We start from the raw sequence: 57,420 nt of genomic DNA, 5'->3' as shown, positions 1-57,420 counted from the left end.
GCTTTCTTTATGATAAATCTGAACAATGGTGATCAAACTGCAGAGGAAGAAGGAGAAAAGTCAATAACACTAAAAGAACAATATAAAAAAGAAAATGAAGAAGAGAGTAATGATCAAGAGAATAATGATTCCGAAGCGGAGTCTGAAGATGAGCAGGCCAAAAATGAAAGTTCAGATGACAGTGAAAATGAAGAAGAGAATTCGGATGAGAATGATAAAGAAAAGGTAAGTGAAGAAGAGGAGCAAAAAGAAAAAAAAGATAAAGAGGAAGAAGAAAAAGAAGAAAGCAAGGAATCTGAGGAAGAAACAGTAGAAGAAAGTAATAAACCTAATGTGGAAAAAGTAATTACAAAAAACTGGTCTCCTGTACCTACTAAACAGGATAACCATACACGAGTTACCTTTAATGAAGGTTCCCAGGATTGGGAGGAGATGACTGCTGCCATTGCTAAAGGAGCAGGACTGTCAAAGGACGATATGATTGTTTGGTGGGTTGACGGAAACGGACCCGACAAGGTAGTGGGAACAGTTACCAATAAAGATCAGACAGATAATTATCGTGTGTATGTTTCCTGGGTAGATGGAGAAGGTTATCAACCCACCAAAGTAGAAATCCTTCATGAAAACGATAAAAAATAAATGATTGGTCAATTTTAGAACTGGGATGACAATAGGGGGAACAGTAATGACGATTGGTATTATCGGAGCAATGGATGAAGAAGTGGAATTTTTAAAAAGTAACATAGAGGAACTAAGCGAAGAAGACGTGGCAGGTGTCCACTTTATTAAGGGGAAATTACGAGGCCATCATGTAATTGTGCTTAAATCAGGTATAGGTAAAGTTAACGCGGCTATGGCCACTACGATACTTCAGGAGCGGTACCAGCCTTCTCATGTGATCAACACCGGCTCTGCAGGGGGATTTGCCAAGCAGCTGGAAGTAGGAGATGTTGTTATTTCGTCTCTAGTCACTCATCATGACGTCGATGTAACGGCATTTAAATACGAGTATGGACAAGTACCAGGTATGCCTGCCATGTATCCTGCAGATGAAAATTTAATAAATCAGGCAGAGGATGCAATCAATAAACTTAATGTATCATCTGCAAAGGGGATTATTGCTACAGGGGATGCATTCATGCAAGAAGCGGATCGTGTTGATTTTGTAAGAGGCAAATTTCCTGAAATGATTGCTGCTGAAATGGAAGCGGCAGCGATTGCTCAAGTATGTTATAAATACGGCACACCATTTGTGGTGATTCGGGCATTATCCGATATCGCCGGTAAAGAATCAAACATTTCATTTGATAAGTTTCTGGGTACCGCCGCAGAGAATGCCGCTAATATCATCATGAATATGTTAGAAGATATACCAGAATGAACGATATCTCACAATAATTACCACAAAAGCCGGGCCAACATCCATGTTACAATGAAAATTATCGGAGGTGGTCATCGGTGAAAACTATGAAACAATTAGAAAGTAAAATAGAAGATTATAAACGATTTGTCATAACGTTGATTATACTAAGCAGCTATTTTTTCGTTGGGACCATCATCAGTATGCATGTTTACCAGAATCAATTAGAAGAGATGATGATGACCCTGACACTAATAGGTCTCACGGCTGCCTTTTACTTTACACTTAAACTATCCGATTTCCAAAAGCGAATATCGGAGGAAGAATAAAAGCAGGTGAACGATATGGATCGCTCACCTGCTTTTTTGTATTTTATAAAATTTACAAGAAAAGACTAAGTCTTTCGCTATAAGCACCTGGCGAAAGACTTAGTCTTTTCTAATGCCTGTTATCTATAATGGTGAAAGTAGAACCAATAACCGCCGCCAATGATCAAGAGTAATAGTAAGAGTACGATTACAACTGCATACCATTGCCCACCAGGATTATAAGCCCCGTACGGATAAGGCGGGTAAGGACCATAAGCATACATAGGCCAATCGCCTCCTGAATTAGGTTCTTACCCTATCATATGCCTGTTTTCAATCATTCGTTATAGTGGATGTACCCATTTTTGATCGCTCATGTTTATAAAATTCATGAAAAATTTTCATTAACGCTCTTTTTTCGATACGAGAAACATAACTTCTGGAAATGCCTAATTCTTTAGCGATTTCCCGCTGGGTTTTTTCTTCTTCAGCATTTAAACCATAACGTGCGATCAGTACTTCCTTCTCCCGTTCATCCAGTACAGTGATAAAGTCTTTTATCTTTTCTAATTCCATTCCTAATTGAATTTGCTCTACAACATCCACATGTTCTGCTTTAAGAATATCAATGAGGCTAATTTCATTTCCTTCTTTATCCTGCCCGATTGGATCATGGAGGGACACGTCTTTCTTTGTCTTTTTCAAAGCTCTTAAATGCATGAGTATCTCATTTTCTATACAACGAGCAGCATAAGTAGCTAATTTGGTTCCTTTATTGGGAGAATAACTCTCGATTCCTTTGATTAGACCGATGGTACCAATGGAAATCAAGTCCTCCGTATCTTCCTTGGTATTCTCAAACTTCTTTACAATATGGGCCACAAGCCTTAAATTATGCTCGATCAATAAATCTCTCGCTGCTGGGTCGCCTTCTTGTAATCGTTTTAGTTGTTTGGCTTCTTCTTCTGGAGAAAGTGGATTGGGAAATGCCTGGTTTTTAACATAGGAAACGAATAGGAAAGTTTCCTTGAACAAATAGATAAGGGACCCCAGGATGCTGGACATGCTAACAGACCTCCTCCAGTATTGGGCTTTTAACCTATAAGTTACCTTATGTAACAAATGGAGGAATTGTGTCTGTCCAGATAAAGATATAACAATGAAAATAAATAAAAGCCCTGCCATACCTCGTATGACAGGGCTTCTTTCCAATCAGTTGTCTATTGATTTACGTTTTTCTTTTACAACATCAGCATAATCATCTCTAACACTTTTGTCCCAAAGTTTAACACCGTTATGGTAACCCGCTCTGGAAATCATATGCCCGGAGACAGGTGCGGTCATAAAGACAAAAATAGTGCCTAATATCAATTTTCCGCTGATAATCCCATGTTCGATGAATAAAAATAGAAAAGCACCAATCATGATACCGGCAACGCCGAGGGTAGCTCCCTTTGTGACGGCATGAAGCCGGGTATAGACATCTGGAAACCTTAAGATACCTACCGAGCTTGAGAAAATGAAGAAGGTGCCGATCAATAGGGATAGGATGATGAATATATCGATTATTATACTAATCAATGTCCCGCTCAATGATAACACCCTTTTCTAAGAATTTGGCGATAGCTATGGTCCCGATGAACAACAAAATACCGATCAATAGTACAACGTCATTCAATTGAGTAGTTACCAGCAGTATAGCCATAAGACCTGCTAAAGCCATCAAGTTAATTCCGATGCTGTCGAGCGCAACTGCCCGGTCGGGATTGGTTGGCCCTACGATAGCACGATACATCAACATAATAACAGAAATGGAAATGATGATGATGCACAGGATTGCAACTGCAGGAATCAACGATTGGGTGACGTTATATATCTGCTCCATCATCTGGTCACCTCCATGATTGCTTTTTCGAACGTTTCTTTAATATCATTAATTGATTCAACTACATCCGGGATATCCATCGCGTGAATGTAGATTTTAGAATAGTCTTCACTAACTGCGATGGAGAGTGTTCCAGGAGTCAGAGAAATCAAGTTCGCTAACATGGTAATTTCCCAATTGCTTTTTAATTCAGTAGGCAATGCAAAAATACCAGGCTGCACATCCAGTTTAGGCTTATAAACCAGTTTTACAATATCAATGTTAGAAAGGATAAGCTCCTTCATAAATAGCAGCAGCAGCTTGATTACTTTTAAGACACGGTTTAAATAAAATGCATCAGGTATAAACCGTCGTAAGACGTAGAGCAGAATTATCCCAATTATATACCCTACAAGAAAAGTGGTGAATGTATAGCTTTCGCTTAAGAACATCCACATTAACGCTATGACAATGTTAATGACAATTTGAAAGTTCATGATCACTACTCCTTCAGCACAGAATCAATATAGAGTTCTGGCGCCATCAGGTACTCAGCTATAGATTGAATTGCAGGGTAGAACCATTCTGCTCCTACACCAAGTGTAACGGACAATGCCAGTAATCCGGCAATCGGCCATACATACCCATCAGCCGCACGTTTGTTAACTGTAATATCTTCGTTTTTCTCTCCCCAGAAGGCTCCAATGAAGATACGGATCATGGAAAAGAGAATGAGCAGGCTGGTCACTAAGGTGACAATAACTATGATGACCTCTTCTTCAGCAAGGCCACCTTGAAGTAGTAATAACTTCCCAATAAAACCGCTGAACGGAGGGATACCGGCCAGTACGAGGGAAGCTAAGAAAAACATCCAGCCAAGAAATGGGTAATGATGAATCATCCCACCCATTTTTCTCAAATCTGAGGTACCGGCCAAATGAGCAAGTGCTCCTACTAAGAGGAAGAGTGCTCCTTTGATAATCATATCATGGACCAGATAATAAACTGTGCCGCTTATTGCTGTTTCTGTGAAAATACCAATCCCCATCAACATAAATCCAACGGCAGGGATGATATTATAAGCTACAATCAGCTTCACATTATGGGTAGATAAAGCGCCGATTACTCCAAAAATCATGGTCAAACCTGCAAGCCAAAGGAACAAGTTATGAGTCAAACCTGGCTCGTGGGTGAAAATCAATGTAAATACTCTCAAGATAGAGTAGATCCCTACTTTAGTCAGTAACGCTCCAAACAAAGCGGAGACTACTGGGTTCGGGACAGAGTAGGAGTTAGGCAGCCAGTAATACAGTGGAAAGACGGCTGCTTTTGTTGCGAATACAAAGAACAACAGAATAGCAATAGTTGTCAGGATTCCCTGCTGCTCAACTTCTTGTACTCGTTCAGCAATTTGAGCCATGTTAACTGTTCCTACTACCGCATAAATAAAGGCAATTGCTGTTACAAACAGCATGGAAGAAAATAAATTCAATAAAAGGTATTTGATGGACTCTCTAAGCTGGGCCTTGCCTCCTCCCAACACAATTAATGCATAAGACGCCATCAATAATACTTCAAAAAATACGAAGAGGTTGAATAGATCTCCGGTAAGAAAAGCACCACTGACCCCGGAAATCAGCCAAAAGAAGAAAGCATAGAAATAGAAGCCTTCTTGCTTGTCGGATAATGATTTTGGTGCGAAAAATGCAGCAGCGACTGCAACAAGGTTGGTAGTTAATACTAATGTTACAGCCAACAGGTCGCCCACAATTATAATTCCAAATGGCGCTTTCCAGTCACCCATTTCTAAGATAAGGGTGCCATTTTGCTGCACATGGAAAAAGATGTAGATGACAATAGCCAGGTTGAGAATGCTAAGGAATTTTGCTGATCCTCTGGCTAAGGGTAGTTTTTTTGCTATGAATGCTAACCATATTCCAGCTAATAAAGGTATGAGGATTGGTAGTATCGCTAAGTTACTCATAATCGTTGCCCCTTAATTCTTCAATATTATCCGTTCCATTCACTTCAGAGGCCCGATAGGCTAAAACCACAAGAAAGCTGGTTACCCCGAAGCTGATCACGATGGAGGTCAGGATTAAAGCCTGTGGCAATGGATCAGTATATTGTTCGATCCCTTCCACGAGAATTGGAGGAGCGCCTCCTTTTAATCCTCCCATTGTCAAAATGAACAAGTGAGCGCCATGAGATATTAGCGCTGTCCCGATTGCAATTCGCAATAATTGTTTTTGAAGGAGGTTATATACACCTGTGGCAAATAGTAGACCTGCCAATATGGACATGATGATTTCCATTATGCATCCTCCTCCTTATTGCTTCGTAATTTAACCATGCCATAGATGCCGAGTGCCGCAATACCAAGAACAGCTATTTCGAATAAAGTATCGAGGCCACGCATATCGACAAGGATGACATTGACGATATTATCACCGCCGCCCAGTTTGTAGGAATTTTCTACAAAGTAACTGGAAATAGAATCAAACCAATTACTGCTATGGGCGGAAATAGCTACAAGGGTCATTAATGCACCGAATCCGATAGAAATAGTGAGATTCAATGCCTTTGTACTCCAACCCTGTTTTCTCATTTTCAGTTGAGGGAGATGGTTGAAAACCATCAGGAATAAGGCGACAGTGACTGTTTCTACAATCAGCTGGGTTAATGCCAAATCCGGCGCGCGATAGATGACGAACAGGATGGCAAGACCATATCCAACGACCCCTAAAATGATAATCGCTGCCACTCGGTTATTAGCTAAAATGGTACCTACTGCTGCAACAGCCATCATAATGGCAACGAGTATTTCAGCAACTGTAATCTCGGCACTATCAGCCATGTTGAATTCGAATCCGGCAGTAGCGGCCATAAAACCAAAGGTAATAATTAATATTGCTCCCAATATGAGGCGGAAATAACGTCCTAGCGAACCATTCATATATGTTTTAGTTATACGTGCGGAGTATGTTTCCGCCCGTTTAACAGAACCATCATATACTTTATTCATACTTAAAGGACCAGGGATAAACCGGTAAACAGCTTCCCACTTCGTACGAGTCAGCACTAGAATAGTTCCAAAAGCCAGGACTGCAATCGACATAATCAATGGCAGATTGATTCCATGCCAGAAATAGATGTGTTTATCAATTTCTCCTCCATAAATTGAAGCGGCAGCATGACTGATAAACGGCTTATTAATTAGTTCAGGGAAAAGACCAATAATGATCACCCCGGCTACTAATACGGCAGGGGATATAAGCATACCGATAGGTGCTTCATGTGGCTTTTTCGGTAATTCAGAAATTTGGGCTTTACCTCGGAATGTACCGAAGAAAAAGTACATCGAATAGACAAATGTAAAGATGCTTCCAAAAACTGCAAGATAAGGCAATGCTTGTTGCATGAAGCCTGCCACGGCATTGCTAGTAGATTCTAAATCCAATGTAGCATCGAAAAACATCTCTTTACTATAAAACCCATTTAAGAATGGAAGCGGGAATCCAGCCATGGAAAACGTGGCTATTAGTGCAAGCGTCGCGGTTATAGGCATGAACGTCATTAATCCGCCAAGCTTTCGAATGTCCCGGGACCCTGTCTCATGATCGACAATCCCTGCGACCATAAACAAGCTTCCTTTAAATGTTGCATGATTCAAAATATGAAATACTGCTGCGAAAATAGCGACCTTCGTGCCAAATCCCAGCATCGCCATAATCATACCCAACTGACTGATTGTTGAGAAAGCAAGAATCCCTTTGAGGTCTGTCTGGCGGACTGCCATGTAGGAAGCCCACATTAATGTGATGATTCCAAACCCGCTTACAATGACGAAGAACCATTCGGACTCAGCAAAAATCGGAATATTACGAGCAACCAAATAGATACCTGCTTTAACCATGGTAGCAGAATGGAGGTAGGCACTGACAGGTGTCGGTGCTTCCATCGCGTCTGGCAGCCAGATATGGAAAGGGAATTGGGCAGACTTAGTAAATGCCCCTAACAATAATAACCCCATGATAAGAGGAAAGAATTCATGGTTTAAAATGATGCTCTTTTCTGTAATCATTTGCTGGATGCTTGTGGTATTAGTAATGACAGACATGAAAACAAGAGCACCTAACATACTTAAACCGCCAAAGACGGTGATAAGCATAGACTTTAATGCTCCATATCGTGATCCTCTCCGGTGATTCCAATAACCAATCAACAAGAAAGAAGAAAGGGAAGTGAATTCCCAGAAGCTGTATAAAACAAATACGTTGTCAGAAAGCACCACGCCAAGCATAGAACCCATAAAAATAAGGAAATATACATAAAAATTGCCCAGCTGTTCGGACTTATGCAAGTAATAAATGGAATAAAAAGCGACCAGGGTACCTATTCCGCTGATCAATAAGACGAATAATAAACTTAAGCCATCCAAATAGAAATTCATATTCATATCCAAGGACGGAATCCAGGAATAACTTCTTGCTTCCGGCTGGAACCCTGTACCAAGGAATTGTATGAAGTAGATGAATATAACTAGAGGGACTAGCGTAACAAAAATCCCTGTATGTATCCTATCTTTCCATTTAGCTAAGAATGGGATGAAGATGGATGCTAGAAATGGTAGTAATACTGCAAACAACATCAAGCTGTTCCTCCTCTGAATAATATAAAGAAAGTCTCCTGCAGACTGCTCATAACAAACATAGTCACTCAATTGTAATCAAAAAATACTCGATTATTCAACTAAATGTAACTAATTCTTATTCTTTTGTTAGTGTGTCCTAAAATGTTATTAAATAAGAAGAAACGCGGTATATATGTAAAAAATAAAAAACGCACTTTACATGGAAAAGTGCGTTAGGCGTTAACTGTATTAACTTGTTTTTTTTATGGAAGGTTGTATGGATCTTTTATGTAATTCTTCTTCAATCAGTTGAATGAATTCTTCGCTTAAATTTAATTCCAAGGCTTTTTGATAGGATTCGATTAACAATTTGTCTGTTAAATGTTCCATAAACCGCCACAGAAGCTGTGACGTTCACCTCCAATCAGGTGTTTTCTTTCTCCAAACCGTTCATTTATCAATTGTGTATCCCAACTTTACCATGAAAATTACCCCCATACAACAGAGCAGTTATCTACATGCTGGTGTAGATAACTTGTGCATAAATCAGTATTTTTTGTTGGATATGTTGTCAAAGTTATGTGGAAAATGTGCACAAACTTATCCACAAGTAAAAATATAGCGTAATTTGTCGAACGATTTTTGTGATAATACGATTTACTTTGAAACATGCGTTGAATTTGTATATGATGGTTAAGGAGTAAAGAGGCACGGGTAAATAGTGAATGAGGTGACAAGGATTGCTCAATAAATTTTTACCAAACGAACATGTTGACAATGTATTCGATATCAGACCGGAAGAACTGAAAGCTAAAGGTATAAAAGGGATCATTACGGACCTGGATAATACACTGGTGGCTTGGGACGTCAAAGAAGCTACACCGGAAATAGTCCAGTGGTTCAAGGTAATGAATGAACATGGAATCAAGGTTACGATAACTTCTAATAATAAGCAGGAACGCGTGCGAGTATTTTCTCAACCACTGGATACAAGTTTCATTTATAGTGCAAGAAAGCCTTTATCCTATGCTTTTAAAAAGGCCCAAAAGCAAATGGAATTGAAGAAAGATGAAATAGTGGTCGTGGGAGACCAGCTGCTTACAGATGTACTTGGGGGTAATTTTGCAGGTTTCCATACCATATTAGTAGTTCCAATCGTAGAAACAGACGGTTTTTTTACACGTTTCAATCGAAAAATTGAACGCAGAATCCTGAAGTGGATGAGAAGAAAAGGCAAAATTAAATGGGAGGAATAAAAAAGTGATGACATCAATAGTTTGCCAGGGGTGTGGCGTAACAATTCAAACAGAAAATCCTGATGAACCTGGTTTTGCTCCCAGTTCGGCATTAGAACGTGAAGATATCATTTGTAAACGGTGTTTCAGGCTGAAAAATTATAATGAAGTACAGGATGTACCCTATCAGGATGATGATTTTCTTGAAATGCTGCATCAGATTTCTGAGACAAACAGCCTGATCGTTAATTTAATTGATATCTTCGATTTTAATGGAAGCTTTATTCCTGGTCTTGCGCGATTGACCGGAAATAATCCTATTATATTGGCTGGAAATAAAATGGATGTTCTTCCTAAGTCAGTAAATCCCAATAAAGTAAAAGATTGGCTGCGAAAGTCTGCTAAGGACTTGGGGATGAAAGTGGAAGATGTATTTTTGATCTCTGCTGCCAAAGGTCAAGGAATAGAAGAATTATCGGCAGCTATCGAGGAAATGAGGAAGGACAGAGATGTCTATATTGTTGGTACGACTAATGTTGGTAAATCTACCTTTATCAATCGGCTGATCAATCGTACCAGCGGGGTGAAAGATGCAATTACCACTTCTTACTTCCCTGGCACAACCCTTGGGTTTATCGATATTCCTTTGGATGAAAATTCTTCCCTATTTGATACACCTGGTGTGATTCACAGGCACCAGATTGCACATTATGTCTCAGACAGGGATTTGAAGTTAATCACGCCAAAAAAAGAGATAAAGCCGATGGTTTTCCAGCTTAATGCAAAGCAGACCCTATTTCTCGGTGGATTAGTCCGGCTTGATTTTGAAGAAGGAGATAGAAGCTCGTTCATATGTTATGTCTCTAATGACTTGCCGATTCACCGGACCAAATTAGAAAAAGCGGATGAATTGTATAAAAATCATTTAGGAGAGTTGTTATCTCCTCCAGATAAGATTACTATGAAGCAATTACCAGAAATGAAGCCGACATCTTTTCGTATTAGCGAAAATAAAACAGACATCGTCGTTTCTGGACTTGGTTGGGTAACTGTTCCAGAAGGACCAGTTTCGGTAACCGTCCATGCTCCAGAAGGAGTAAAAGTTTCGTTGAGAGAATCATTAATATAGTCAGGGGGCGTGAGAGGATGAAGTTAGGTTTAATAGGGAATCCGATCAAGCATTCCTTATCACCATGGATCCATACTCGTTTGCTGAACCAGGCAAACATAGCCGGGTCATATGAATTGTATGAAATGGAACCGGGAAGTTTTAAAGAGCAGGTAAGCTTTTTAAGAAAAGAAGCACTGGATGGCTTCAATGTCACCGTGCCTTTTAAACAAAAAATTATGACAGAATTAGATGACATTGACGAACAAGCAAAATTGCTCGGAGCAGTAAATACAGTTAAAAACCTCGATAGTAAATGGATAGGTTATAATACCGATGGAAAAGGTTTTCTTCATTCTTTACGAGCCAAATACCCTGAGCTTTTTGATAAGAATATCAAAGCGCTGATCATTGGTGCAGGCGGGGCTGCCAAGGGAATTTATCATACGCTTAAGAATGAGACAACTGGACATATTGATATAGCAAACCGCACCTCCGAACGTGCTAAAGAGATGATGGAGGCTGGAGCTGAGAGTGGGAACGTGGATATCCTTACACTCCAGGAAGCGGAAAGTAGAATCGCTGACTATGATTTAATCATCCAGACTACTACGGTTGGTATGAAACCAAATGTAGATCAGCAGATTATTTCTTTGAGAAATTTAAGTGAAGATACAATAGTCAGTGATATCGTATACCAGCCTCTTATGACTTCATTTTTAAAAGAAGCACAAGCTAAAGGTGCTAGGATACATCAAGGCCATGAAATGCTTTTATATCAAGCGGTATATGCTTTTGAAATCTGGACAGGAATCTCAGTGGAAGAAAGCCGGCTTCTCGAGGAGCTGGAAGAACAATTGAAAGGAGCATAACCAATGCTTACAGGTAAACAAAAACGATATTTACGCTCACAGGCACATCATCTGAATCCTATTTTTCAAGTAGGGAAAACCGGAGTAAATGAAAACATGATTGCTCAAATCGATGATGCTCTTGAAAAGAGAGAATTGATAAAAGTAAGTGTTCTCCAAAATTGCATGGAGGATAAGAATGTAGTGGCAGAAGAGCTTGTGGAAGGAACCGGAGCTGAATTAGTCCAAATAATCGGTAATACCATCGTATTGTATAAAGAATCAGAGGAAAACAAAGAAATTGTTCTTCCTTGATAAGGGGAGATGGTTATGAAACGTGTTGGAATCCTTGGTGGTACCTTTGATCCACCGCATATCGGTCACCTTATCATAGCGGAAGAAGTATATTACCAGCTTGATTTAGATGAAGTGTGGTTTTTGCCTTCCAATCATCCACCACATAAGTCAGGTGCTACGGCAGATAATCAAAACCGCTTGGAAATGGTAAAGGCTGCAATAGCTGATAACCCCCATTTTTCCGTGAGTGATATAGAATTGCAGAGAGATGGTAAATCCTATACCTACGATACGATTAAACAATTGAAGAAGCTGAATCCCGATATTGAATTTTACTTTATCATCGGAGGAGATATGGTTGAGTATCTGCCTAAATGGTATGAAATCAAAAAACTGATGAAAATGACGCATTTCGTTGGAGTAAAACGAAGCGGTTATCAATTGAACAGTCCTTACCCTGTAGAAGAAGTTGAGATGCCAATAATAGAAGTATCATCCACGATGCTCAGAAAGCGTTTGAATCAGGGACGGGAAATCCGGTATTTAACCGCGGATGGCGTAATCGATTATATAAAGGAGCATCAACTATATGAAGCTTGACCGTGATAGGGCAATCGAACTTGTCAGAGCAAGCTTAAAACAAGAGCGCTATGAACATACCTTGCGCGTAACCGATACAGCATTGGAGCTTGCTGCTTCTTATGGGGCAGACCAAAAGAAAACCGAACTTGCCGCTATTTTGCATGACTACGCAAAATATAGAGACAAGGACGAATTGCGGCGATGGATTAATACAGAATCAAGACTACCTAAGGACCTCCTGGACTATCACCATGAGTTATGGCATGGTCCTGTTGGGGCAGTGCTGCTTAATAAGGAAGCTGGGCTTGAAGATGGAGAGGTTGCTTCTGCAATTGCATGCCATACCACTGGTAAAGCGAACATGAACACGCTGGAGAAAGTGGTTTTCTTAGCAGATTACATCGAGCCAGGCCGTAAGTTTCCTGGTGTGGAAGAGGTAAGGAAGACAGCGAAAGAAGATCTGGATAAAGCTTGCCTGCAGGCCGCACAAAATACGATCTTTTTCTTAATGTCCAAAGGGCAAAAGGTTTACCCGGATACCCTGCATAACTACAATGATTTATTACAATTAATTAAACAAAAATAAAAATGGAGGCTTGGATATGGATAGTAAAGAAATGATGAAACTTGCTGCCACGGCTTGCGATGATAAAAGAGCCGAGGATATCGTAGTTTTGGATATGTCCGAAGTATCGTTAATTGCCGATTATTTCTTGATTTGTGAAGGTTCCAATGAACGCCAAGTACAGGCAATCGCCAGGGAAGTAAAGGAGAAGGCTGAAGAAAGCGGCTTGTCTGTGACGCGTATGGAAGGTTTTGAACAAGCCCGCTGGATTCTTGTTGACTTAAATGGAGTGATTTGTCATATCTTTCATAAAGATGAGCGGAACTATTATAATTTAGAGCGGCTATGGGGAGATGCTCCTACCGTTGCGATCGAAAGTGTCTGATCGTATGACTTATGGGGAAATGGCAGCGGTGTACGACGTGCTGATGAAAGATGTTCCCTATGAGGATTGGGTGTCATTTACTTTAAATTACTCCTCTGGACACAAGATATTGGATATGGGCTGCGGTACAGGAGAGATTGCCATTCGGCTTGCTGAAAAAGGATATCAAATTACTGGTGTAGACTTTTCAGAGGATATGTTGGCAATAGCTCATGACAAAGCACGGACCTCAGCCGATATTCAATGGCTGAAACAGGATATACGTCAGTTAGAGGGGTTAGAAAACTTTGATACGGTGGTCAGTTTTTTTGACGTCCTTAATTATATAACCTCTCTGGAAGAGCTGCGAGCAGTTTTTCAGCAAACTCATTCTGTACTTAAGCCTGGTGGCACTTTTCTTTTTGATGTACACTCCCTTAATCATCTAAAAGAACATATGTCAGGCCAGACATTTTCTGAAGTGTATGAGGACATCACCTATATATGGTTTTGTGAACCTGGGGAAATTCCAGATACATTTATTCATGACCTGACATTTTTCGTGCAAAATTCTCGTGGAGATTACTCCCGCTTCGATGAATACCATACGCAGCGTGGTTACACGATAGATGTGTTAAAAGAAGAACTGCATCGTGCAGGGTTTGAAATTAAAGATATAGCTGCTGATTTGGAACGGAATCCAGTACTTCATGATACTGATGGCGATCGTATATTTTTTATTTGCACACGAAAATAAATCACAGGAGCATATACATGTCTCCTGTGATTTTTGATTACTTGGAAAAGTTTTAAAACTAAGGCTTTCACCATAAGTATTGGGCGACAAGCCAAGTTTTTCTGATTTAATTGTATTCTTTTTATTAAAGTTCATGTAAAATATAGAAAGAATCATGGCTCCCTTAATCTTTTTTTATCTTCTTTATGCTTTTTTTGCGTGGCTTGAAACATCTTCTCAAATAACTCTCCAATATGCTGCTCCAGCATGATTAATCCTTCTCCTGTGACCCCGCCTTTTACACTTACTTTTTCTCTCAAAGTATTCAACGTATAGTGATTTTCTTCCAGTAACTTCCCGTATCCAATTAACATCTCTGTAGTAAGTTCCGTTGCCGTTTCTTCTGGAAGATCCGCTACTTCTTCCGCTGCTTTGATCCATCGTTCCATTAGAAAACTTATAAAAGCAGGACCGCACGAAACTATATCCGAACAGACTCGGATATAGTCTTCCTCGATTTCTATAGGTCTGGATATGAATTTAAACGTTTGCTTCAATAGCGCTTTAAATTCTGGTCTCACAGACTCACTGAAACTGAACAAAGTTGCCCCTGAAAAAGCACGATTGGTAATAGAAGGTACAATTCTTGCTACCTGGCATGGCAGCGCTTTTTCTAACTCTTCGATTCCGACCGGACTCGTTATGGAGACAACGCATTGCTCTTTCCTGACGTAGCCCTTTATATCCTTAAATAGTGCTTTCATGTCATGTGGCTTAACACAAAGCAGGATAATATCTGCCTGGTCGATTAATTCTGCCAACTCTTTTTTTATGACCAGATCGGGATGCCTTTGTTTAAGTTCATAAGCTTTGGTCAATGTGCGGTTCGTTACTATCATTTCCTCTGCATCTATCGAGCCGCTTTCAATAAGGGATTCGATAACAATACTTCCCATATTTCCAGTCCCTATCACTCCCCAAATCATGGAATACCTCCTTTGAGTTAGCTTATGTTTTATCTATATGAACTTTGCCCGGATTATAGGAAAGGATGTGTTTGATTATATGTATTGGATTAAGAAATATGCCTGGGTCGTCTTAATCGCAGGAATTGTTTTATGGTTTATGCTTGGAAACAGTCAAGGAAATGAAAATAAAACAGAAGGCTTCATAGACATTGATGAGACTAAAGCAACTATGACAGTTGAGAAGACTGGAATTGAAGGGAAACTCATGGTGGATATCAAAGGAGAAGTTGCAAAACCAGGTATATATGAATTGGAAGAAGGCAGTCGTGTACATGATGCAGTAACGGCGGCGGGAGGGATGACACCAGAAGCTGACCCTGCTTCTGTTAACTTGGCCCAGCGCGTGAGTGACGAAATGATGATTATCGTCAATGGCATGGTAAGTGATGTTTCCGAAGGAGCGCAGGGTGCTGAAAATAGTAAAATTCGAATTAATTATGCAGATATCACAGAAATTCAAACTTTAGACGGGATAGGTGAATCGAAAGCGAAGGCAATCGTCCAGCATAGAGAGGATAATGGTCTATTTCAGACAGTGGAGGATCTATTGGAAGTGAGTGGGATAGGTGAAAAGACATTAGATAATATTAAAGACTCTATACAAATTCCGTAGTACATTGACGGAGAAAACACAGAAATGTAAAATTATTTTAAACCATTGCTCTGTAGGTGAAAGTAATGGAACACGATATCAAGAGCTCACTTAGCAGCGCATAATAACAATAAAAGGGGACCTTTACATAATGGAACGTATTTCCTGGGATCAATATTTCATGGCTCAAAGTCACTTGTTGAAAATGAGAAGCACGTGTGAGCGTTTAGCGGTAGGCGCAACAATTGTCAGAGACAAACGAATGATAGCCGGTGGTTATAATGGCAGCGTATCGGGTGGGGTACATTGTGTCGATGAAGGATGCTATGTTATAGACGGCCATTGTGTTCGTACCATACACGCTGAAATGAACGCTTTATTGCAGTGTGCCAAATTTGGGGTCGCTACAGAAGGTGCTGAAATATACGTCACCCATTTTCCTTGCCTTCATTGTTGTAAAGCGATTATCCAGGCTGGTATTAAAGCAGTATATTACCATGCTGATTATAGAAACCACCCTTATGCAATCGAGTTGTTCCAGGACGCGGGTGTAAGAACAGAGAAAGTAGAACTGAAAGAGTGGCCGCTTGATCCGTTGGCGGATAAAAAAGAAGTATAATGCGGGGGTATTGGCACCTTTTTGCAGGTGCCTTTCTGCTGGGAGGACTGACTTTTTCTCATCAGAGAGACACTTCTATCATCTATTTGGTCCTTTTGTTAGGGTGGCTGTTTTATATTTTTCCAAGTAAGCGGCTAATCGTCCTTATGGTTGCAGCATTTGTAACCGGAGGCTTATTTACCTCAACTGATTATACAAATTCCCCTGCAATAGCTGATACCACTCTTCATGGAAAATTAGTCAGCACACCCAAAGTGACAGACAATAAAATTGAAGTTATCATGAAATTACAAGACACCAGCCAAAAAATATTACTAACTGCTTTTAAAGAACATAATTCTTCTTCCACGCCTCCTTCCTTCGCAGAAAACTGGAAATATGGAGCAGTCTGCCAAATAAATGCCCCAACCTCTTTTCCGCCCGCCGCTACCAATCCTGGAGAATTTGATTACCGTACTTATTTACTCCAGCAAGGAATTATTTCACAAATAATTATTACGGATAAAACTGAAATAGATTGTATAGGGCACTCATGGGTTGCACTTTTGGATGCGCAGCGGTATAAGCTGCTGAGTCAGTATGAAACCAAGCTTTCTCCGGAGATATCTCCCTGGTTGAAGGCTTTGATATTTGGGGAGACAAGTGATCTTGAGAAAACAACTATTCAACTATTTCAAAGGTGGAATCTTTCTCATCTACTGGCAATTTCAGGACTTCATGTCGGTCTGATCATCGGCTTCATTCTTTATGTATTAACACGGTCTGGAATTATTACTACAGAAAAAAGTTACTGGCTGCTTTTCACTTTACTTCCTCTCTATGCTTTTTTTGCTGGTGGTGCGCCTTCTGTACTGAGGGCTGTTGCTATGGCAATGCTTGGAATGCTTGTGATAAAATTTTCAGCCAAGGTTACTGTTACGGACATTCTCAGCATTCTACTATTATGCTTTCTTCTTATAAACCCCTCTTACTTACACCAGCTAGGCTTTCAATTTTCCTTTTTAGTCACCTTTTCATTGTTATTTTCACTTAAGTGGTTTAAAAGCACATCTTCCAACTTGGTGTTATTAATGCAAATAAGCTTATTAAGTCAATTGATACTTCTCCCTATTCAACTCGTTCATTTTTTTCAGTTTAATCCTTTGTCCGTATTTGCCAACCTGATATATGTCCCTTATTTTACTATTATTGTTATTCCGATGATGCTGTTTTTGAGCATCCTTACCATCTTTTTACCGGCTGTTGCTGTCAGTATTTCGGAGCCTTTCCTATATTTACATCATTTCTCACTGGAAGGGCTTCGCTATATGGACTCTCATTTATATTACCCGTGGATTGCAGGAAGAATCACTCCTTTATACAGTCTGGTGTACTATATTTTCCTTGTCCTGATGTTAGCGAGTCTGCAAGTGGGAAACAGGAGAAGAGCCTTCTTATCAGCTGTCGTGGCTGTGTTTGTATTGGTGTTTTTTTCGATAAAGCCCTATATGAGTAAAGAAGGGACCGTGAGTATGCTGGATGTTGGGCAAGGGGATAGTTTTGTCATAGAGCTTCCTTACCGTAAAGGTGTTTTCATCATTGACGCAGCAGGCACTTCTCACTTTTCGGCAAATCAGGAAAGAATAGCTGACAATATAATAATCCCTTTCCTCCACTCAAAAGGGATCAGCAAAGTGGATGCAGTGTTTTTAAGCCATGAAGATTCGGATCATATCGGAAGTATTCCGTTTTTATTCGATGACCTCCAAATAGATAAACTTTTAGTCAGTCCTTATTTTCAGTTTCCAGACGCCATGCAAAAACAAGTATTGGAGCACAATATTCCGGTCATACGTCTGAAAAGAAACGAGGTTATTTCCTTAAGTGGGCAGGTCTTTAAAGTATTGAACCCTGGAGGAAATTATAACGATGCGAATGATAATTCGTTGGTACTTTTTACAACATTTGGAGGGTGGGATTGGTTGTTTGCAGGAGATATATCTGACAAAGTGGAAGGGGATTTAATGAAGGTTTTTCCGGATTTAAGGGCTGATGTCCTAAAGGCTTCCCATCACGGTAGTAAAACGTCTAGTTCGGAGTCCTTCCTTGTTACCTTGAAAGGAAAGGTAGTACTGATATCAGCAGGCAGAAACAATCGATATGGGCATCCTCATGAAGAAGTATTGGAAAGAATGGAGACATTAGGATTGACCACATTAAGGACAGATATACATGGAGCAGTACAATTCGTATTTGAGGAATCAAAAGGGAATTTTTATATCTTTAATGAAGACCAATAAAAATATAAAGCATAAAAAAGGCTGCATATTAGCAGCCTTTGGTAGTAATGGAATTTACGATCCGATTACATTCACGACGACACCGGTAAAGAATATAATGAAGAAGAACAAGAACGAGAAAATGAACCCTAGCCCGGAATCGACGACATCATTATTTTTTGATTGAATATCTTTTTTGAATTCGTTCACTTTTACCCCTCCTATACCTGTGTTTTAGTATAAGCGATACTTGATTAAAAATCCAGATTCTTCATTAATTATATCAAAAAAACTATCCGTTTTTTTGATTACCTTGGTTAGCAAGAGTTGTCATCTATACTTTACGTCCTTTTGGTCAATCTAAAACCAAAGGACAATATCGTCGCCCGATCTTTCACCCGGGGCTGGAACGGGCGGCGTTCATATAGATACCTCAGGCACCTCGTTCCCAAACATTTTTGACAAGGCTTCCTAACCAGCATAAAATAAGAACATTGAGTTCCTTTTTGTGGATAGGAAATGGACGAGGTGCCTGTTACTTTATCATGTATTAACTGGGGTGTAAGTATGGACTATATGCAAGTAATGAAAAAAATAAACAAAAAACAATTTTCTTCCGTATATTTATTATATGGAACGGAATCCTACCTGATTCAGGATATTAAACAAAAAATATTGAAATATGCCTTATCTGGTGAAGATCAGGAAGTCAATGTCTCTTATTATGATTTAGAGGAGACCCCAATCGAAGATGTTGTTACGGATGCAGAGACATATCCGTTTTTTGGTGAACGGAAAATTATCATCGCCGACAATCCTGTTTTCATGAAAGCTAAACCTGATAAGCTTCCTTTTGAACATGATGTAGAAGCTTTACAGTCTTATCTCACCAATCCGGCTGATTATTCCATACTGGTAATCACAGCCCCATATGAAAAAATAGATGAACGGAAAAAAATATTCAAGTTATTTAAAAAACAAGGGGAGACAGTGCCTTGTATGCCTGTCAAAGAGTGGAACCTGGAAGAATGGATAACTTCTATTGCCGGTGAGCTAAACATCCAAGTCCCGACTGACTTGCATGAACTAATTATTCAAGAGGTTGGAACGAATCTTATGGTACTTCGAAGTGAGATGGAAAAGTTAGCACTGAATGCTGGAGAAGGAGCCACTATAACAAGGGAAATGGCTGAATCGCTTTTATCTCATAGCGCTGAGGCTTCAGGTCTTAAACTTGTTGATGCAGTGATGGAACGCAATCTTTCTAAAGCTATTCACATTTATAAAGATTTAACAAGGATGAATGAAGATCCTATTGCCTTAACGGCTTTACTGGCCTCACAATTTCGAATTATCTTGCAAGCAAAAATACTTAAGCAAAAAGGGTATGCACAGAATCAAATGAAGCAATACATAAAAGCACATCCTTATGTAATTAAAATGGCCGTGAAAAGAGAACAGCATTTCACTTTCCACGAATTAGAACAAATCATGGATAAATTGACAGAAACGGACCAGAACATAAAACAAGGGAAAGTAGAAAAGAGTCTTGCTTTTGAATTACTATTGTACCAATTGGTTCACATTAAACGATTGGATAGTCAAACAGGATGAAAGCTGGTCTTTTACCTGCTTATTACTTTAGACATTATAAAAAAGCTCCATGCGACGAACTGGGTTCGCTGGCATGGAGCTTTTTTATGTTGGAATTCATTGCAAATGAAAAACGACCCTGGCAAGAGTCGCTTGTTGGTCATAAAAAAAGCAGGCCTTATAGGCTGTTTACTTTTTTAGCAAGGCGAGATTTTTGACGGTTGCCGTTATTTTGGTGGACGATACCTTTTTGAACGGCTTTATCAATTTTTTTCGCTGCAGTTTGTAAAGCGCTCTTAGCACCTTCTGCGTCATTGTTTGCTACTAACTTTTCCACACGCTTGACAGCTGTACGCATATCACCTTTATAAACAAGGTTTTGCACGCGGCGGTCGTCAGTTGTACGAACACGTTTCACTGCGGATTTAATATTTGGCATGATTTCACCTCCCAGGTAAAAACATCAGTCTCATTCATATCGAACAAGAGTCATTTTACCAAAGCCACCTCTAGTTTTCAATAGGTTTATCTAAGCCATGAAAGAAAACGTATAAAAATCTTCTCCCTGCCTCAAGCTAGTTACAAAAAGGAGGCGTGAGAATGAGTGCTGAAAACAGGCAATACAACGTTCGTACAGACCTGGCCATTGAAGCCAGAGATATGTATGTCGAGGAAGACCAAAAGAACCAATCTCCACAAGGGGTAGAAGTAGAAGAAAAAACCGTTGATGACATCAAGGTTACATATGTCACCATTGATGAAGCTGCTGAAGATCGTCTGGGAAAAAAAGCAGGCAATTATATTACGCTCGAGTCCAAAGCGATAAGAAATCAAGATACTGATATGCAAAAACGTCTAGCGGTTGTCCTTGCCGAGCAGCTTGGTGAATTGTTCCGTTTAAATGATATTAAAGAGGGACAAACATGTATGGTGGTCGGGCTGGGAAATCATAATGTAACTCCAGATGCTCTCGGGCCAATGGCTATGGAAAAGGTGATGGTAACAACACATCTATTTAAGCTGCATCCGGAAACGGTGGCTGAAGGCTACCGTCCAGTATCAGCTATCACTCCTGGGGTAATGGGGGTAACCGGCGTAGAAACAAGCGACATTATCCTGGGGGTACTGGAAAAGACAAAACCAGACTTTGTTATTGCTATTGATGCACTGGCATCAAGGTCGATTGATCGTATTAATGCTACCATCCAATTATCAGATACAGGCATACATCCAGGCTCCGGTGTAGGGAACAAAAGAAAAGAGCTGAGTAAATCGACGCTGAACATCCCGGTGATAGCAGTAGGGGTTCCCACCGTCGTAGATGCTGTTACGATTACAAATGACACCATTGATTATCTGTTAAAGCATATGGGCAGGGAATGGCGTGAGAAAGATGACCCATCTAAATCTCTCACTCCCGCTCGGATGACATTTGGAGATAAAACACTGCGAGAGGAAGATTTGCCTGATTTAGAGCAACGACAAGCAATCCTTGGAATGGTTGGCGGTCTGGAAACTCATGAAAAAAGGCAATTGATAGAAGAGGTCTTGTCACCAATTGGCCATAACCTCATGGTCACACCAAAAGAAGTGGATGAATTTATGGAAGATATGGCTCATGTGATAGCAGCTGGAATTAATGCAGCGTTGCATGAAAGAATTAAAGGAGATGAATCTCAATCGTTCACTCGATAAATATGATAGAAAATTGATAGAGTGAAGAAGTTCTATTTTATCAGCTCCCTCATAGACTTTAATAAACAGCCTTAAGGTCATGAAGGGAGCCGGATGATGAAGAAAATAAGAAAGCGAAAGCTATTCCATCACTACCAATTCAATAGGCTGTCAAAACGGGCAGGTTCATGGGTTGCGGCCATGGCAGCTCTTTTATTGATTATTGGGGGATTGACGAGTGTCAAACCGACTTATCGAATCTATTCAGAGACCATTCAGGACTGGACAAGCCAAATTGATGGTCCCTCTTTTTTATATTTATTCAGTATGGAAAATAAAATGTACAAAGAAGCCTATCCTGATAACGTAAAACCTCCTGACCTGACAACAATGGGGTTTCAATTGGCAACGAGTTTGACACCGAATGATCCGCGGAGCCTATTGGGAAGGGAGTTGCCAGGGCTGGATACTTATCATAGTGAAATTCTGGTTGCCGGTGAGGGAACGGATTATACCAACTTGCCGATAGAGTCCCATCCGCCACTGGATGTAGTAATGGAAGATAGGGAAGCGGTGGATCCGGAAGAGGAGGAGCCGGTGGAAAAAACAGAAAGAAAAGACGCACCCTCCACTGGTGATCGCAATGTCGTTCTTATTTATAATACCCACAACCGGGAATCCTTCCTTCCACACTTGGCTGAAGGGACAGAACATGCTTATCATGATGAAGTGAATATCACTAAAGTGAGTGATCGCCTGGCTAAGGCTTTAGAAGCCAACGGAATTGGGGCAAAGGTTAATGAGCGCGATGTTACTGCATTCGCAAAGGAAAAAGGGGTAGCTCCCTATGACGCATCAAGAACGATCGTTACGGAAGCGATGGCTTCCAACAAAGATATCCAATACATTTTTGACCTGCACCGTGACGGCGCTCCGAGGGATGTGACCACAACAGAAATTGATGGGGAAATTTTTGCGAAAACCATTTTTGTTATCGGAGCTGAGCACGAAGCTTATGAAAAAAATGCCAAACTGGCTGCAGATCTTCATGAATTACTGGATGAAAAGTTCCCTGGATTAAGCAGGGGGGTTATTAAAAAGAAAGGAAATGGAGTGGATGGCAAATACAATCAGGATCTTTCTGAAAAAGCGATATTACTAGAATTCGGTGGACATGAAAACAGTCTGGATGAAATATACCGGTCGGTTGATGCAGTGGCGGAAGTATTCAGTGAATATTACTGGGAAGCGGAAAAGGTGTCTGGTGATTAAGAACTGGAGGTGGGAGTTATGATAAAGTACTTGCTAATATTATGTATGATGATCTCGTTGTTTCTTGGTGGTGCTTTGTTTGGTATCAATCAAGCCTCCGAAAACCATACTGACCAGCCAGATGCCCCCATCCTTTCGGAAGAATCACTTTTAGAAGGGCAAGCGGAAAAAAACGATATGTTTGAAGGTCCTGTGGTTGGAATACCTGTAGAAACCCCATTACCAGATAAAGGTCAATATCCCGCTCATGGCAGCGTACAGATTGCAGAGTTATTAGGTACAGGGATTTCCAAGCTTTATGATATCGTCATTACTACTGCAGCTAATATAGTAGAGCCATTATTTTAGAAGAAGCAGCACAGGCAGCTTCTTCTTTTTTAAAATTAGGTTTCAGCTTTCCTGACCCGTAACTTCCGCTTTTGATGATTGAATATTCCCTTGGCTATTGCTATAATCTATGCTAGTTATCGTTCGTAAAAATAGTAGGAGTGGATTGTAATTGGCAAGTAATCAGAGACAGCAGCGTGTGAGGAACTTTTCGATCATTGCTCACATTGATCATGGGAAATCGACATTAGCTGATCGGATATTAGAAAAGACAAAAGCATTGACACAGCGTGAAATGAAAGAACAATTCCTGGATGCAATGGATTTGGAACGCGAACGGGGAATTACGATTAAATTGAATGCTGTTCAATTGAACTATCGACAAGATGATGAAGATTATATTTTTCATTTAATAGATACTCCAGGCCATGTAGACTTCACGTATGAAGTGTCGCGTAGTTTGGCTGCTTGTGAGGGTGCCATTCTGGTCGTCGATGCGGCCCAGGGGATTGAAGCCCAGACATTAGCGAATGTTTACTTAGCACTGGAGAATGAGTTGGAAATTATCCCGGTTATTAATAAAATTGACCTTCCTAGTGCAGACCCGGATAGGGTGAAGCAGGAGATCGAGGATGTGATCGGCATCGATGCTTCTGATGCGATCCTTGCCTCTGCCAAAGATGGGAAAGGAATCGATGAAATACTTGAAAGAATTGTCAGTGACATCCCAGCGCCGGCAGGCAATGAGGAAGAACCATTGAAAGCATTGATATTTGATTCCTTATATGATCCATATCGTGGTGTCATCGCTTATGTATGTATCAAAGAAGGGTCTGTTAAAGTTGGCGATAAAATCAAGATGATGGCGACCGGAAAAGAATTTGAAGTCAATGAAGTAGGTGTGTTTAAACCTAAACCAGCTCCACTGGATGAATTGACGGTCGGAGATGTTGGTTATTTGACTGCTTCGATTAAGAATGTTGGGGACAGTCGCGTCGGTGATACGATTACACATGCCAAAAAGCAGGCCGCCGAACCATTGCCAGGTTATAAACGTTTAAATCCAATGGTTTTCTGTGGAATGTATCCGGTAGATGCCAACCGTTATAATGACCTTCGTGAAGCATTGGAGCGATTGGAATTAAATGATTCTTCCCTTCAATATGAAGCGGAGACATCTCAGGCGCTTGGCTTTGGCTTCCGCACAGGTTTCCTTGGGATGCTTCATATGGAGATTATTCAGGAGCGTATTGAAAGAGAATTTGGTATTGATCTGATCACTACTGCACCAAGTGTTATTTATCAGGTGGCTTTGACAGATGGAAGTGAAATACAAGTGGATAACCCATCGATGATGCCAGACAACCAAAAAATACAGGAAGTCCGGGAACCATTTGTCAAAGCTACGATCATGGTACCGAATGATTTTGTCGGGCCGGTAATGGAAATATGCCAGAAGAAACGTGGCGATTTCAAAGATATGCAGTATCTCGATGAAAACCGGGTCAACGTTGTATATGAGATTCCATTATCCGAAATCGTATATGATTTCTTTGATGCCTTGAAATCAAAAACAAAAGGCTATGCTTCATTTGATTATGAGCTGATCGGCTATCAGGCATCCGACCTCGTCAAAATGGATATTCTGTTGAATGGTGACACGATTGATGCTTTATCATTCATTGTGCATAGAGACTTTGCCTATGAACGAGGAAAGCAAATTGTCGAAAAGCTGAAGAATCTCATTCCGAGACAGCAATTCGAGGTGCCGGTTCAGGCAACGATCGGTAACAAAGTAGTAGCTCGTTCCACGATCAAAGCGATGAGAAAGAACGTGTTATCCAAATGTTACGGGGGAGATATATCCCGTAAGCGTAAACTATTAGAAAAGCAAAAAGAAGGTAAGAAACGGATGAAGATGGTCGGTTCCGTCGAAGTACCGCAAGAAGCCTTCATGTCTGTACTTGAAATGGATGACGATGATAATTAATATGCCGAAAACCGCAGGAAGTTTTTCTTGCGGTTTTCGTTATGAAAGGCGGTAACCTGATGCACATACCATCAGTATATATTCACATACCATTCTGTCAGCAGATTTGTCACTACTGTGATTTTACAAAGTTTTTTTATAATGAGAGGCTGGCAGATGATTACTTGAACGCGTTGGAAAAAGAAATCAAATCATATATACCGGAAAAAAAGATAGCCCCCAGGACTATTTTTGTAGGTGGCGGTACTCCCACGGCACTGTCCAGGGAACAATTGAAAAAACTGCTTATCATCATTGATCGTTATCATGATATCGCAGCCTGCAGTGAATATACGTTTGAAGCCAATCCAGGTGATCTTGATGAAGAAAAAGTAAAGCTCTTGAAAGCTTACGGTGTTAATCGTATATCCCTTGGAGTGCAAGTTTTTGACGATAGGATGCTTGAAAAAATAGGCCGTCTTCATAAAGTCAAAGATGTCTATACTAATATAGACAGGCTGTTGAATGCAGGTCTCACGAATATCAGTATCGATTTGATTTATGCCCTTCCAGGTCAAACTGTAGAGCAATTCGAACAAACGGTGGACGAAGCATTACGCTTCGATCTGCCTCATTACTCTTCGTATTCCTTGCAAATTGAGCCGAAAACCGTATTTTATCAACGCTATAAAAAAGGTAAATTAAGGAAGCCTCCAGAGGAATCAGAAGCAGCAATGTATGAATTGCTGCAGAAGAAAATGATGGCTAAAGGAAAAAAACAATATGAAATCAGCAATTTTGCGGAACCAGGATTTGAAAGCAAACACAACATGACCTATTGGAACAACGAATATTACTTCGGGTTTGGGGCTGGGGCCCATGGCTATCTTCCGGGCAAACGGATCGTGAATATCCGACCGCTTCCAGCCTATATTAAACAAGCAGAAGAAAATGGCCGTCCTGTACTTCACGAGGAGCCAATCGGCAGAAGAGAACAAGTAGAAGAAGAGTTATTTTTAGGTCTGCGGAAGACAGAAGGCGTAGACTTAAATAATTTCGAGGTGAAATATGGCAATAAATTTGAGCAGGTTTATGGGGATATTCTGCCTTATTTAAAAGAGCGGCAATTAATTGTAATAGCGGATGATAAAATAGCATTGACAGAAAAGGGAAGGCTCCTTGGCAATGAGGTTTTCCAGGAATTTTTGCTGGATGAAAAAGATGTATAAATCCAAGCTAAAGTCGTTGACAACATAAAAGGCATTTGATAATTTTATAATAGATTTAGCACTCAACAGATAAGAGTGCTAACAGAGGTGATCATCATGTTGACAGAAAGGCAATTACTGGTACTGCAAGTGATTATTGATGAATTCATCCATACAGCACAACCTGTAGGGTCACGTTCGATTTCCAAGAAAGATGAAGTCACCTTCAGTTCGGCTACCATTCGAAATGAGATGGTTGACTTGGAAGAGATGGGGCTGATAGAAAAGACCCATTCATCATCCGGAAGGGTTCCTTCCGAAAGTGGGTATCGGTTTTATGTAGATCATTTATTATCCCCTTTCCGTCTTTCTAATAAGGAAATTCGTTCGATTCAGGAAACCTTTCGGGATCAGATGCTTGAGTTTGAGAGAGTGGTTCAAAAGTCAGCGGGAATTTTATCTGATTTGACGAATTACACTTCGATCATTCTCGGACCAGAGGTGTTTGAAACGAAGTTGAAGCAGCTGCAGATTGTTCCATTGACTGCTCAGACAGCTGTAGCCATTCTTGTAACCAATACGGGTCATGTGGAACACAGGGCTTTCAATATCCCTCAGGAAATTGAAGCAAATGATCTGGAAAAAATGGTGAATATTTTGAATGACCGTTTACATGGTGTGCCTTTGGTACAACTTCATGAGAAGATTTTCAGTGAAGTCGGCGCTTTGTTGAAAACTCATACGAATAATTATGAGCAGGCATTTCAATACTTGCAGGCGGCGTTGCTGAATGAGCAGCCTACAAAGTTGTATGTCGGCGGAAAAACCAATATACTCATGCAGCCAGAGTTCAAAGACCTTGAAAAAGTGAGATCCCTGTATGCCATGATGGAAAAAGAAAGTGAGATTGTTCACTTACTGCGTAACGATCATTCTGGAATTCAAGTGAAAATCGGCCATGAGAATGAGGTCGATGCCATGCAGGATTGCAGCTTGATTACGGCCAGTTACGCGTTAGGTGATGATCAAGTTGGAACCATCGCTTTATTAGGACCTACCCGGATGGAGTACAATCGCGTTATTAAATTAATGCACGTGCTTTCATCAGAAATGACAGATACCTTTAAGTCCTGGTATCAAAATGAATAAGGGTAGAAAAGGATAAAGATGGGCAGTTTTTTCTCCCATCCCTTATTTTTGTCCTTTTACTTTTTTCTGTGCAGTAAAAGTGTTATAGTCTTAACGGTGAATAGAACTCGGAGGGGGTGTCGGAATGTCAAAGGACAACCAGCAGGAACAAGAAATCATTACAGATCCAGAAGAAACAGCGAAGGAAGAAGAAATGGAACAGGAAGTCCTTGAGGAAGAACAGGCTGAGGACGAGGAATTAGAAAAATTGAAGCAGGATTACGAAGAACTTAATAACCGCTTGATCCGCCTGCAAGCTGATTATGATAACTTCCGCAGACGCACAATGAAAGAACGCGAAGCGGATCGTAAATATAAATCCCAGGACCTCGTTACTGAATTAGTTCCGGTTTTGGACAATTTTGACCGTGCATTGAAAGTGGAGGTCGAAGGCGAAGCCGCTAAAGGGTTCGTCGATGGTATGAAAATGGTTTACCAGCAATTTAAAGCTGCATTGGAAAAAGAGGGCGTTGAAGAAATCAAAGCAGAGGGTGAGCAGTTTGATCCTCACCTTCATCAGGCAGTTATGCAGGCGAATGAGGAAGACTACGATTCCAATGTTGTCATTGAAGAAATGCAAAAAGGATACAAACTGAAAGATCGGGTAATCCGGCCTGCAATGGTGAAAGTGAACCAGTAAACGAGCCATCTATATGTAATCTAACTCCGTACAGGAGTTCATTCATATGAATTCAACACAGTAGAGCTATAAGGAGGAATTTTCAATGGGTAAAATCATTGGTATTGACTTAGGTACAACAAACTCTTGTGTCGCTGTAATGGAAGGCGGCGAATCAAAAGTAATTCCAAATCCAGAAGGTAACCGTACAACTCCTTCTGCCGTCGCGTTTAAAAATGGTGAACGCCAGGTAGGGGAAGTCGCTAAGCGTCAGGCGATTACTAACCCGAACACTATCCTTTCCATTAAACGTTATATGGGTACCGACCATAAAGTAGAAGTGGAAGGAAAAGAATACACACCTCAAGAAGTTTCTGCAATCATCCTTCAATACATCAAAGGATATGCAGAAGACTACCTGGGTGAAACGGTAGACAAAGCTGTAATTACTGTACCGGCTTACTTTAATGATGCGGAACGTCAGGCTACTAAAGATGCAGGTAAAATCGCTGGCATCGAAGTAGAACGTATCATCAATGAGCCAACTGCTGCAGCACTTGCTTATGGTATCGATAAAGAGGACCAGGATCAGACAATTCTTGTTTATGACCTTGGTGGCGGTACTTTTGACGTTTCTATCCTTGATATTGGCGACGGTACGTTTGAAGTTGTATCTACTGCCGGTGATAACCGCCTTGGCGGGGACGATTTTGACCAGGTAATTATCGACCATATGGTTGCTGAGTTCAAGAAAGAAAATGGTATCGATCTATCTCAGGACAAAATGGCCAAACAACGCCTGAAAGATGCCGCTGAAAAAGCGAAGAAGGACCTTTCCGGTGTTGCACAAACTCAGATTTCCCTTCCGTTTATCACAGCCGGGGAAGCTGGTCCATTGCATCTGGAAATGACATTGACACGCGCTAAATTCGAAGAACTTTCTTCTGATCTAATTGAGCGCTCTATGAAACCGACTCGTCAGGCTCTAAAAGACGCTGGTCTTTCTTCCAGTGAAATCGATAAAGTTATCTTAGTCGGTGGTTCCACTCGTATTCCGGCTGTCCAGGATGCATTGAAAAAAGAAGTAGGAAAAGAACCTTCTAAAGGAGTTAACCCTGATGAGGTAGTAGCGCTTGGTGCTGCTATTCAAGGTGGAGTCTTACAAGGGGACGTTAAAGATGTTGTTCTTCTGGACGTTACCCCACTTTCCCTTGGTATTGAAACTATGGGTGGCGTAACTACTAAACTTATTGAACGTAACACAACAATTCCAACCAGCCACTCCCAAGTATTCTCAACAGCAGCAGATAACCAGACTGCGGTTGATATCCATGTACTCCAAGGTGAGCGTGAAATGGCACAGGATAACAAAACGCTTGGCCGTTTCCAATTGACAGATATTCCACCAGCGCCGCGTGGTGTACCACAAATTGAAGTATCCTTCGACATCGATGCTAACGGTATTGTTAACGTCCGTGCTAAGGATATGGGTACAAATAAAGAGCAGTCCATCACTATTAAATCTTCTTCCGGGCTTTCTGACGAAGAAGTAGAAAAGATGGTCAAAGAAGCAGAAGAAAATGCCGAAGCAGATAAGAAACGCCGTGAAGAGGTAGAACTTCGCAATGAAGCGGACCAAATGATCTTCACTACTGAAAAAACATTGAAAGACTTAGGCGAACAGGTTTCTGAAGAAGAAAAACAACAGGCAGAAACCGCTAAAGATGAATTGAAAGAAGCGTTAGAAGGAGAAGATCTGGATAAGATCAAAGAAAAGAAAGAAGCGCTTCAGGAACACGTCCAAAACTTATCTGCAAAAGTGTATGAGCAAGCAGCACAACAAGCTCAAGCTCAGCAGGAAGCAGAAGGCGGACAAGGCAGCGACGATGATGTAGTCGATGCTGATTATGAAGAAGTTAATGAAGAAGACGACAAAAAGTAAGAAAGTCAAGTTAAAAGTCAAAGTCAGGAATTTCTTGGCTTTGACTTTTTTAACGTAAACGAAAGTGAAGAAACAAGATTTGAAAATAGCTTTGTATCAATGTTATTATTAACTTTATGCAATAGTGCCGGGAGAGTGATCGTCAAGTGAGTAAACGAGACTACTATGACGTTCTTGGTGTGGGAAAAGACGCTTCCAAGGACGAAATTAAGAAGAGTTATCGAAAACTTGCCCGCAAATACCATCCGGACGTCAGTGATGAACCGGATGCGGCGGATAAGTTTAAAGAAGTAAAGGAAGCTTACGAAGTATTAAGTGATCAGCAGAAACGTGCCCAATATGATCAATTTGGTCATGCCGGCCCTCAAGGTCAAGGCGGGTTTGGCGGCTTCGGTGGAGGCGCGGAAGATTTTGGCGGCTTCGGCGATATATTTGATATGTTCTTTGGCGGCGGGGGCAGAAGACGTGATCCAAATGCTCCCCGTAAGGGCGCTGACCTTCAATATACAATGACACTGGGCTTTGAAGAAGCCATTTTCGGTAAAGAAGCGGATATTGAAATACCGAAAGAAGAAGAATGTGAGACATGTGATGGCTCAGGAGCCAAGCCAGGGACATCTCCAGAAACCTGTCCTCACTGTAAAGGGAGCGGCCAGCTGAACGAAGAGCAAAATACTCCGTTTGGCCGTGTCGTTAACCGTAGAGTATGTCATTATTGCCAAGGCAGTGGTAAAATCGTCAAGGAGAAATGTAATACCTGCGGCGGTTCTGGAAATGTGACCAAACGAAAAAAAATCCATGTCAGCATACCAGCAGGAATTGATGATGGCATGCAAATCCGGGTAGCAGGACAAGGGGAATCCGGTGCCAACGGAGGACCTGCGGGTGATTTGTTTGTTGTAGTGAGAGTAGAATCTCATGAATTCTTTGAAAGAGAAGGCGACCACATCTTTTGTGAGCTGCCTGTAACCTTTGCACAAGCTGCACTTGGTGATGAGTTAGAAGTACCGACTGTACATGGCAGAGTGAAACTGAAAGTGCCAGCAGGAACGCAAACAGGGAAAACATTCCGTTTGAAAGGGAAAGGTGCTCCTAATGTCCGCGGACATGGTCATGGCGACCAGCATGTGAAAATCCGTGTCGTCACTCCACAAAACCTTACGGAAAGACAGAAAGAACTAATCCGTGAGTTTAATGAAATCAGTGGTAATGAAGCGACAGAAGAACAACACGGTAACTTTTTCCAAAAAATGAAGCGAGCATTCAAAGGCGAGTAGGATTACAGGGGCTGATCAAAATTAGGAAAACTATTTTGAATCAGCCTCTACATATGTTGAGGCAGGTAAGATTCAAAAAACGACTGGAAAAGAGTTGATGGAAATGAAATGGTCGGAAGTTTGTATTCATACTACAAACGAAGCTGTAGAACCAGTTTCAAATATCCTGCATGAAGCAGGAGCCAGTGGTGTAGTCATTGAAGATCCACAAGATATGGAAAAAGAACGCAGAGCGGGTTTTGGCGAATTATATGAGCTCGATCCTGACGATTATCCTTCAGAAGGGGTTTATGTAAAAGCCTACCTTCCGGTTAATAGTTTTTTGAGTGAAACCATCGATTCTGTCAAACAGTCCATTAACAGTTTAGCGGAATATGATATCCAGTTAGGCAAAAATAAGGTGACACTTTCTGAAGTCAATGAAGAAGATTGGGCGAATGAATGGAAAAAATATTATAAACCAGTCAAAGTTTCAGACAAAGTAACGATCATCCCTACGTGGGAGGAATATGAACCCGTTTCCAGTGATGAAGTAATTATCGAAATGGACCCTGGGATGGCCTTTGGCACGGGAACGCATCCTACAACAGTACTTAGTATTCAAGCTATTGAACGTTTTCTGAATGAAGGAGACCTTGTTTTGGATGTGGGAGCAGGTTCCGGCATTCTAAGTGTTGCTTCGGTGCTGCTTGGGGCATCTGAAGTGCTTGCTTATGATCTCGATGAGATTGCTGTATCAAGTACTGAAAATAATGCCAGGCTCAACCAGGTGGAGGACCGGATTTCTGCACGTCAAAATGATTTGCTGAATGGGGTAGATGTGAAGGCAGATTTGATTGTTTCCAATATTCTTGCAGAGATCATTGTCCGTTTCACCGAAGATGCCTATCAGCTCTTGAAGCCAGGAGGCTATTTCATCACTTCCGGGATCATACAAGGAAAAAAAGAAGATGTAAAACAAAGCCTGAAAAATGCCGGTTTTGATATAGTGGAAGTGAACCAAATGGAAGATTGGATATCTATTATCGCAACGAAATAGTAAGTAAAGCAGGTGCATCGAATGCAGCGATATTTTGTAGGGGAAGACGGCTGGACTGAACAGGTAGTAACCATAACAGGCGAGGATGTCCATCATATTGTCCGGGTTATGCGAATGCAGCCGGATGATGAAATTATTTGTATTAACCCCAGCGGCTTTGCTGCCTCATGCCGTATTACAAGTACTGATAAAGAGGCGGTACAATGTAATATCATCAAATGGCTGGATGAGCAAGTAGAACTCCCTGTGGAAGTCACTATTGTCCAAGCGCTTGGCAAAGGGGATAAGTTAGAGACGGTCGTACAAAAAGGTACAGAGCTAGGTGCTTCCCAATTCATCCCTTATCAAGCAGAAAGATCTGTAGTAAAATGGGATAAAAAAAAGGTGGATAAGAAAATCTCCCGCCTTGAAAAAATTGCGAAAGAAGCTAGTGAACAATGCCAACGTACAATAATACCGTCCATTCATTCTGTTCATCAACTAGACGAGCTGATACAATTAGGTGAACAATATAAATGGAAATTATTCGCATTTGAAAATGAAGCAAAACAGGATGAATACCAGTCTTTAGCGAATTTGGTCAATAAAATGTCTGCTGGTGACCGCGTGATTGCAGTGATTGGACCCGAAGGAGGCTTTTCTCAGTCCGAGGCAGCTAAGCTTACGGAAGCAGGATTTCATCCTGTCCGGCTGGGTCCCCGAATCTTACGAATGGAAACAGCTCCTCTATATTTGCTGGCAAGTATTTCGTATCATCTAGAAGAATTGAGGTGATGAAAATGCCAACAGTGGCATTTCATACATTAGGGTGTAAAGTGAATCACTATGAAACTGAAGCCGTATGGCAATTATTTAAAGATCAGGGGTATGAACGCGTGGACTTCGATCGCGAATCTGACGTTTACGTTATCAATACCTGTACGGTAACCAATACCGGAGATAAAAAAAGCCGTCAGGTTATCCGTCGTGCCATTCGTAAAAATCCAGATGGTGTTATTTGTGTAACCGGCTGTTATGCACAGACCTCACCTGGGGAAATTATGGATATACCTGGGGTGGATATTGTAGTCGGTACCCAAAACAGGGTGAAGATGCTGGATTATATTGAACAATATAAACAGGAACGTCAACCGATCAATGGCGTTACTAATATCATGAAAAACCGTGTATATGAAGAATTGGACGTGCCATATTTTACAGATCGTACGCGAGCTTCTTTAAAAATCCAGGAAGGCTGCAATAATTTCTGTACCTTCTGTATTATTCCTTGGGCGCGTGGCTTGATGCGTTCAAGAAAGCCGGAAGATGTTATCAAACAAGCTCAACAGCTTGTGGATGCAGGCTATAAAGAAATCGTCCTAACCGGAATTCATACTGGTGGTTATGGTGAAGATATGAAAGACTATAACCTTGCGATGCTGCTTCGTGAGTTAGATGAGAAAGTTACAGGATTGAAGCGTATCCGTATTTCTTCTATTGAAGCAAGCCAAATTACGGATGATGTTATTCAAGTCTTAAACGACTCGGATAAAATTGTGCGCCATTTACACATACCATTACAATCTGGTTCTGACACAGTACTTAAACGTATGCGCAGAAAATACACGATGGAATTTTATAAGGAACGAATTGAGAGAATCAAAGAAGCGTTGCCTGACCTTGCCATCACTTCTGATGTTATTGTAGGATTCCCGGGGGAAACGGAAGAAGAATTCATGGAAACCTATCGGGCTGTTCAGGAAATCGGTTATTCTGAACTACATGTCTTCCCATTCTCCAAGCGAACAGGTACACCAGCAGCACGAATGGATAATCAAGTCGATGAAGAAGTGAAAAATGAGCGCGTACACCGTTTGATTGAATTATCCGATCAGCAGGCGAAAGAATACGCCTCCCGCTTTGAAAATGACGTCTTAGAGGTCATTCCTGAAGAGGAAGATAAAGAAACCGAAAATGGTGGTGTACTGATCGGTTATACCGATAATTATTTGAAAGTGAAGTTCGAGGGATCTAAGGAATTAATTGGAAAAATTGTCAAAGTAAAAATAACTGAAGCAGGCTACCCGTATAATGAAGGTCAGTTTGTTCGCGTAATGGACGAACCGGATTTGAGCAGCCGGGTTACTGCTATTTAAAGGGGAAAGCCATACGACCGTTCGTATGGCTTTTTCGAAAGAGGAAAAGACTAGGCATAGAAATTAACCTGCCTTCATGCTATGATGGAGAGGTACGTACAACTAACCGACCAGAAGAAAGGAAGAGGTTTTATGGAAAATATCGCAAAGTATATTGATCATACACAATTAAAGCCGGACACTCCTCAGGAAAAAATTGATCAAGTCTGTCAGGAAGCGAAAGAGTATGAGTTTGCTTCTGTATGTGTGAACCCTTATTGGGTCAATCATTGCTATGAACATTTAAAAGACACTAACGTTAAGGTTTGTACTGTAATCGGTTTCCCATTGGGAGCGAATACGAAAGAAGTCAAAGCATTTGAAACAAAACAGGCCATCGAAAAAGGTGCTACAGAAATTGATATGGTCATCAACGTGGGAGCGCTTAAATCAAAAGATTATGAGACAGTACAGGCAGATATCGAGGCTGTCGTAAGAGAAGCAGAGGATAAAGCTCTAGTCAAAGTAATCATTGAAACCTCACTGCTTACAGATGAGGAAAAAGTAAAAGCCTGTGAGTTGGCTGTCAAGGCAGGCGCGGATTATGTGAAGACTTCTACGGGATTCTCAGGAGGAGGAGCGACTGTAGAAGATATTAAACTAATGCGTGCTACAGTTGGACCGGAGCTTGGCGTGAAGGCTTCTGGTGGAGTGCGTGATTTTGAAGCTACAAAAGCGATGATTGATGCAGGTGCTACGCGTATCGGTGCAAGTTCCGGCATTCAAATCATAAAAGGTGAACAAGGTACCTCCGATTATTAATATTAATAAGCCCAGAGTTGTAGAAACTCTGGGCTTTCATTTTGTCCGATCCTTATTCCATTAAAGCTCCCTTTTGCTGAAGACTCAGTTTCAAGATATGTTGTTTCCGTTACGGTAGTAACGGTTTGGAGGACCGGGAAATAACTCGCTTTCCGTCTTCCCCGCGGAAAGCAAATCCTTCCCCAACGCCCCTATTTCTCAAATAATGTCTCGAAATCAAGTCTTCGACTTTTCGGCCCTCTTAATGGAACAGGAGCTTTAACTAAGAATAAATTTTTATTTATGCAAACGGGTAAGCCATTTTTCGAAAGGTTTTAAAAAAGGGTAGAACAGAAAGATGGTCACCGTGTTGAAAAGCACTGCCAAATGGGCTAACTGCCTGCCAGGTTCTGCTGCAAGCCAGACAGATAGCTCATCCAAATAACCGAGGACAGGAAGGAATAAGAGCACACTGATGAGGTTGTACCAGATATGGCTTGATGCCACTACTCTAGCGCCTTTATCAAGGGCGGCACCTGCTATGGATGCTGTTATACAAGTGCCTATATTGGTCCCCAGGATAACAGCTATGGCAGATGGCATAGAGATTGCTCCTTGCTCCAGCATGGTCAGCGTCACTCCAAACATGGCAGAGGACGACTGAATAAGCCCGGATCCGATAATACCAAAAAACAAGGCAGAAAGAGTAGAATCATCCAGTGAACTTAACCAGTCAGAAGTTCCAGGAAGATTCATGAAATCAGCTATGGACCCTCCTAAGTTTTCTAAGGCCAGAAAGATGACAGCAAGTCCAAATAAAATAGTGCCCCAGGCAAATGTTTTCTGATGCTGCATGACGATCATCAAACCACCTGCAAGGAGTAGGAAGCTATATGGAAGATGCAATGACAAACTTAATATCTCCCCTGTAAGGGTGGTACCTAGGTTGGCACCAAGCATGATACCTATAGCCTGAGTTACTTTCATATATTTAGTAGTAACAAGCCCCATTGCTAATACAATTACAACCGAACTGCTTTGCAGTAAGCCTGTTGCAGCAAACCCTGTTAAAATGGCAAGGATAGGGTTTCTGGAAAAATGCTGTATCCACTGCTTAGTTCGTTGGTAGGAAAGTTGGAATAGACCTACTTTCAAACATTGCAGGCCAAAAAGAAACATTAATAACAATACCGTTAATTTTGAAATTAATTCCATCATCATATGGCGACACCTCATTTCACTATATGGACAAGAGGAAGGAAACATGTACAGAAATTCAGGGATAACTGAACAAAAAAATGGTAAGTATGGAACAAATTCAGGGAAAAAAGTTGACCCGGAATAGGGGTTATAATATAATTATCAAAGGCATGGGATATAGAGATGCATGCTGAGAAGATACTTGCTTTATGCTTCGGAGGGAGGGAAATAGCATGTCAAAAACAACTCGCGTTCGTAAAAACGAGTCTCTTGAAGATGCTCTTCGTCGCTTCAAAAAGAGTGTATCCAAATCTGGAACTCTATCTGAATATCGTAAACGTGAACATTACGAAAAGCCTAGCGTACGCCGTAAGAAAAAGTCTGAGGCCGCTAGAAAGCGTAAGTGGTAAAAGAGGGTGTAGAGAGCTATGTCATTAGTTGAACGTCTCAATCAAGACATGAAACAAGCGATGCGGAATAAGGAAAAGGAAAAACTGACCGTTATCCGCATGGTTAAAGCTTCCTTGCAAAATGAAGCGATCAAACTTGGAAGAGGCGAATTATCTGAAGAAGAAGAGCTTACTGTTTTATCCCGCGAGGTAAAGCAACGTAAGGATTCCCTCCATGAATTTCAAGAAGCTGGACGCGAAGACCTTGTAGAAAAACTTAATCGTGAAATAGAGATTTTACAAGCATATATGCCGAAACAGCTTTCAGAAGAAGAACTTGAACAAGTTGTTCAAGAAACGATTGCAGAAGTGGGAGCTTCCTCAAAGAAAGATATGGGGAAAGTAATGAGTGCAATCATGCCTAAAGTGAAAGGCAAGGCAGATGGTTCTCAAGTAAATAAGCTCGTACTGAAGCATTTATCATGATTACATGATGGAAAAATCTCCCTTGTGATAGGGAGATTTTTTTTAACCCTTTAGAAAGTAAGGTTTTAAAACCCTAAAATACTGAGTTAAACCAGCTGTGTATTTTCCATAACAAATTATAAATTTGTATGAAACCTTGCTGCTGAGTAAAACGTACATATAGTATGATTCGGTTTGAAAGGGGGGACCTGAATGTTTCGAATCTCTCGCTATTTATTAATAATTGCCCTGCTGTTGTCAGGCTTGGTGCATGTTTTACATGAGGATTCCACTAAAGCATATGCCGAGAGCGGGGAAGGGAAACTTGTATATATCATTCCTGTGAAAGATAATGTAGAACGTGGGATGGAAGCGTTTTTAAGAAGAGCTATTTCGGAAGCGGAAGATGCTGATGCGGATTATATTATCTTTGAAATTGCTACTCCTGGCGGCAGGGTGGATTCTGCTAACGCCATAGGAGAATTATTTCAGGATTTAAATATTCCTAATGCAGCATTTATTACTACACAAGCTTTGTCGGCTGGCTCCTACATAGCGCTTAATTCGGACGAAATTTATATGAAGCCGAACGCTACTATGGGAGCTTCAGGGGTTATCACTGGTGATGGAAATGCGGCTGACAAAAAAGCCCAGTCTGCTTGGATTGCCGCCATGACGGCTGCAGCTGAATCAAACGGTCGCGATCCTCTGTATGCAGAAGCGATGGCTGATCCATCAGTCGACCTCCCGGATTATAATGCCCCTGAGGGTGAGTTTCTCACGCTTGGTCCAAATACAGCTGAAGAAGTAGGATATGCTGAGGGAATAGTCAGGCACCGGACAGAGCTCCTTAGCGAATTAGATCTGACCGGAGCTGAAATAGTGGAGACTGAACCATCATTAGCAGAGAATATTGCGCGGTTTTTAACAGATCCTGTTGTCGTGCCGATACTGCTATCCGTTGCCAGTTTAGGGTTGATTGTTGAATTGTATTCTCCTGGATTTGGAATCCCGGGGACCATGGGGCTCTTATCTCTCGTATTGTTTTTCTATGGGCATATCATAGCTGGTCTGGCGGGTTACGAAGCGATCATTTTGCTTGTGCTTGGTCTTATACTAATAATCGCTGAGTTTTTCTTACCTGGTGGAATTGCAGGGATTGCGGGGGCTGTTGCCATCGTATCCTCATTGATGCTTTCCGGAGCTGATACCGGTCATATGGCTATGAGTATCGGGATTGCAATTCTGGTAGCAATTATTGCTTCCGTTATCCTGTTCAAATACCTTGGACTGGAAAGAGGATTTTTTAGACATATCATTTTACAAGACGCCACTACCACTGACAAAGGCTTTGTCTCCTCCACCAACCGATTAGAGTTGATTGGGTTAAAAGGCGAAACATTGACGCCGCTGCGTCCTTCCGGGACTGCTGTATTTGATGAGGAACGTTTAGACGTGGTGTCAGAAGGCAGGTTTTTACCGGCTGGTCAACCTGTGAAGGTCATAAAAACAGAAGGCTCACGCATCGTTGTGCGTGAAATTAATAAAGAAACCATGAAGGAGGAAAAAGAATGACGTTACAAGAATTAATGCCAATTATCATTGTTGGTCTTATCATCATCGTGCTTGCCATTCTATTCACTTTTATACCAGTTATGCTGTGGATCAGCGCACTGGCAGCAGGTGTCCGTATCAGTATTTTCACACTCGTAGGAATGCGGCTTCGTCGGGTAATCCCATCCAGGGTAATCAATCCGTTGATTAAAGCTCATAAAGCTGGTGTTAACGTAGATACCAACCAGTTAGAGAGCCATTACCTGGCAGGTGGTAATGTGGACCGTGTGGTCAATGCTTTAATTGCTGCTCAGCGAGCTAATATAGAGCTTAGTTTTGAACGCTGTGCCGCGATAGACCTGGCCGGTCGTGATGTATTGGAAGCTGTGCAAATGAGTGTCAATCCGAAAGTGATTGAAACTCCATTCATTGCAGGTGTTGCAATGGATGGGATTGAAGTAAAAGCAAAAGCACGTATTACAGTACGTGCCAACATCGACCGTTTAGTCGGTGGTGCGGGGGAAGACACAGTCATCGCCCGTGTAGGTGAAGGAATTGTCTCCACAATTGGTAGCTCCGAAAACCATAATAAAGTTCTGGAAAACCCGGACCGTATTTCCCAGAATGTATTGTCAAAAGGTTTAGATGCGGGGACTGCTTTTGAGATTTTATCCATTGATATTGCAGATATCGATATCGGTAAAAACATTGGTGCTATCCTGCAGACAGATCAGGCTGAAGCTGATAAGAATATCGCTCAGGCGAAAGCCGAAGAACGCCGTGCTATGGCGATTGCTCAAGAACAAGAGATGCGTGCCAGAGTGCAAGAAATGCAAGCGAAAGTTGTGGAAGCAGAAGCTGAAGTACCTCAGGCACTTGCTGAAGCCCTGCGTTCAGGTAAGATGGGCGTCATGGACTACATGAACTACCGTAATATAAATGCTGATACAGATATGCGTGATACTTTAGGAAAACTTTCTAAGGAAGACCATGGTGAAGACGAAGAAAAATAATCACCTCCGTGGTGTAAGGAGGCTATCCCATGGAAAATTTCATTAATTTTCTACTGAATAATATTTTTCTGGTCGCTATTTTTATTGGCGGTATTATCAGTTGGTTGAATCGGATGAATGCAGAGCAGGAGGAGGAGCGGCCGAAACGGCCGGCCCCCCAGCAGAAGCAAACGCCTGCACGCCCAGCAAAGCCTGGAATGGAGCGGATGGAAAGAACTGAGCGCTCTCAACAGAAAATGCCAGCCGAAAATAGGGTTGAAAAATATTACGAAGAAAAGAAAAGACAAATCAAAGATATTTCTGAACGAAATATCAGTGATAGACAAGACACCGGCTCTTTCACTTATGAAACACCAAACCGGAAAATCCATGATGCCCTCCCAGGGCAAATGGAACGTACGAAACCGGCGCAGTATGGTGAGAAAGCAGCACCTTCTCTTTCGATTAAAAGCAATTTGAATCGAAAGAAGATTGCTGAAAGTGTCATGATGGCCGAGATATTGGGCCCCCCCCGAGCGCATAAACCGCATCGTACATTTTCAAAACGAAATAATTATTGATAAGAACGCACGGATTGTAGTGATACAATCCGTGCGTTTTTCGTATATATAGAGGAGGGGGAGGTCGTTACATGAAAAAATGGCAACAACAGATCCGTGGCTGGATGGCCAATTACTTGGAACTTCCTTCTGATGTCATGTTGGATTTGCCAAGAGTCACTACAATCGGGGATTTCCATGTTTATATAGAAAACCATCAGGGACTGCTCCATTTTTCTGAGCATGAAATCAGACTGAAATCGAGGAAAGGACAAATCCGTCTGACTGGTGAAGGATTCGTTTTAAAAATGATGTTATCGGAAGAAATACTGGTAGAAGGAAAGATGCATTCAATTTTATTTACGGATCAATAATTTGTTCCTTGAAAGGAGGCCTTTTAAGATGAAACCTTTACAAGGTAAGTTCATAAAGGGATACGTCACACTAATCATCCAGGGTACATATCCGGAACAGTTTATCAACCTTTGTGCCAGAGAAGGGGTGGTTATTTGGAATGCAAAGAAATTGTCGGAGCATCAGCTTCAGGCAAACATTTATCTGGATGACCTCACAGAAGTGAAGAGGATCAGAAAAAGGACAAGGTATAAAATTCGTTTGAAACGCGGACAAGGAATCCCTTATTTGTGGAGTAATTTTGTAGCTCAGAAGCCATTATGGTTTGCGTTACTGTTAACCATCATGCTTCTTGTTTTTGTTTCCAATTTAGTTTGGTCCGTTCATATCGAAGGACTGCCAAAAGAACTGGAGAAAAAAGTGGAAAAGCAATTAAAGGGGTACGGGGTGCAGCCAGGAGCTGTTTCTTTCAGACTTGATGATAATGGCACTTTACAGCAGAAGCTTCTGGATGATATACCGGAACTGCTTTGGATCGGTGTGGAGAAGAAGGGCACCGCATATATTTTTCATGGAGTTGAAAAGACATTAGTAGAAAAAGAGGAAGCAAGGCAGCCGGCAGATTTGGTGGCGGCGAAAAAAGGCATGATTCATTACATTTATATCTCACAAGGTAAGCCGATGGTTGAGGTTAACGACTATGTGGAAAAAGGCGATTTGTTAGCATCTGCCCAACTGGATGAAAATGATAAAAGTCTTGTCCGGGCAGAAGGACAAGTTGTCGCTGAAACATGGTATCGCGTAGAAGTTACCGCAAGCCAACAAGAGAATATACAAACAGCTACAGGAGAGTTTGAAAATCAATACCATATCAATATCGCGGGTTTTGAATTTCCTGTATGGGGCTGGGGTAAAATAGACTACAAGTTCAAGAAAAAAGAAGAAGATTATCATCAGCTGAGCATATTTTCTAAGACCTTCCCTTTCTACTGGAAAAAATCAACGTACTTTGAGCTGTCTCGCATGAAGTATGACAGAACCGAGGAAGAAGCAGCGCAAATAGCAAAAGAGCAGGGGAAAAGAGGTTTGCTCAAAAAACTTCCTGAGGGTTCTGAAATTACGGAAGAAAATATTTTGCACCGAAGTGTGGACAATGGTAAAGTAAAATTAATCCTTTTTATGAAAGTTCATGAAGATATAGCAAAGACAAAGAATGTGAATCAAGGAGATTGAATATGCAGGAAGACTTAAAAACGATTGATATACAACTAGATAACCCATCAGAAGCATTAGCATTATTTGGAACAGAAGATCGAAACCTTAAACAGATTGAGGAACAGCTTCAGGTTTCTATAATTTCCCGCGGGGAGCATGTAAGCGCCTCGGGCCGTGGAGATAAGACTAAGCTTGTGGAAGAAGTATTGCTTTCTTTACTGGCACTAATCAGAAAAGGTTTGACGATAACTGAACGGGATGTTGTCTATGCTGTGGAGCTGGCCAAAAAAGGAAAAATCAACCAGTTCGAGGCCTTATTTGAAGACGAAATCACCCGAAATGCAAAAGGTAAATCGATTCGTGTTAAGACATTGGGGCAACGCGGCTACGTATCAGCCATCCGTAATAATGATTTAGTGTTTGGGATCGGCCCCGCTGGAACAGGTAAAACTTATTTAGCTGTCGTTATGGCGGTCAATGCCCTGAAAAATGGGCAGGTTAAGCGGATAATATTAACCCGGCCGGCTGTAGAAGCTGGGGAAAGCCTTGGCTTTCTGCCAGGTGATTTGAAAGAGAAGGTAGATCCTTATCTCCGTCCTCTCTATGACTCACTGCATGATGTATTAGGGACTGAACATACCGCTCGTCTTATTGAGAGGGGAACAATTGAAATTGCCCCTCTTGCCTATATGCGTGGACGCACGCTGGATGATGCGTTTGCTATTTTGGACGAAGCGCAAAATACTACTCCTGAACAGATGAAAATGTTCTTGACCAGACTCGGCTTTGGTTCAAAAATGGTTATCACAGGGGATATTACACAGGTTGACCTGCCTAAAGGGGTAAGGTCAGGGCTTCGTGAAGCAGAATTGCGTTTAAGAGGGATTAAAGGATCCTCATTTATCCATCTTGATCAGACAGATGTTATCCGTCATCCATTAGTACAACGAATTATTGATGCTTATGAGAAAGATAAAGAGAAGAAGGAAGACAAATAAGACCCGGATGCAAGGGTCTTATTTTATACTTTAAAAAAGTAAACTTTGTTAAAAGGCTAAAGTATAAAAAACTAAGGCTTTCGCCAGAATTACTTGGCGACAAGCCAAGTTTTTCTATGGTAGGATAAATGCTGATGCGTATAGCTATTCAATTCTATCCAACAACACATCATCAGAGGTTTAATGGTTTTGGAAAAGCGGAACATGTTAAAGAATAAACCAATAAGAATTAGTGGGGCGGACACAATATAAATTAAGTGATAACTCGTTATTAAGGAGGCGGACCAATGATCCAAATTGACTTTCATGATGAAACAAATACCATAGACGAAGGCCATATCGATATGATCCAGCGTTTGCTGCGCTTTGCTGGGGAAAAGGAAAAAGTCCAAAATGAAGCTGAAATCTCCGTGAATTTTGTCGATAACAAAGAAATTCAAATATTAAACCGTAACTATCGCCAAAAGGACGCACCGACCGATGTCATTTCCTTTGCCATGCAAGAAGAAGGAGAAGGTGAGGTACGGGTGATCGGTGAAGAAATCCCGGTAGTTCTCGGTGATATTGTGATATCTGTTGATAAAGCAAAGGAACAGGCGCAAGAATATGGCCATTCCCTGGAACGTGAACTAGGCTTCTTAGCCTTGCATGGTTTTTTACATTTATTAGGGTACGACCATATGGAGGAAACAGATGAAAAGAAAATGTTCCAAAGACAAGAGGATATTTTAAATGAGTTCGGGTTGGAACGGGAATAAAAAAAGAGGTATAGGGTTTAAATACGCTTGGAGAGGGATACTTACAGTTACAAAGACAGAACGGAATATGAAGTATCATTTGATTATCGCTGCTATCGTCCTGTTATGTTCCATGATTATGCAACTTTCACGGGTTGAATGGGCAATTGTTTTATTAGTAATTGGGCTGGTTTTGACTATGGAAATGGTAAACACCAGTTTAGAAAAAGCAATGGACCATTTATCACCGGATATCCACCCAGCTGTCGGTATGGTAAAGGATATAGCGGCCGGAGCAGTATTGATAGCAGCATTATTATCGGTGATTATCGGATTAATAATTTTCATTCCGAAACTAGTGGCGTTTTTCTGAAAAAGCGCGCTTGAGCGAAAAAGATTGAAAGCTTTTGTCGAGTACATGTAAATACAATCCATCTATAGTAAAATAGTTATTACACTACACCTCATTCACAAACGGAGGATAATTTATGGAGAAATCATTCAAGTCAGGTTTTATTGCAATTATTGGCAGGCCGAATGTTGGAAAGTCTACGTTCATGAACCGTGTCATCGGCCAGAAGATTGCCATAATGAGCGATAAGCCACAAACAACAAGAAACAAAATACAGGGCGTATGGACAGAGGAAGATGCCCAAATCGTATTTATCGATACACCTGGCATTCATAAACCTAAGCACAAGCTAGGGGATTTCATGGTAAAAGTCGCTGAACAATCGTTGAATGAAGTAGATGCTATCATGTTCATGATCAACGCAGAAGAAGGTTATGGCCGGGGTGACCAATTCATCATCGATCGCCTGGATAAAGTAGATAAGCCTGTATTTCTAATTATTAATAAAATTGACAAGGTACACCCTGATGATCTATTGCCGTTGATCGATCAATACCGCGAAATGTATGACTTCAAAGAAATCATTCCTATTTCGGCATTAGAAGGGAACAATGTCACTCATTTATTAGATGTATTAAAGCAGCAGCTGCCGGAAGGACCGCAATATTATCCTGAGGATCAGATTACCGATCATCCGGAAAGGTTTATTATCAGCGAGATGATTCGGGAAAAAGCACTCCATCTGACTAGAGAAGAAGTTCCTCATTCTATTGCGGTGGTGATTGATGGAATAGAACATCGTGAACAATCAGAAACGGTGTATATCCAGGCTACGCTTATTATTGAACGCCCTTCTCAAAAAGGTATTATCATCGGGAAACAAGGCAAGATGCTGAAGGAAATAGGACAACGGGCCAGGGAAGATATTGAGGCATTATTAGGTACAAAAGTTTTCCTGGATTTGTGGGTGAAGGTACAGAAAGATTGGCGCAACCGTCAGCTTCAGTTGAATGAGTATGGCTACAAAGATGATGAATATTAAGTTCTGGTAAAATTTAATATTCATGCTTAAGCTTGTTGGGAGCATCCTAAGAATGTGACGTTATTTATGAATGAATAACTAACTTGAAAGGCGGTGTTTCTTGTGGTCGACTTGCCATGGAAAGTTTTTAGTCAAACAGGAAACATAGAAACCTACTTACTCATGAAAGAGATGGAAAAGCAAGCGTTAAACGAAGAAGAGCCTCAGGAAAGTGAAACGGTTTCTGGAACTGAATCCAATATGTAGAATTAGAAAAGGTGACAGCATTGTTTGAAAAAGTCGAGGGAATCGTCCTACGAACAAAAGATTATGGGGAAACTCACAAAATCGTTACTCTTTTTTCCAGGGAAAAAGGGAAATTCGGTATCATGGCTAAAGGAGCAAAGAAGCCTAAAAGCAGGATGGCTTCTATTACCCAGCCTTTTATACACGGGCATTATTTGGTACAAACAGGACGAAATCTCGGTTCTCTCAGCCAGGGAGAAGTCATTTCCTCACTGCGGGGAGTACGTGAAGATATTATCAAAACAGCTTATGCAGCTTATTTGGCAGAAATGACAGATAAAATGGTGGAAGATAAGCAGCCGGATCCATTTTTGTTCCAACAATTTCTTCAGACGTTGATTTGGATTACAGAAGATAAGGATCCGGAAATATTGACAATGATGTATGAACTTAAATTATACAAAAAAGCAGGGTTCGCTCCTCAGCTTGATGTTTGTGTAAATTGCAGCCACGAAAATGGCCCCTTCTCCTTTTCTGTAAAAGAAGGGGGCTTTTTATGTTTCCGCTGTAAACATATGGACCCGGAAGCATACGGACTTACCGAAAAAATGGCAAGTTTACTCCGTTTATTTGCCAATGTAGATGTTGCACGTGTAGGTAATATCACAATAAAAGAAGAGAATAAGCGCAAAATACGGCAGCTGATGGATGCCTATTATGATTATTATGGTGGTTATTATATCAAGTCAAAGAAATTCCTGAAGCAGCTGGACCTTTTTAAACCAGAAGATTGACAAAGTAGTAAGCTATCAAGTATGATGCTATTACCAATTAAACTTGTGCGTTGAAGGAAAGTAGTACCTATTCCCCTGGACTTAAGCGAGCCTGTGATAGTGTGAGACAGGTGTTGAAGAGATAGGGAAGGCATTCCTGAGCAGCTTTCAAAGCGGCTTCCTGGGAGACAGGAAGCAAATAGGGTGGAACCGCGGGAAAATCTCGTCCCTATGTCATGGACAGTGACATAGGGACGAGATTTTTTTAATGTCTAATGGACAAAGTGCTTGTATTTTGTTTTGGGAAAAGACATTCATCTACTGGAGGGAAGAAAATATGAATATACAAGATATGATACTGACATTACAAAAGCATTGGTCAAACCAAGGATGCCTGTTAATGCAGGCTTATGATGTAGAAAAGGGAGCGGGAACAATGTCTCCTATGACGTTATTACGCAGTCTTGGTCCAGAGCCCTGGAACGTCGCCTATGTAGAACCTTCACGAAGGCCTGCGGATGGCAGGTATGGGGAAAACCCGAACCGGCTATACCAGCATCACCAATTCCAGGTAATCATGAAGCCTTCTCCTGACAATATCCAGGAATTATACTTAGATTCTCTTAAAGCTTTAGGAATAGATCCGTTGAAGCATGATATCAGATTTGTGGAAGATAACTGGGAAAATCCGACGCTTGGTGCCGCTGGTTTAGGCTGGGAAGTATGGCTGGATGGAATGGAAATTACCCAGTTCACCTATTTCCAGCAAATAGGCGGACTTGAAGCGAAACCAGTCTCTGCAGAAATAACTTATGGGTTAGAGCGATTAGCTTCCTATATCCAGGATAAAGAAAATGTTTTCGAGCTTGAATGGACGAATGGTGTAACTGTCGGGGATATATTTTCGCAACCAGAATATGAACATTCCAAGTACACTTTTGAATCGTCTGACAGTGATATGCTATTTAACTTGTTCAGCGTATATGAAAAAGAAGCCGAACGTGCGATGGAGCTTGGCCTTGTATTCCCGGCTTATGATTATGTTCTTAAGTGCTCCCATACGTTCAATTTATTAGATGCTAAAGGAGTAATTTCGGTAACAGAGCGTACCGGTTATATTGCTCGTGTCAGAAATCTGGCACGTAAAATTGCTAAAACTTATGTAGAAGAACGTGAACGGATAGGCTTTCCTATGTTGAAAGATAAGGAGGATGCGTCTCATGAGTAATACCGTGCTATTCGAGGTCGGATTAGAAGAACTGCCAGCTCGCTTTATTGATGATGCACTGGCTCAATTAGAAGAAAAAACAAAGCAATGGCTGGACGATTTACGTCTTCCTTATGACACTATTGCAACGATGGCTACACCGCGACGTCTGTCTGTTAAAGTTGAAGGGCTGGCAGATAAACAACCGGACATCGAAGAAGAAGCCAAAGGCCCAGCAAAAAAGATAGCAATAGATGAGGAGGGCAATTGGACAAAAGCTGCAATTGGCTTCACTAAAGGACAAGGTAAAAGTGTGGATGATATTTATTTTAAAGAAATAAAAGGGACGGAATACGTTCATGTCAATAAATATACGGAAGGAGAGTCCACAAAGAATTTGGTTAGTCAATTTAGTGACATTATACTTTCTTTGAACTTTCCTAAGAATATGCGCTGGGGAAGCAGGCAACTGCGCTATGTCCGCCCAATCCGCTGGCTGGCAGCCCTCTATAATGATGAAGTGATTCCATTTTCCATTGAGGATGTCCACACTGGCAAGAGCACATTCGGTCATCGATTCCTCGGTGATAAGGTTGAAGTAACGCATGCGGATCAATATGAAAGGCTATTGCAAGATCAATATGTCATCGTCGATGTTGCTATGAGGAAAGAAATGATTGCCACGCAAATAGAAAAGCTGGCACAAGAAAAAAACTGGAATATCCTTGTAGATGAAGATTTACTCAATGAAGTAACACACCTGGTTGAGTATCCAACTGTTTTTTATGGAGAGTACAGCGAAGATTTTCTTATTGTGCCAGAAGAAGCTTTAATAACTTCCATGAAAGAGCATCAACGCTATTTCCCTGTTCGAGCGAAGACGGGAGAATTACTGCCGTTTTTCGTTGCTGTAAGAAATGGTGACGACAAACATTTGGATAATGTAGCGCGGGGCAATGAAAAAGTATTGAATGCAAGACTGGCTGATGCTCGTTTTTTCTATGAGGAAGATCAAAAAGCTTCCATAGAACAAAGCCTCGACAAATTAGCACGAATGGTTTTCCAGGAGGATTTAGGAACGATAGCAGATAAAGTTCAACGTACGGTCAAGCTTTCTGATGCGCTCAGCGACCATTTGAAGTTGCAGCCCGCTATTAAAAAGCAAGTGCTGCGTACGGCTGAAATAAGCAAATTTGACCTTGTCACTCATATGGTGGGTGAATTTCCTGAATTACAAGGTATTATGGGAGAGAAATATGCAAGGATATTTGGAGAGGACGAGGAAGTAGCCCAGGCTATCAATGAGCATTATATGCCTCGACATGCTAACGGAGAATTGCCAAACTCTATCCCAGGTACTGTCGTAAGTATCGCTGATAAACTGGATACGATTGTCGGGTGTTTTTCGATTGGTATCATTCCTTCAGGCTCTCAGGATCCATACGGTCTGCGCAGATCAGCAATCGGCATCCTGCAAATGTTAGATAAAGAAGCTTGGGATATTCAATTGGAAACTCTCGTGAACTCAGCAGTTAAACTCTATATCAGCCTTGGTCTGCCAAATCGGTCAGAGGAAGAAGTCGTACAGGATCTTAATGAGTTCTTCCATATCCGGGCAAGTTACCTTCTTAAAGAAGAAGGAGTAGAGCCTGATATTGTAGAGGCGGTACTTGCGAATGGAATTAAACATGTACCGTTTACCAAAGGAAAGGCGAAGCTGCTGGCATCTAAGCGTAATGATGAAAGTTTCAAACCGACCCACGAAGCGTTAGGCCGCGTGTTAAATTTGGCTAAGAAAACAAATGTGATGGAAGTTGATACGGAGCTTTTTGAGAACGAAACCGAGCAAACACTGTACAACACCTATCTGGATGTTAAGCAGGAGTATGCTGCTTCGTTAGCCCGGCATGATGCAGTACAAGCATTGAACGCGTTAGGGATGCTTGCTGATCCGATTCATAATTTCTTTGATCATACGATGGTGATGGCTGAAGATGCGAAAATAAAGGAAAATCGTTTAGGGCTATTGAATCTGATAGCCACGGAAATATACGCGTTTGCTGATTTGAATGCTGTCCAATGGAAACAACAATACTAAGGCACCTTCTTTTACCCGCTAGGAAAAATGAGCTATAATAGTTGAATAGTATGTCACAGTCAGTGATCGGGGTGATGAAAGAATGGAGCTTTCCAGCAGACAAGAACAAATTATTGAAATAGTAAAAGAGCATGGACCTATAACAGGGGAAAATATAGCAGATCAATTGGAATTGACCAGAGCAACTCTCAGACCTGATTTAGCTATTTTGACGATGGCAGGTTTTTTAGATGCTCGTCCGAGAGTTGGCTATTTCTTTACAGGTAAAACCGGTTCAGAATTATTGACGGAAAAACTTAAAAAATTCAAGGTGCATGAATACCAATCAATACCGATTGTGGTGGAAGAGGATGTATCCGTTTATGACGCCATTTGCACCATGTTCCTTGAAGATGTGGGTACTTTATTTGTAGTCGATAATAAGTCCATGCTTTTAGGAGTATTATCAAGAAAAGACTTATTAAGAGCGAGTATAGGAAACCAGGATCTTAATTCCATACCGGTTCATATTATTATGACGCGTATGCCGAATATTACCGTGTGCCGGAAGGATGATCTATTGCTTGATGCCGCCCAAAAATTGATTGACAAACAAATTGATGGTTTGCCTATCGTAAAAGATGTGGATGATGGGCTGGAAGTCATCGGTCGGATCACAAAAACAAATATGACCAAAGCATTAGTTGAACTAGGGCGTGACGAACATTTATAAGCTTTCCGCTCTGACAAATAGGAGGGATTGGGATGGAGAAGCCATTGATATTTGTGATTTCTGATTCGGTAGGGGAAACAGCTGAGTTAGTTGTAAAAGCAGCATTGAGTCAATTCGATGACGGCCCTTATGAAATTCAGCGGATACCTTATGTGGAAGACGAGGGAACACTTAACGAAGCAGTATTGCAGGCTAAAGAGAAACAAGGGATGATTGGTTTTACACTGGTCCGCCCGGAATTAAGAGATCACTTGTTGAGAAAAGCGAAAGAATATAATTTAGAATGTATTGATATCATGGGGCCGATGATGGAAAGCATGGAACGCTTCTTCGAAGCAAAACCGAGGATGGAGCCTGGCCTTGTCCATAAACTGGATGAAGACTATTTCAAAAGGGTGGAAGCTATTGAATTTGCCGTACGCTACGACGATGGAAGAGACCCTCGAGGAATCTCGCGTGCTGATATTGTTCTCATCGGTGTCTCCAGGACTTCTAAGACGCCTTTATCACAATACCTGGCGCACAAGCGTCTGAAAGTGGCAAACGTACCGATTGTTCCGGAGGTAGAACCGCCGGAAGAATTGTTCCATGTTGACAGGGATAAATGCATCGGACTGAAAATCAGCCCGGAAAAACTGAATGATATTCGTAAAGAACGTCTCAAAGCACTTGGCCTCGGAGACCAGGCGAGCTATGCCAATATGGAAAGGATCAAACAAGAATTGAACCACTTCAATGAAGTAGTAGAGCGTATAGGTTGTGATGTAATTGATGTCTCGCATAAGGCGGTCGAAGAAACAGCCAATGTAATCTTAAGCAAGCTGAAACGGAGATGAATCAGTTTCAGCTCATCAAAATAAAAATCGCGCCAATAGTCTAGTGGCGCGATTTTTTCCTTGAAGAGGAAAAAAACTTAAAAAACGAAAAAAAACTATAGCAATTGCTAAAAATATGTATTATAATATGTTTTTGTGTAAAAATGTATGATAGCTAAACTATCGTTGTAAGCAAAACAATTCTGAAAAGTAAAACATTGATTAAATAGGAGGATTTTACGAACACTTGTAGAATCTATGATAATGTTGCAAAATAAACCCGCTGTATATGTCGATGCCGATAGCTGTCCTGTCAAGGGGGAGATTGATCAGGTCTGTTCCGATCACTCTATCATCCCTCAATATGTAGCTACTATTAACCACTATAGCCCACATTCGGAATACAGTGATTGGAAAATCATTGATGACACCGATCAGGCTGTAGACCTTTTTATCCTTAATCGGGTGAAGCAGGGAGATATTGTCATAACGCAAGATTTATCATTCGCGGTACTGCTGACTTCAAGAGGGGTTTATGCACTAACCCCACGAGGTAAACTCATTGAAGAGGCGGATGCGGATGAAATCATGTTACGGAAACATTTAAGACAGAAAACCCAAAAGAGGGGAAGTCGTCTGAAAGGACCACCGCCTTTACTTGAACAGGATCGTCGGACCTTCCAGAAAGTATTGGATGATTTTTTGTCAAAACATGAAGGTATTCAGTGATGAGTATCGAATAATTTCTAAAATACGGTGATAGTTATGGCTGGACATATTCCAGAAGAAACGATAGATGAAATACGCAAATCCAATGATATCGTCGATGTTGTAGGTGAATATGTACAATTGAAGAAACAGGGAAGGAATTACTTTGGATTATGTCCTTTCCATGGGGAAAACACTCCTTCTTTTTCTGTTTCTCCAGATAAACAAATTTTCCATTGTTTCGGATGTGGAAAAGGCGGGAATGCTATCACCTTCCTGATGGAGCTTGAGGGGTATGAATTCCTTCAAGCTGTTAAACATCTTGCTGACAAGGTGGGATATCAACTTCCTGAGGAGTTATCGCATAACCAGGAGGATTCTGGACCTAAAAATGAAGAAGCTCAAAAGGTATTAGAAGCCCATCAATGGTTGAGCAAACTTTACCACCATCTACTAAAGCATACTAAAGAGGGTAAAGAAGGTCTGGACTATTTATTGGAGAGAGGTTTTACAGAGGAAATGATCGATCGTTTCCAGTTAGGCTATGCACCTAACTCAAAGGATTTCGTCGTTCGCTTTCTCGAAAAGAAAGGCTATCATCCCCAATTGATGGTGAAAGCTGGTTTGCTGAGTTCCAATGATTCTGGGGAGTACAGTGATCGGTTCAGGGGACGCGTCATTTTTCCTATTCGCAATCATTTAGGGAAAACGGTCGCTTTTGGTGGCCGGGCTATTCACGATCAGGAACCAAAATATTTGAACAGCCCTGAAACGGAGCTATTTCGAAAAGGGAAACTTCTTTATAATTTTGACTTAGCCCGTAGTGCTATTCGTAAGCAAGGATCGATTATTTTATTCGAAGGATATATCGACGTTATTGCAGCTTATCAAGCTGGTGTTTATAACGGAGTAGGAACATTGGGAACATCGATTACCGAACACCAGGCGAATCTTATTCGAAGGTATGTGGAAGAAGCTGTCATTTGTTATGATGGTGATGCTCCGGGTGTCGAGGCCTCTATGAAGGCTGCCCGTTTACTGAAAGGTGCGGGATGTACGGTTAAACTTGCCCGTCTGCCGGACGGAATGGATCCGGATGATTTTATAAAGTCCCATGGAGCGGATAAGTTCCGGAGAGAAGTTCTCGAAGCAAGCGATACCTACTTGGCATTTATCATGCGTCATCTTAAGAAACAATATAACCTTAATTTAGAAGGGGATCGCATTGCATATGTAGAAAGAGTAGTAAAGGAGATTGCTGGTCTTGATCACGCAATTGAACGAGAACATTATCTGAAGGAACTCGCTAACGAATTTGAGTTATCGCTGGATACCTTGAAAGAAGAGGTCTCAGCCCATCGTAGGCAGAATGGATGGGGTAATAAAGGGACCAAAAGAAAAACTGGTAATTCCAATGTTACTTCTGCACGTGCAGGTGGAAGCAAATTATTGCCTGCTTTTCATAATGCAGAAAGAGCATTGATTGCATATATGTTGAAAAACCCCCAAGTCGCTGATAAAGTTCAAGCAGAGTTAGGAGGAGGCTTCAATATTAGTGAACATCAGGTCATTGTCACTTATCTTTATGCATATTTTGAAGAAGGCAATGAACCGGATGTCAGTCATTTTGTTGAAATGTTACCTGATGCTGATTTGAAAAATCTAGTAGTCAAGCTTGCGATGATGCCTGTTAATCAAGATATTTCCGATAGGGAAATAAATGATTATATCCGTTTAATACGCGCAGAACAAAGCGATAAAACGGATATAAGAACATTAGAGGAAGAACAAAAACAGGCAGAGCAGCAGAATGATCCGATCAAGGCAGCAGAGATTGCCATGAAAATAATACAGTTGAAAAGACAGCTGAGAAGTACGCACTAAAAGATATGGGATTTGTTGGAAGGAGGGGGACTTATGGCAGATAAGCCATTACGTTCTAAAGAAGCTGAAAATGAACTTACGCTTGACCAGGCAAAAGAACAGTTGCTGGAGATTGGTAAAAAGCGTGGAGTTTTAGCATACGAAGAAGTTGCAGAACGTTTATCCAGTTTTGAACTGGAGTCTGAGCAGATGGATGAATTTTACGAGTACCTCAATGAGCAGGGTGTCGAGGTGATCGGTAATTCAGAAGAAGATCCAAATATGCAGCAATTGGACAAGGAAGAAGAGTTTGACTTAAATGATTTGAGTGTACCTCCCGGTGTCAAAATCAATGACCCTGTACGGATGTATTTGAAAGAAATTGGTCGAGTCAACCTTTTGGCCGCGAAAGATGAAATTGATTTAGCACAGCGTATTGAAGAAGGCGACGAAGAAGCTAAACGGGAACTAGCGGAAGCCAACCTGCGTCTCGTGGTAAGTATCGCCAAGCGTTATGTAGGCAGAGGTATGCTCTTCCTCGACTTGATCCAAGAGGGGAATATGGGGCTGATTAAAGCTGTTGAAAAGTTTGATTACCGCAAAGGTTATAAATTCAGTACCTATGCTACTTGGTGGATCCGTCAGGCGATTACTCGCGCCATTGCTGACCAGGCACGTACCATTCGTATCCCTGTGCATATGGTGGAAACAATCAATAAACTGATTCGCGTCCAACGTCAATTATTGCAGGACTTTGGCCGGGAGCCGACTCCTGAAGAAATTGGGGAAGAGATGGAGCTTTCCCCTGACAAAGTAAGAGAAATCCTTAAAATAGCTCAAGAGCCTGTTTCCTTAGAAACTCCTATCGGAGAAGAAGACGATTCCCATCTTGGCGATTTCATTGAAGATCAGGAAGCAACCTCACCTTCTGATCATGCCGCATATGAACTTTTGAAAGAACAACTGGAAGATGTTCTTGATACACTTACGGACCGAGAAGAAAATGTTCTTCGACTTCGATTTGGGCTGGATGACGGCCGCACACGTACACTTGAAGAGGTCGGAAAAGTATTTGGCGTCACTCGCGAACGTATCCGTCAAATCGAGGCCAAAGCATTGAGAAAACTCCGTCACCCTAGTCGAAGTAAACGGTTGAAAGATTTCTTAGAATAGAATGCTACACTCACGACCAGGAGCTGACCATTTTGTTCCTGGTCTATTTTTATAGGCTGTTAAAATATGAGTTAAATGAATGCTTTCGTTACTTAGAGACGATCAGTTAATTTTTATTCAGTCCCATACCGGGGTGATGCTATGACGAAAGAACGTAAAGAAATAATTCTCCAGGAAATACAATATTGGAAAGCTAATCGATTGCTTCCGGAATCGTATTGTGATTACCTGCTTGCTCTCTACACGCAAGGTGAAGGTTTGACTCACCCATCACCTGGACCCAGACAGTGGGTGATAGTAACTAGAATTATGATAGCTTTTTTAATGCTTCCAATCTCATTTCTTGTCATTTATTTTACTGAAACGGCTTTCATAATGCAAACAGGCATTTTGTCGATATTTGTATTAGGTACAGGCTTAACCGCTGTATATCTATATAATAAAAAGTCGATTGATTTTTCTATGTACGCAACGATGGGTCTGTTACTATTGTTGTTATGGAATGTTCATATTATATCACTTTGGCAGGCACCAAATTGGTTGTTTGTTTCCATCGTAATGGTACATTGTCTCCTTTGGTATTGGGGTGGAAGGAAATTAGATGTGGTTTTTATGAAGATGATTGGAGCTCTTGGTGCTGCTTCTGCCTTTTTATATATGTTTTTCAACTTTTAGCAGGTTTGCTCTTTTCTAAAGAAGGTTTTTCAAGTAAAATAAATATAGTTTGTATTTTAGAGAAAGATATATAGGGGACTACATAAGGAGGAAATGGACACATGAAAAGAAATCCAGTTATCCCATTCGCAATGATTGCTGTTATAGGGATTTTAACGATGTTCATCATTTCTTGGGTTGGAGTCGGCCAAAATGAAGCCATCCAAAATGAAGGGGAAAATGGAGAGGAGCAGCAGGAAGAGGAAGCAAGCTCTGATCCAGAAGAAGTCTTCCAAAATAGCTGTGCTGCATGTCATGGTGCTGACCTTTCTGGTGGAAATGGTCCTTCATTAGAAACAATCGGCAGCAAATATTCTGCCGAAGAAATTGAAGAAATCATCATTAACGGTAAAGGATCAATGCCACCTGGACAAGCTCAGGGTGAAGAAGCTACCCTTGTAGCTGAATGGCTGGCAGAAAAGCAATAACGTATAAAAAGAAAGCTTTCTGGAATATTCAGAAGGCTTTTCTTTTTGTACTTTGAAATTGTTTAACTTTATTAAAAGAGAACAAGTATAAGAAATCTATTTTGTTCCTGATAAAGTATAAAAGATGATTAGATTTCACTTTATTGACATGACGACATTACGTTTTATTAGAATAATACGTTTATTTTTATAGAAAAGAGGAAGTCAAATGAATGAAAAGTTATTATCCAGACGCCTTCAGGTGGTTGCCTCCTATCTCCCCCGTGGAGCACATTTCGCAGATATTGGATCAGACCATGCCTACCTTCCTTGTTACGTATGCTTAAAGGACCCCTCAGCAGTCGCTATAGCTGGTGAGTTGAATGATGGGCCTTATCAAAGTGCAAAAAAAGAAGTGGAAGCGAATAATCTGACGAATCGTATCTCTGTTCGAAAAGGGGATGGGCTGTCGGTCCTGTCATCAGACGAAGTAGAGCAAGTAGTCATTGCGGGCATGGGAGGTACATTGATCACTAACATCTTAGAAACCGGTAAAAGTAAATTAACCCGGGTTTCCCGTTTGGTGGTTCAGCCAAATGTCGATGCAAAATCACTACGAAGATGGCTGGCTGATAATGGCTATCGGATAACCGCAGAAGAAATTTTAGAAGAAGCTGGGCATATTTATGAAGTAGTTGTTGCTGATAAACAATCAGCCGGGGAGCAGATTAAATATACCGACAAGGAAATATACTTTGGTCCCTATTTATTGAAAGAGAAGAACGATCCTTTTAAAAGGAAATGGATAGAGGAAAAAGCAAAAAAAGAGTATGTAAGAGAAGAAATGAACAAAGCGGTAACACCAGATACAAAAAAGATAGCTGTGTTAGAGCAAGAAATCCAGTGGATTGAGGAGGTTCTGCAAAATGAGTGAAATAGTAACAGTTAAACAAGTAGTTGAGGTTTTTGAACAAATGTCACCTAAACATCTCGCATATGACTGGGATAAGGTCGGGTTGCAAATTGGAACAATGAATCAGCCTGTCAGTAATGTAATGGTTACTTTAGACGTCTTAGAAAATGTGGTAGATGAAGCGGTGGAACGGCAGATAGATTTAATTATTTCCCATCACCCTGTCATTTTTAAGCCATTAGGACAAATCAACCCGGATACACCAAAGGGAAGGGTCATACAAAAGTTGATAAAGCATGACATCGCTGTATATGCCGCTCATACCAACCTGGATATAGCGGAGGGAGGAGTGAATGATGCTTTAGCGGAAGCGCTAAAGGTCACCCAAACGATACCCCTGTTAGAAACCGGCAAAGATAAATTGGTGAAAGTAATTGTGTTTGTACCTGAGGATCATGCAGATGGAGTAACAAGGGCGATGCATGAAGCCGGGGCAGGGCATGTTGGAGACTATAGCAATTGTTCTTTCAG

At 41.1% G+C, this 57,420-nt stretch carries 65 protein-coding genes and 1 other annotated feature (2 of these 66 only partly in view); of the genes, 52 read left to right on the top strand and 13 right to left on the bottom strand.

What is annotated here, in order from left to right:
• The 3 genes from B9Y67_RS19150 to B9Y67_RS19140 form a co-directional block, all read left to right on the top strand.
• A protein-coding gene (locus B9Y67_RS19150; protein ID WP_085508945.1) for a YrrS family protein crosses the window boundary here: on the top strand, positions 1–639 show its 3' portion. Its footprint begins 114 nt before the window's first position; only the last 639 of its 753 coding nucleotides appear in the window; its start codon lies beyond the left edge, outside the window; it ends in the stop codon at positions 637–639.
• Positions 640–685: 46 nt separating this feature from the next.
• Positions 686–1,381 carry a 5'-methylthioadenosine/S-adenosylhomocysteine nucleosidase gene (gene mtnN, locus B9Y67_RS19145; protein ID WP_085508944.1) on the top strand — a complete coding sequence of 232 codons (696 nt, stop codon included), beginning with the start codon at positions 686–688 and terminating at the stop codon, positions 1,379–1,381.
• A gap of 86 nt (positions 1,382–1,467) precedes the next feature.
• A complete protein-coding gene (locus tag B9Y67_RS19140; RefSeq protein ID WP_139823856.1) occupies positions 1,468–1,689 on the top strand; it encodes a YrhC family protein in 222 nt (73 codons plus the stop codon).
• A 119-nt stretch (positions 1,690–1,808) separates the two neighbouring features.
• Here B9Y67_RS19140 and B9Y67_RS20820 read toward each other — a convergent pair whose 3' ends face one another.
• From B9Y67_RS20820 to B9Y67_RS19100, 9 genes are all read right to left on the bottom strand, one after another.
• Positions 1,809–1,952 carry a hypothetical protein gene (locus B9Y67_RS20820; protein WP_176224055.1) on the bottom strand — a complete coding sequence of 48 codons (144 nt, stop codon included), beginning with the start codon at positions 1,950–1,952 and terminating at the stop codon, positions 1,809–1,811.
• A 49-nt stretch (positions 1,953–2,001) separates the two neighbouring features.
• On the bottom strand, positions 2,002–2,733 hold the full coding sequence (sigK, locus tag B9Y67_RS19135; RefSeq protein ID WP_062446902.1) for an RNA polymerase sporulation sigma factor SigK: 732 nt from the start codon (positions 2,731–2,733) through the stop codon (positions 2,002–2,004).
• A 147-nt stretch (positions 2,734–2,880) separates the two neighbouring features.
• Complete coding sequence (gene mnhG, locus B9Y67_RS19130) at positions 2,881–3,246, bottom strand: monovalent cation/H(+) antiporter subunit G (protein ID WP_254901869.1); 366 nt, start codon at positions 3,244–3,246, stop codon at positions 2,881–2,883.
• On the bottom strand, positions 3,242–3,553 hold the full coding sequence (locus B9Y67_RS19125; protein ID WP_085509247.1) for a Na(+)/H(+) antiporter subunit F1: 312 nt from the start codon (positions 3,551–3,553) through the stop codon (positions 3,242–3,244). Before B9Y67_RS19125 ends, mnhG begins: the two co-directional genes overlap by 5 nt.
• Positions 3,553–4,029: a Na+/H+ antiporter subunit E gene (locus tag B9Y67_RS19120; protein WP_085508941.1), complete on the bottom strand. Its 477-nt coding sequence runs from the start codon at positions 4,027–4,029 to the stop codon at positions 3,553–3,555. Before B9Y67_RS19120 ends, B9Y67_RS19125 begins: the two co-directional genes overlap by 1 nt.
• A gap of 5 nt (positions 4,030–4,034) precedes the next feature.
• Positions 4,035–5,516 (bottom strand): Na+/H+ antiporter subunit D, encoded by a 1,482-nt coding sequence (locus B9Y67_RS19115; RefSeq protein ID WP_085508940.1) that lies wholly within the window; start codon positions 5,514–5,516, stop codon positions 4,035–4,037.
• Positions 5,509–5,847 (bottom strand): Na(+)/H(+) antiporter subunit C, encoded by a 339-nt coding sequence (locus B9Y67_RS19110; protein WP_085508939.1) that lies wholly within the window; start codon positions 5,845–5,847, stop codon positions 5,509–5,511. The genes B9Y67_RS19115 and B9Y67_RS19110 overlap by 8 nt, the downstream gene beginning before the upstream one ends.
• Positions 5,847–8,183, bottom strand: a complete 2,337-nt coding sequence (locus B9Y67_RS19105; protein ID WP_085508938.1) for a Na+/H+ antiporter subunit A — start codon at positions 8,181–8,183, stop codon at positions 5,847–5,849. Before B9Y67_RS19105 ends, B9Y67_RS19110 begins: the two co-directional genes overlap by 1 nt.
• A 231-nt stretch (positions 8,184–8,414) precedes the next feature.
• Positions 8,415–8,555, bottom strand: coding sequence for a sporulation histidine kinase inhibitor Sda (locus B9Y67_RS19100; RefSeq protein ID WP_085508937.1), 141 nt, complete (start codon positions 8,553–8,555; stop codon positions 8,415–8,417).
• 350 nt (positions 8,556–8,905) lie between these two features.
• Here B9Y67_RS19100 and B9Y67_RS19095 point away from each other — a divergent pair, with 350 nt between their 5' ends.
• The 8 genes from B9Y67_RS19095 to B9Y67_RS19060 are packed head-to-tail and all read left to right on the top strand — an operon-like array spanning position 8,906 to position 13,924.
• A complete protein-coding gene (locus B9Y67_RS19095) occupies positions 8,906–9,421 on the top strand; it encodes a YqeG family HAD IIIA-type phosphatase (protein WP_085508936.1) in 516 nt (171 codons plus the stop codon).
• 7 nt (positions 9,422–9,428) lie between these two features.
• Complete coding sequence (gene yqeH / locus B9Y67_RS19090) at positions 9,429–10,529, top strand: ribosome biogenesis GTPase YqeH (protein ID WP_085509246.1); 1,101 nt, start codon at positions 9,429–9,431, stop codon at positions 10,527–10,529.
• Between the two features lie 17 nt (positions 10,530–10,546).
• The gene (gene aroE / locus B9Y67_RS19085) at positions 10,547–11,380 is read left to right on the top strand and encodes a shikimate dehydrogenase (protein ID WP_085508935.1); all 834 of its coding nucleotides are present in this window, start codon (positions 10,547–10,549) and stop codon (positions 11,378–11,380) included.
• Between the two features lie 3 nt (positions 11,381–11,383).
• Positions 11,384–11,674 (top strand): ribosome assembly RNA-binding protein YhbY, encoded by a 291-nt coding sequence (gene yhbY / locus B9Y67_RS19080; RefSeq protein WP_085508934.1) that lies wholly within the window; start codon positions 11,384–11,386, stop codon positions 11,672–11,674.
• Positions 11,675–11,689: 15 nt separating this feature from the next.
• Positions 11,690–12,256, top strand: a complete 567-nt coding sequence (locus B9Y67_RS19075) for a nicotinate-nucleotide adenylyltransferase (RefSeq protein ID WP_085508933.1) — start codon at positions 11,690–11,692, stop codon at positions 12,254–12,256.
• Positions 12,246–12,824 carry a bis(5'-nucleosyl)-tetraphosphatase (symmetrical) YqeK gene (gene yqeK / locus B9Y67_RS19070; RefSeq protein ID WP_085508932.1) on the top strand — a complete coding sequence of 193 codons (579 nt, stop codon included), beginning with the start codon at positions 12,246–12,248 and terminating at the stop codon, positions 12,822–12,824. Before B9Y67_RS19075 ends, yqeK begins: the two co-directional genes overlap by 11 nt.
• A 16-nt stretch (positions 12,825–12,840) precedes the next feature.
• Positions 12,841–13,188, top strand: a complete 348-nt coding sequence (gene rsfS / locus B9Y67_RS19065; protein ID WP_085508931.1) for a ribosome silencing factor — start codon at positions 12,841–12,843, stop codon at positions 13,186–13,188.
• Positions 13,181–13,924: a class I SAM-dependent DNA methyltransferase gene (locus B9Y67_RS19060; RefSeq protein WP_254901845.1), complete on the top strand. Its 744-nt coding sequence runs from the start codon at positions 13,181–13,183 to the stop codon at positions 13,922–13,924. Before rsfS ends, B9Y67_RS19060 begins: the two co-directional genes overlap by 8 nt.
• A 152-nt stretch (positions 13,925–14,076) precedes the next feature.
• Here B9Y67_RS19060 and comER read toward each other — a convergent pair whose 3' ends face one another.
• Entirely contained in the window at positions 14,077–14,889 is an 813-nt protein-coding gene (gene comER, locus B9Y67_RS19055) for a late competence protein ComER (protein ID WP_085508929.1), read from the bottom strand.
• Positions 14,890–14,926: 37 nt separating this feature from the next.
• Between comER and B9Y67_RS19050 the strand changes: the two genes are divergently transcribed.
• From B9Y67_RS19050 to B9Y67_RS19040, 3 genes are all read left to right on the top strand, one after another.
• On the top strand, positions 14,927–15,544 hold the full coding sequence (locus B9Y67_RS19050) for a ComEA family DNA-binding protein (RefSeq protein ID WP_254901844.1): 618 nt from the start codon (positions 14,927–14,929) through the stop codon (positions 15,542–15,544).
• Between the two features lie 130 nt (positions 15,545–15,674).
• Positions 15,675–16,142 (top strand): ComE operon protein 2, encoded by a 468-nt coding sequence (locus tag B9Y67_RS19045; RefSeq protein ID WP_062446866.1) that lies wholly within the window; start codon positions 15,675–15,677, stop codon positions 16,140–16,142.
• A gap of 95 nt (positions 16,143–16,237) precedes the next feature.
• On the top strand, positions 16,238–18,421 hold the full coding sequence (locus B9Y67_RS19040; RefSeq protein WP_176224054.1) for a DNA internalization-related competence protein ComEC/Rec2: 2,184 nt from the start codon (positions 16,238–16,240) through the stop codon (positions 18,419–18,421).
• 54 nt (positions 18,422–18,475) lie between these two features.
• Here the strand turns inward: B9Y67_RS19040 and B9Y67_RS19035 are convergent, their stop codons facing one another.
• Positions 18,476–18,610, bottom strand: coding sequence for a YqzM family protein (locus tag B9Y67_RS19035; protein ID WP_082412088.1), 135 nt, complete (start codon positions 18,608–18,610; stop codon positions 18,476–18,478).
• A 357-nt stretch (positions 18,611–18,967) separates the two neighbouring features.
• Here B9Y67_RS19035 and holA point away from each other — a divergent pair, with 357 nt between their 5' ends.
• Complete coding sequence (holA, locus tag B9Y67_RS19030) at positions 18,968–20,014, top strand: DNA polymerase III subunit delta (RefSeq protein WP_085508926.1); 1,047 nt, start codon at positions 18,968–18,970, stop codon at positions 20,012–20,014.
• Positions 20,015–20,171: 157 nt separating this feature from the next.
• Here the strand turns inward: holA and rpsT are convergent, their stop codons facing one another.
• Complete coding sequence (rpsT, locus tag B9Y67_RS19025; protein WP_062446858.1) at positions 20,172–20,432, bottom strand: 30S ribosomal protein S20; 261 nt, start codon at positions 20,430–20,432, stop codon at positions 20,172–20,174.
• Positions 20,433–20,593: 161 nt separating this feature from the next.
• On the opposite strand from rpsT, the gene gpr reads away from it, so the two are divergent.
• The 13 genes from gpr (at position 20,594) to deoC (ending at position 35,444) form a co-directional block, all read left to right on the top strand.
• Entirely contained in the window at positions 20,594–21,688 is a 1,095-nt protein-coding gene (gene gpr, locus B9Y67_RS19020) for a GPR endopeptidase (RefSeq protein WP_085508925.1), read from the top strand.
• Positions 21,689–21,784: 96 nt separating this feature from the next.
• Positions 21,785–22,939, top strand: coding sequence for a stage II sporulation protein P (spoIIP, locus tag B9Y67_RS19015; protein ID WP_139823855.1), 1,155 nt, complete (start codon positions 21,785–21,787; stop codon positions 22,937–22,939).
• 18 nt (positions 22,940–22,957) lie between these two features.
• Positions 22,958–23,287, top strand: a complete 330-nt coding sequence (locus B9Y67_RS19010) for a hypothetical protein (protein WP_085508923.1) — start codon at positions 22,958–22,960, stop codon at positions 23,285–23,287.
• Between the two features lie 151 nt (positions 23,288–23,438).
• Positions 23,439–25,256, top strand: a complete 1,818-nt coding sequence (gene lepA, locus B9Y67_RS19005; RefSeq protein WP_085508922.1) for a translation elongation factor 4 — start codon at positions 23,439–23,441, stop codon at positions 25,254–25,256.
• A gap of 59 nt (positions 25,257–25,315) precedes the next feature.
• Positions 25,316–26,464, top strand: a complete 1,149-nt coding sequence (gene hemW, locus B9Y67_RS19000) for a radical SAM family heme chaperone HemW (protein WP_085509245.1) — start codon at positions 25,316–25,318, stop codon at positions 26,462–26,464.
• 96 nt (positions 26,465–26,560) lie between these two features.
• Complete coding sequence (gene hrcA / locus B9Y67_RS18995; RefSeq protein WP_085508921.1) at positions 26,561–27,592, top strand: heat-inducible transcriptional repressor HrcA; 1,032 nt, start codon at positions 26,561–26,563, stop codon at positions 27,590–27,592.
• A gap of 124 nt (positions 27,593–27,716) precedes the next feature.
• Positions 27,717–28,271 (top strand): nucleotide exchange factor GrpE, encoded by a 555-nt coding sequence (gene grpE, locus B9Y67_RS18990; protein ID WP_085508920.1) that lies wholly within the window; start codon positions 27,717–27,719, stop codon positions 28,269–28,271.
• Positions 28,272–28,356: 85 nt separating this feature from the next.
• Complete coding sequence (dnaK, locus tag B9Y67_RS18985) at positions 28,357–30,192, top strand: molecular chaperone DnaK (RefSeq protein ID WP_085508919.1); 1,836 nt, start codon at positions 28,357–28,359, stop codon at positions 30,190–30,192.
• A gap of 146 nt (positions 30,193–30,338) precedes the next feature.
• The gene (gene dnaJ, locus B9Y67_RS18980; protein WP_085508918.1) at positions 30,339–31,469 is read left to right on the top strand and encodes a molecular chaperone DnaJ; all 1,131 of its coding nucleotides are present in this window, start codon (positions 30,339–30,341) and stop codon (positions 31,467–31,469) included.
• Positions 31,470–31,572: 103 nt separating this feature from the next.
• Positions 31,573–32,508, top strand: coding sequence for a 50S ribosomal protein L11 methyltransferase (prmA, locus tag B9Y67_RS18975; protein ID WP_085509244.1), 936 nt, complete (start codon positions 31,573–31,575; stop codon positions 32,506–32,508).
• Positions 32,509–32,529: 21 nt separating this feature from the next.
• On the top strand, positions 32,530–33,282 hold the full coding sequence (locus B9Y67_RS18970; RefSeq protein ID WP_085508917.1) for a 16S rRNA (uracil(1498)-N(3))-methyltransferase: 753 nt from the start codon (positions 32,530–32,532) through the stop codon (positions 33,280–33,282).
• A gap of 5 nt (positions 33,283–33,287) precedes the next feature.
• The gene (gene mtaB, locus B9Y67_RS18965; RefSeq protein WP_085509243.1) at positions 33,288–34,643 is read left to right on the top strand and encodes a tRNA (N(6)-L-threonylcarbamoyladenosine(37)-C(2))-methylthiotransferase MtaB; all 1,356 of its coding nucleotides are present in this window, start codon (positions 33,288–33,290) and stop codon (positions 34,641–34,643) included.
• Between the two features lie 81 nt (positions 34,644–34,724).
• Complete coding sequence (deoC, locus tag B9Y67_RS18960; RefSeq protein WP_254901843.1) at positions 34,725–35,444, top strand: deoxyribose-phosphate aldolase; 720 nt, start codon at positions 34,725–34,727, stop codon at positions 35,442–35,444.
• 276 nt (positions 35,445–35,720) lie between these two features.
• On the opposite strand, the gene B9Y67_RS18955 is transcribed toward deoC, so the two are convergent.
• The gene (locus B9Y67_RS18955) at positions 35,721–36,644 is read right to left on the bottom strand and encodes a Na/Pi symporter (protein WP_176224053.1); all 924 of its coding nucleotides are present in this window, start codon (positions 36,642–36,644) and stop codon (positions 35,721–35,723) included.
• A 212-nt stretch (positions 36,645–36,856) separates the two neighbouring features.
• Between B9Y67_RS18955 and rpsU the strand changes: the two genes are divergently transcribed.
• The 24 genes from rpsU to B9Y67_RS18835 all read left to right on the top strand — a co-directional run.
• Positions 36,857–37,033 carry a 30S ribosomal protein S21 gene (gene rpsU, locus B9Y67_RS18950; RefSeq protein ID WP_028783259.1) on the top strand — a complete coding sequence of 59 codons (177 nt, stop codon included), beginning with the start codon at positions 36,857–36,859 and terminating at the stop codon, positions 37,031–37,033.
• A gap of 18 nt (positions 37,034–37,051) precedes the next feature.
• Positions 37,052–37,498, top strand: coding sequence for a GatB/YqeY domain-containing protein (locus B9Y67_RS18945; protein WP_062446821.1), 447 nt, complete (start codon positions 37,052–37,054; stop codon positions 37,496–37,498).
• A gap of 192 nt (positions 37,499–37,690) precedes the next feature.
• Positions 37,691–39,052, top strand: a complete 1,362-nt coding sequence (locus tag B9Y67_RS18940; RefSeq protein WP_085508914.1) for an NfeD family protein — start codon at positions 37,691–37,693, stop codon at positions 39,050–39,052.
• Complete coding sequence (gene floA / locus B9Y67_RS18935) at positions 39,049–40,044, top strand: flotillin-like protein FloA (RefSeq protein ID WP_085508913.1); 996 nt, start codon at positions 39,049–39,051, stop codon at positions 40,042–40,044. Before B9Y67_RS18940 ends, floA begins: the two co-directional genes overlap by 4 nt.
• Before the next feature lie 29 nt (positions 40,045–40,073).
• Entirely contained in the window at positions 40,074–40,604 is a 531-nt protein-coding gene (locus B9Y67_RS18930; RefSeq protein ID WP_085508912.1) for a hypothetical protein, read from the top strand.
• Between the two features lie 71 nt (positions 40,605–40,675).
• Positions 40,676–40,957 carry a sporulation protein YqfC gene (gene yqfC / locus B9Y67_RS18925; RefSeq protein ID WP_085508911.1) on the top strand — a complete coding sequence of 94 codons (282 nt, stop codon included), beginning with the start codon at positions 40,676–40,678 and terminating at the stop codon, positions 40,955–40,957.
• A gap of 28 nt (positions 40,958–40,985) precedes the next feature.
• A complete protein-coding gene (yqfD, locus tag B9Y67_RS18920; protein ID WP_085508910.1) occupies positions 40,986–42,170 on the top strand; it encodes a sporulation protein YqfD in 1,185 nt (394 codons plus the stop codon).
• Between the two features lie 2 nt (positions 42,171–42,172).
• The gene (locus B9Y67_RS18915; protein WP_085508909.1) at positions 42,173–43,150 is read left to right on the top strand and encodes a PhoH family protein; all 978 of its coding nucleotides are present in this window, start codon (positions 42,173–42,175) and stop codon (positions 43,148–43,150) included.
• A gap of 290 nt (positions 43,151–43,440) precedes the next feature.
• Entirely contained in the window at positions 43,441–43,908 is a 468-nt protein-coding gene (gene ybeY / locus B9Y67_RS18910; RefSeq protein WP_085509242.1) for an rRNA maturation RNase YbeY, read from the top strand.
• Positions 43,883–44,260, top strand: a complete 378-nt coding sequence (locus B9Y67_RS18905; protein WP_085508908.1) for a diacylglycerol kinase family protein — start codon at positions 43,883–43,885, stop codon at positions 44,258–44,260. The genes ybeY and B9Y67_RS18905 overlap by 26 nt, the downstream gene beginning before the upstream one ends.
• A gap of 115 nt (positions 44,261–44,375) precedes the next feature.
• The gene (gene era, locus B9Y67_RS18900) at positions 44,376–45,281 is read left to right on the top strand and encodes a GTPase Era (RefSeq protein ID WP_085508907.1); all 906 of its coding nucleotides are present in this window, start codon (positions 44,376–44,378) and stop codon (positions 45,279–45,281) included.
• Between the two features lie 102 nt (positions 45,282–45,383).
• Complete coding sequence (locus tag B9Y67_RS18895; RefSeq protein WP_082412086.1) at positions 45,384–45,527, top strand: YqzL family protein; 144 nt, start codon at positions 45,384–45,386, stop codon at positions 45,525–45,527.
• 11 nt (positions 45,528–45,538) lie between these two features.
• A complete protein-coding gene (gene recO, locus B9Y67_RS18890; protein ID WP_369668775.1) occupies positions 45,539–46,300 on the top strand; it encodes a DNA repair protein RecO in 762 nt (253 codons plus the stop codon).
• A gap of 41 nt (positions 46,301–46,341) precedes the next feature.
• Positions 46,342–46,513 (top strand) — a binding site (T-box leader).
• A gap of 103 nt (positions 46,514–46,616) precedes the next feature.
• Positions 46,617–47,507: a glycine--tRNA ligase subunit alpha gene (gene glyQ / locus B9Y67_RS18885; RefSeq protein ID WP_085508905.1), complete on the top strand. Its 891-nt coding sequence runs from the start codon at positions 46,617–46,619 to the stop codon at positions 47,505–47,507.
• On the top strand, positions 47,500–49,584 hold the full coding sequence (gene glyS / locus B9Y67_RS18880) for a glycine--tRNA ligase subunit beta (RefSeq protein WP_085508904.1): 2,085 nt from the start codon (positions 47,500–47,502) through the stop codon (positions 49,582–49,584). The genes glyQ and glyS overlap by 8 nt, the downstream gene beginning before the upstream one ends.
• 82 nt (positions 49,585–49,666) lie before the next feature.
• Complete coding sequence (locus tag B9Y67_RS18875) at positions 49,667–50,296, top strand: helix-turn-helix transcriptional regulator (protein ID WP_085508903.1); 630 nt, start codon at positions 49,667–49,669, stop codon at positions 50,294–50,296.
• A gap of 32 nt (positions 50,297–50,328) precedes the next feature.
• Positions 50,329–51,132, top strand: a complete 804-nt coding sequence (locus tag B9Y67_RS18870) for a pyruvate, water dikinase regulatory protein (RefSeq protein ID WP_085508902.1) — start codon at positions 50,329–50,331, stop codon at positions 51,130–51,132.
• A 243-nt stretch (positions 51,133–51,375) separates the two neighbouring features.
• Entirely contained in the window at positions 51,376–51,840 is a 465-nt protein-coding gene (locus B9Y67_RS18865) for a DUF188 domain-containing protein (RefSeq protein WP_085508901.1), read from the top strand.
• Between the two features lie 36 nt (positions 51,841–51,876).
• Positions 51,877–53,703 carry a DNA primase gene (gene dnaG / locus B9Y67_RS18860; RefSeq protein ID WP_085508900.1) on the top strand — a complete coding sequence of 609 codons (1,827 nt, stop codon included), beginning with the start codon at positions 51,877–51,879 and terminating at the stop codon, positions 53,701–53,703.
• 33 nt (positions 53,704–53,736) lie between these two features.
• Positions 53,737–54,855, top strand: coding sequence for an RNA polymerase sigma factor RpoD (gene rpoD, locus B9Y67_RS18855; protein ID WP_062446794.1), 1,119 nt, complete (start codon positions 53,737–53,739; stop codon positions 54,853–54,855).
• Positions 54,856–54,996: 141 nt separating this feature from the next.
• Entirely contained in the window at positions 54,997–55,530 is a 534-nt protein-coding gene (locus B9Y67_RS18850; RefSeq protein WP_085508899.1) for a hypothetical protein, read from the top strand.
• Positions 55,531–55,631: 101 nt separating this feature from the next.
• Positions 55,632–55,997, top strand: a complete 366-nt coding sequence (gene cccA / locus B9Y67_RS18845) for a cytochrome c550 (RefSeq protein WP_085508898.1) — start codon at positions 55,632–55,634, stop codon at positions 55,995–55,997.
• 208 nt (positions 55,998–56,205) lie between these two features.
• Positions 56,206–56,910: a tRNA (adenine(22)-N(1))-methyltransferase gene (locus B9Y67_RS18840; protein WP_085508897.1), complete on the top strand. Its 705-nt coding sequence runs from the start codon at positions 56,206–56,208 to the stop codon at positions 56,908–56,910.
• A protein-coding gene (locus B9Y67_RS18835) for a Nif3-like dinuclear metal center hexameric protein (protein ID WP_085508896.1) crosses the window boundary here: on the top strand, positions 56,903–57,420 show its start. Its footprint extends 604 nt past the window's final position; the window shows 518 of its 1,122 coding nt (coding positions 1–518); its start codon is at positions 56,903–56,905; the stop codon falls past the right edge of the window. The genes B9Y67_RS18840 and B9Y67_RS18835 overlap by 8 nt, the downstream gene beginning before the upstream one ends.

Source organism: Thalassobacillus devorans, assembly GCF_900176565.1.
In the GTDB taxonomy this organism is placed as follows: Bacteria; Bacillota; Bacilli; order Bacillales; family Halobacillaceae; genus Thalassobacillus; species Thalassobacillus devorans_A.
Note: the sequence above shows the minus strand (reverse complement) of the source record. Positions and strands in the feature narration are given on the sequence as shown.

Excerpts from the sequence above, each read along its gene's own strand:
- mtnN (WP_085508944.1), top strand. The coding sequence starts at position 686 with ATGACGATTGGTATTATCGGAGCAATGGATGAAGAAGTGGAATTTTTA.
- B9Y67_RS19140 (WP_139823856.1), top strand. The coding sequence starts at position 1,468 with ATGAAACAATTAGAAAGTAAAATAGAAGATTATAAACGATTTGTCATA.
- B9Y67_RS20820 (WP_176224055.1), bottom strand. The coding sequence starts at position 1,952 with ATGTATGCTTATGGTCCTTACCCGCCTTATCCGTACGGGGCTTATAAT.
- sigK (WP_062446902.1), bottom strand. The coding sequence starts at position 2,733 with ATGTCCAGCATCCTGGGGTCCCTTATCTATTTGTTCAAGGAAACTTTC.
- B9Y67_RS19125 (WP_085509247.1), bottom strand. The coding sequence starts at position 3,553 with ATGGAGCAGATATATAACGTCACCCAATCGTTGATTCCTGCAGTTGCA.
- B9Y67_RS19120 (WP_085508941.1), bottom strand. The coding sequence starts at position 4,029 with ATGAACTTTCAAATTGTCATTAACATTGTCATAGCGTTAATGTGGATG.
- B9Y67_RS19115 (WP_085508940.1), bottom strand. The coding sequence starts at position 5,516 with ATGAGTAACTTAGCGATACTACCAATCCTCATACCTTTATTAGCTGGA.
- B9Y67_RS19110 (WP_085508939.1), bottom strand. The coding sequence starts at position 5,847 with ATGGAAATCATCATGTCCATATTGGCAGGTCTACTATTTGCCACAGGT.
- B9Y67_RS19105 (WP_085508938.1), bottom strand. The coding sequence starts at position 8,183 with ATGTTGTTTGCAGTATTACTACCATTTCTAGCATCCATCTTCATCCCA.
- B9Y67_RS19100 (WP_085508937.1), bottom strand. The coding sequence starts at position 8,555 with ATGGAACATTTAACAGACAAATTGTTAATCGAATCCTATCAAAAAGCC.
- yqeH (WP_085509246.1), top strand. The coding sequence starts at position 9,429 with ATGACATCAATAGTTTGCCAGGGGTGTGGCGTAACAATTCAAACAGAA.
- aroE (WP_085508935.1), top strand. The coding sequence starts at position 10,547 with ATGAAGTTAGGTTTAATAGGGAATCCGATCAAGCATTCCTTATCACCA.
- yhbY (WP_085508934.1), top strand. The coding sequence starts at position 11,384 with ATGCTTACAGGTAAACAAAAACGATATTTACGCTCACAGGCACATCAT.
- B9Y67_RS19075 (WP_085508933.1), top strand. The coding sequence starts at position 11,690 with ATGAAACGTGTTGGAATCCTTGGTGGTACCTTTGATCCACCGCATATC.
- yqeK (WP_085508932.1), top strand. The coding sequence starts at position 12,246 with ATGAAGCTTGACCGTGATAGGGCAATCGAACTTGTCAGAGCAAGCTTA.
- rsfS (WP_085508931.1), top strand. The coding sequence starts at position 12,841 with ATGGATAGTAAAGAAATGATGAAACTTGCTGCCACGGCTTGCGATGAT.
- comER (WP_085508929.1), bottom strand. The coding sequence starts at position 14,889 with ATGATTTGGGGAGTGATAGGGACTGGAAATATGGGAAGTATTGTTATC.
- B9Y67_RS19050 (WP_254901844.1), top strand. The coding sequence starts at position 14,927 with ATGAACTTTGCCCGGATTATAGGAAAGGATGTGTTTGATTATATGTAT.
- B9Y67_RS19045 (WP_062446866.1), top strand. The coding sequence starts at position 15,675 with ATGGAACGTATTTCCTGGGATCAATATTTCATGGCTCAAAGTCACTTG.
- holA (WP_085508926.1), top strand. The coding sequence starts at position 18,968 with ATGGACTATATGCAAGTAATGAAAAAAATAAACAAAAAACAATTTTCT.
- rpsT (WP_062446858.1), bottom strand. The coding sequence starts at position 20,432 with ATGCCAAATATTAAATCCGCAGTGAAACGTGTTCGTACAACTGACGAC.
- gpr (WP_085508925.1), top strand. The coding sequence starts at position 20,594 with ATGAGTGCTGAAAACAGGCAATACAACGTTCGTACAGACCTGGCCATT.
- spoIIP (WP_139823855.1), top strand. The coding sequence starts at position 21,785 with ATGAAGAAAATAAGAAAGCGAAAGCTATTCCATCACTACCAATTCAAT.
- B9Y67_RS19010 (WP_085508923.1), top strand. The coding sequence starts at position 22,958 with ATGATAAAGTACTTGCTAATATTATGTATGATGATCTCGTTGTTTCTT.
- hemW (WP_085509245.1), top strand. The coding sequence starts at position 25,316 with ATGCACATACCATCAGTATATATTCACATACCATTCTGTCAGCAGATT.
- hrcA (WP_085508921.1), top strand. The coding sequence starts at position 26,561 with ATGTTGACAGAAAGGCAATTACTGGTACTGCAAGTGATTATTGATGAA.
- grpE (WP_085508920.1), top strand. The coding sequence starts at position 27,717 with ATGTCAAAGGACAACCAGCAGGAACAAGAAATCATTACAGATCCAGAA.
- dnaK (WP_085508919.1), top strand. The coding sequence starts at position 28,357 with ATGGGTAAAATCATTGGTATTGACTTAGGTACAACAAACTCTTGTGTC.
- prmA (WP_085509244.1), top strand. The coding sequence starts at position 31,573 with ATGAAATGGTCGGAAGTTTGTATTCATACTACAAACGAAGCTGTAGAA.
- B9Y67_RS18970 (WP_085508917.1), top strand. The coding sequence starts at position 32,530 with ATGCAGCGATATTTTGTAGGGGAAGACGGCTGGACTGAACAGGTAGTA.
- mtaB (WP_085509243.1), top strand. The coding sequence starts at position 33,288 with ATGCCAACAGTGGCATTTCATACATTAGGGTGTAAAGTGAATCACTAT.
- deoC (WP_254901843.1), top strand. The coding sequence starts at position 34,725 with ATGATGGAGAGGTACGTACAACTAACCGACCAGAAGAAAGGAAGAGGT.
- B9Y67_RS18955 (WP_176224053.1), bottom strand. The coding sequence starts at position 36,644 with ATGATGATGGAATTAATTTCAAAATTAACGGTATTGTTATTAATGTTT.
- rpsU (WP_028783259.1), top strand. The coding sequence starts at position 36,857 with ATGTCAAAAACAACTCGCGTTCGTAAAAACGAGTCTCTTGAAGATGCT.
- B9Y67_RS18945 (WP_062446821.1), top strand. The coding sequence starts at position 37,052 with ATGTCATTAGTTGAACGTCTCAATCAAGACATGAAACAAGCGATGCGG.
- B9Y67_RS18940 (WP_085508914.1), top strand. The coding sequence starts at position 37,691 with ATGTTTCGAATCTCTCGCTATTTATTAATAATTGCCCTGCTGTTGTCA.
- floA (WP_085508913.1), top strand. The coding sequence starts at position 39,049 with ATGACGTTACAAGAATTAATGCCAATTATCATTGTTGGTCTTATCATC.
- B9Y67_RS18930 (WP_085508912.1), top strand. The coding sequence starts at position 40,074 with ATGGAAAATTTCATTAATTTTCTACTGAATAATATTTTTCTGGTCGCT.
- yqfC (WP_085508911.1), top strand. The coding sequence starts at position 40,676 with ATGAAAAAATGGCAACAACAGATCCGTGGCTGGATGGCCAATTACTTG.
- yqfD (WP_085508910.1), top strand. The coding sequence starts at position 40,986 with ATGAAACCTTTACAAGGTAAGTTCATAAAGGGATACGTCACACTAATC.
- B9Y67_RS18915 (WP_085508909.1), top strand. The coding sequence starts at position 42,173 with ATGCAGGAAGACTTAAAAACGATTGATATACAACTAGATAACCCATCA.
- B9Y67_RS18905 (WP_085508908.1), top strand. The coding sequence starts at position 43,883 with ATGAGTTCGGGTTGGAACGGGAATAAAAAAAGAGGTATAGGGTTTAAA.
- era (WP_085508907.1), top strand. The coding sequence starts at position 44,376 with ATGGAGAAATCATTCAAGTCAGGTTTTATTGCAATTATTGGCAGGCCG.
- glyQ (WP_085508905.1), top strand. The coding sequence starts at position 46,617 with ATGAATATACAAGATATGATACTGACATTACAAAAGCATTGGTCAAAC.
- glyS (WP_085508904.1), top strand. The coding sequence starts at position 47,500 with ATGAGTAATACCGTGCTATTCGAGGTCGGATTAGAAGAACTGCCAGCT.
- B9Y67_RS18875 (WP_085508903.1), top strand. The coding sequence starts at position 49,667 with ATGGAGCTTTCCAGCAGACAAGAACAAATTATTGAAATAGTAAAAGAG.
- B9Y67_RS18870 (WP_085508902.1), top strand. The coding sequence starts at position 50,329 with ATGGAGAAGCCATTGATATTTGTGATTTCTGATTCGGTAGGGGAAACA.
- B9Y67_RS18865 (WP_085508901.1), top strand. The coding sequence starts at position 51,376 with ATGTTGCAAAATAAACCCGCTGTATATGTCGATGCCGATAGCTGTCCT.
- dnaG (WP_085508900.1), top strand. The coding sequence starts at position 51,877 with ATGGCTGGACATATTCCAGAAGAAACGATAGATGAAATACGCAAATCC.
- rpoD (WP_062446794.1), top strand. The coding sequence starts at position 53,737 with ATGGCAGATAAGCCATTACGTTCTAAAGAAGCTGAAAATGAACTTACG.
- B9Y67_RS18850 (WP_085508899.1), top strand. The coding sequence starts at position 54,997 with ATGACGAAAGAACGTAAAGAAATAATTCTCCAGGAAATACAATATTGG.
- cccA (WP_085508898.1), top strand. The coding sequence starts at position 55,632 with ATGAAAAGAAATCCAGTTATCCCATTCGCAATGATTGCTGTTATAGGG.
- B9Y67_RS18840 (WP_085508897.1), top strand. The coding sequence starts at position 56,206 with ATGAATGAAAAGTTATTATCCAGACGCCTTCAGGTGGTTGCCTCCTAT.